Below are 57,671 nucleotides of genomic sequence, written 5' to 3' on the forward strand. Positions count from 1 at the left end.
GTCGACATCAATGTTGCATGACACGACGCCTTCGCGAGCAAGCCCGCTCCCACAATTGGGTCTGCGACTAATTCCGGCTACACCTCATCCGTTCTCTTTACAGATAACTTTCGAGGAAAGCCCGGTGACCCCGCTGACATTGCTGTGCCTGCCCTATTCGGGCGCGAGTGCCATGGTCTATAGCCGTTGGCGGCGAAAACTGCCGGAGTGGCTCAAGCTGCAACCGGTGGAGCTTCCGGGGCGGGGCGCGCGCTACGGTGAGCACTTGCACACCGACATGCGCCGTCTGGCGCTGCAACTGGCCCAGGAACAGAAAGCCACGCTCAAGGCGCCGTATGCGTTGTTCGGCCACAGCATGGGGGCGCTGCTGGCCTGCGAGATGGCCCATGCGTTTCGCTCGCTGGGTTGCCCGGAACCGGTGGCGCTGTTCGCCTCGGGCACCGCCGCACCGACGCTTCGCGCCGATTACGACCGTCAGTATGCCGAGCCGAAAACCGACGCCGAACTGATCGAGCAATTGCGCACCCTCAACGGCACCAGCGAAGAGATCCTGGCCAATGAAGAGTTGATGAGCCTGACCCTGCCGGTGCTGCGCGCGGACTTCCTGCTTTGCGGGCGTTTCGAGCCGGTGCAGCGCCCGTTGCTCAGGTGCCCGGTGCACGTGCTCGGCGGCAAGACCGACCGCGCCACCGCCGAACAGTTGATCGGCTGGAGCCAGGAAACCCGTGGCAGTTTTTCGGTGGACATGCTGGCTGGCGGGCACTTCTTCATCCATGAGCAGGAAGCGAAGGTGCTGCGGGTGATCAAGGATCAGCTTGAGGTGCATCATCGGCGGCATTCCATGGCTGCCGTGGGTTAACACCACTCCCAAATTTCACCCGATCCCTTGTGGGAGCGGGCTTGCTCGCGAAAGCGGTGCGTCAGTCAAATACATGGCGCCTGACACACCGCCTTCGCGAGCAAGCCCGCTCCCACAAGGGGGGGTGATGTTCTTGTAACCCGCGCTCTACCGCCCCCTGATACTTGTTCCCATCCGCTAATTTTTCCCGCCTGCATTCGTTTTATAGGGACGACGCGCCCTTGCGCCTGCTGCCTACTGATGCGGATGCCGATAGATGAATGCTGAAGACTCCTTGAAACTCGCTCGCCGGTTTATCGGGTTGCCCCTGGAAAAGCGTCAAATGTTCCTTGCGGCCTTGCACAAGGAGGGCGTGGATTTCGCCCGTTTTCCGATTCCGGCCAGCATCGAGGCTGAGGATCGCCAGGCGCTGTCGTACGCCCAGCAACGCATGTGGTTTCTCTGGCAACTGGATCCCCGCAGCGGTGCCTACAATCTGCCGGGCGCGGTGCGGCTGATCGGGTGCCTGAACCTGTCGGCGCTGGAACAGGCGTTCGCCAGCCTGGTGGCGCGGCATGAAACCCTGCGCACGGTGTTCGCCCGTCAGGCCGATGACAGCCTGTTGCAAGTCCCGGCCACCGCGCCGCTGGTCATCGAGCAGGTGGATTTCAGCGCACTGCCCGCCGAGGAGCGCGAACGTGCCGTGGCTGAAACCGCCGAACAGCAATCGGTACTGCCGTTCGATCTGTCGACCGGTCCGCTGCTGCGGGTCACCTTGCTCAAGCTCGCAGGACAAGAGCACGTGCTGTTACTGACCCTGCACCACATCGTCTCCGACGGCTGGTCGATGAACGTGCTGATCGACGAATTCATCCGCTGCTACGACGCCTTCGATGCCGGCACGCAACCGCAGCTGACGCCGCTGCCTATCCAGTACAGCGACTACGCCCTGTGGCAGCGCCGCTGGCTGGAGGCGGGCGAGCAGGCGCGGCAACTGGCGTACTGGCAGTCGCAATTGGGCGATGAACATCCTGTGCTGGAACTGCCGCTGGATCATTCGCGCCCGGCGATGCCGAGCTATCGTGGTACCCGCTACGAATTCGCGGTCCAGGCGCAACTGGCCGAGCAACTGCGCAGCACCGCACAGAAGCACAACATCACCCTGTTCATGTTGTTGCTCGGCGCTTTCAACACTTTACTGCATCGCTACACCGGGCAAACCGACATCCGCGTCGGCGTGCCCATCGCCAACCGCAACCGCGCGGAAATCGAAGGCTTGATCGGCTTCTTCGTCAACACCCAGGTGCTGCGTACCCAACTGGACGGCCAGACCCGGGTCGACGACCTGCTGCGCGCCATCAAGGAAACCGCCCTTGGCGCCCAGGCCCATCAGGACCTGCCGTTCGAACGCCTGGTCGAAGCGCTGAAACTGGAGCGCAGCCTCAGCCACACGCCGCTGTTCCAGGTGATGTACAACCACCAGCCGCATGTGGCCGACATGGCCTCGGTCAGCACTGCGTCCGGCCTGGAGCTGGGCAGCATCGACTGGCAAAGCCGCACCACCCAGTTCGACCTGACCCTCGACACCTGGGAGAAGGGCGGCAAGCTGCACGCCGCGCTGACCTACGCCAGCGACCTGTTCGAGGCCGATACCATCGCGCGCATGGCCCGGCACTGGACGCGCCTGTTGCAGGCGATAGTCGACGACTCGACGCAAAAAATCGGCGAGTTGCCGATGCTGACGGCGGATGAGCAGCAAGTGCTGGTGCAGGACTGGAACCGCACCGCCGAGATCTATCCGGTCGAGCAGTGCATGCATCAGTTGATCCAGGCCCAGGCCGAACGCACCCCCGGCGCGCCGGCACTGGTGTTTGGCGATCGTCAGCTCAGCTACGCGCAACTCGACGCCCGCAGCAATCAACTGGCGCACTACTTGCGCGAGCAGGGTGTCGGCCCGGATGTGCTGGTGGGGATCTGTGTCGAGCGTTCACTGGAGTTGGTCATCGGCCTGCTGGCGATTCACAAGGCCGGTGGTGCCTACGTACCGCTGGATCCGGAATACCCGGCTGAACGCCTGGCCTACATGATCGAAGACAGTGCGATTGGCTTGCTGCTCACCCAAAGCACTTTACTCGGCGCACTGCCCACCGAAGGCGTCAAGGTCATCGCCCTGGATCAGGAGCAAGACTGGCTCGACGGCTACAGCGAGTCCTGCCCGCCAGTTGAAGTGCATCCACTGAACCTGGCCTATGTGATCTACACCTCCGGCTCCACCGGCAAGCCCAAAGGCGCTGGCAACAGTCACGCGGCGCTGGTCAACCGCTTGTGCTGGATGCAGCAGGCTTACCGGCTGGATGGCAGCGACTCGGTGTTGCAGAAGACCCCGTTCAGTTTCGATGTGTCGGTGTGGGAATTCTTCTGGCCGCTGATGACCGGCGCGCGCCTGGTGGTGGCGCCACCGGGGGCGCATCGTGAACCGGCGCGGTTGATCCGCCTGATCGGTGACCACTGCATCAGTACGCTGCACTTTGTGCCGTCGATGCTCCAGGCGTTCATCCACGAGCCGGGTGTCGAGGTGTGCACCGGTCTCAAGCGCATCGTCTGCAGCGGTGAAGCCTTGCCGCTGGATGCCCAATTGCAGGTGTTCAAAAAGCTGCCGGGTGCCGGGTTGTACAACCTTTACGGCCCGACCGAGGCGGCCATCGACGTCACCCACTGGACCTGCATCGACGAAGGCGCCGACAGCGTGCCCATCGGCCGGCCCATCGCCAACCTGCGCACCCATGTGCTGGATGCACAATTACTGCCGGTTCCGGCCGGCGTGGCGGGGGAGTTGTACCTCGGTGGCGCCGGGCTGGCGCGCAGTTATCACCGGCGTCCGGCGCTCAGCGCCGAGCGTTTTGTGCCGTGCCCCTTCCATGACGGTGCGCGCTTGTACCGCACCGGCGACCGCGTGCGGCAGCGCGCCGATGGGGTGATCGAATACCTCGGGCGCCTCGACCATCAAGTAAAATTGCGCGGCCTGCGCATCGAACTGGGGGAAATCGAAACCCGGCTGATGCAGCATGCGTTGGTGCGTGAGGCCGTGGTGCTGGTACAGGGCGGCAAGCATCTGGTGGCGTATCTGGTGCTGGAAAACGCCAGTGCCGACCCGCAGTGGCCACAAACCCTCAAGGCCTGGCTGCTCGACAGCCTGCCGGAATACATGGTGCCCACCTACCTGATGCCGCTGGACGCCTTGCCGGTGACCGCCAACGGCAAGCTCGACCGCAAGGCTTTGCCGCCGCCCGACGCCACGCCGCAGCAGGTGTTCGTTGCGCCACAAGATGCGATGCAGATCGCGCTGGCGCAGATCTGGCAGAACGTATTGGGCGCAGAACCTGTGGGCCTCGAAGACAATTTCTTCGAGCTCGGCGGCGACTCGATCATTTCCATCCAGGTGGTCAGCCGTGCCCGCCAGGCGGGCATTCGCCTCAGCCCGCGGGATCTGTTCCAGTACCAGACCGTGCGTAGCCTGGCGCTGGTCGCGGCGTTCGACAGCCGCAGCACTGTCGATCAAGGCCCGGTCAGTGGCGAGGTGATCCTGACCCCGGCACAGCATTACTTCTTCGAACAGGCCATCGCCCAGCGTCAGCACTGGAACCAGTCGCTGCTGCTGACGCCCCGGGAAGTGCTGAATCCGCAAGCGCTGGAACGGGCGTTGGTCACCGTCATCAACCACCACGACGCCTTGCGCCTGCGCTTCATCGACGGTGCCGAAGGCTGGCAGCAGCGCCACGCAGCGCCAGTCGAATCAGCTGGATTGTGGCAACGTCGGGCGTCTTCGACCGAAGCCTTGACCGCCCTGTGCGATGAAGCGCAACGCAGCCTCGATCTGGCAAGCGGGCCGCTGCTGCGTGCCTTGCTGATCAGCCTCGACGATGGCAGTCAGCGCCTGTTGCTGGTGGTTCATCATTTGGCGGTGGACGGGGTGTCATGGCGGGTGTTGCTCGAAGACTTGCAACAGGCTTACCGGCAAGTGGCGCTGCCCGAGAAAACCAGCGCCTATCAAGCCTGGGCCGCGCATGTGCAACAGCATGCCGGCACCTTGCCTGGGCAAATGCCGTACTGGCAGGCGCAACTGGCGGATGCCCGGGACCTGCCGTGCGACACCCCCCGGGGCAGCTTGCAGCAGCGCCACGGGCACAAGATCGAATCGAAACTGGATGCCGAACTGACCCGCCAGTTGCTGCAACAGGCCCCGGCGGCCTATCGCACCCAGGTCAATGATCTGTTGCTCACGGCGCTGGCGCGGGTCATCTGCCGCTGGAGCGGGCAGGGCTCGACGCTGATCCAGCTGGAAGGCCACGGCCGCGAAGACCTGTCCGACGACCTCGACCTGAGCCGCACCGTCGGCTGGTTCACCAGCCTGTTTCCGCTGCGCCTGCAACCCGAGGCCGGGATGGTAAATTCGATCAAGTCGATCAAGGAGCAACTGCGCGCCATTCCCGGCAAAGGCCTGGGCTATGGACTGCTGCGCTATCTGGGCGAACCGGCGCAGCGCCAGGCCCTGCAAGACTTGCCGGCGCCACGGATCACCTTCAACTACCTGGGGCAGTTCGATCGTCAGTTCGACGACGCCGCGCTGTTCGTCCCGGCCCCGGAAAGCGGCGGCCAGGCTCAGGGCGACGATGCACCGCTGGCCAACTGGCTGACCGTGGAGGGCCAGGTCTATGGCGGGCAGCTCTCGCTGCAATGGGGCTTCAGCCGTGACATGTTTGCCGAGTCCACGGTGCAGCGACTGGCCGATGCCTACACCGAAGAACTCAAGACACTGATCGAACATTGCTGCGCGACAGCGCCAGGCCAGGTTACGCCGTCGGACTTCCCGCTGGCGCGCATCATCCAGGCACAACTCGATGCCTTGCCTGTTGCGGCGCCGGCCATCGAGGACGTTTACCCGCTGACGCCGATGCAACAGGGCATGCTGTTCCACACCCTGTACGAACCCCAGGCCGAGGCCTACATCAATCAATTGCGCCTGGACATCCAGGGCCTGGAACTGGCCGCGTTCGGCCGGGCCTGGCAAACGGCGATCAACCGACACGACATCCTGCGCAGCAGCTTCCACTGGCTGGGGCTTGAGTGCGCGCATCAGGTGATTCATCGCCAGATCGACCTGCAACTGCAAGTGATCGAAGCAGCCGACATCGATCTCGATGCACTGGCCGCCGAGGAGCGCAGCCGTGGCTTCGAACTCAGCGCCGCGCCATTGTTCCGCCTGCTGCTGGTGCGTCGGGGCAGTGAAGGCTGGCACCTGATCCATACCAGCCATCACATCCTCATGGACGGCTGGAGCAACGCCCAGTTGCTCGGCGAAGTGATCCAGCACTATGCCGGCCAGACGTTGGCCAGGCCGTTGGGGCAATACCGCGACTATCTGGGCTGGATTCAACAGCAGCCGCTGCTGGCCGCCGAACAGTTCTGGAGACAGGCGCTGGCGCCGCTGGAAACGCCGACGCTGCTGGCGCAAGCCTTGCCGACGCCTGCCCATGGGTACGGCATGGGTGAACATCAATTGACCCTTGAAAGCGCCGCGCTACAGCGCCTGAGCGATTTTGCCCGCCAGCAGAAAATCACCCTCAACACCTTGCTGCAAGGCGCCTGGGGCCTGCTGTTGCAACGCTACACGGGCCAGTCCTGTGTGGCGTTTGGCGCAACGATTGCCGGACGCTCCGCGCCGCTGCCGGGCATAGAGCAGCAGTTGGGGCTGTTCATCAACACTTTGCCGATCATCGCCGCGCCGCAAGCGGGGCAGTCGGTGGCCCAGTGGCTCAACGACCTGCAAGCCCTGAACCTGAGCCTGCGCGAGTTCGAACACGTGCCGCTGTACGACATTCAGGGCTGGGCCGGGCAACAGGGGGCGCTGTTCGACAGCCTGCTGGTGTTCGAGAACTTCCCGGTGGCCGAAGCCCTCAAGCAAGGGGCGCCGGCGGGCCTGACCTTCGGTGCGCTGCACAATCACGAAATCACCAGTTACCCGCTGACCCTGGGCATCGAAGTCGGCGCCAGCCTGCGCCTGGATTTCAGTTTCGACCGAACCCGGTTCAGTGCCGCGCAGATCAGCCAGTTGGGCGCCAGCCTGTTGCAGGTGCTGGAGCAGTTCGTCGCACAGCCACAACAGGCATTGGGCGCGGTCAGCTTGCTGGATGCACAGGCGCAAGCAATGGTGCTGGCGTGTTCCCGTCCGCCGGCGCCGCCAATCGATAGCCCGTTGTTGGCTCATCAGCGGTTTGAGCAACAAGCGGCACGCACCCCCGATGCGCTGGCGGTGATGGTCGGTGACGAGCGCCTGACCTACGCCCAGCTCAATGCGCAAGCCAACCAGCTCGCCCATCGCCTGCGTGCCCAGGGCGTGGCGCCGGGGCAGCGGGTGGGCCTGTCGGTGCGGCGCAATGGGCAGATGATCGTCAGCCTGATGGCGATCCTCAAGTCCGGCGCCGGTTATGTGCCGCTGGACCCGGATTACCCGGCCGAGCGCCTGGCCTACATGATCGAAGACAGCGGCATGGACCTGCTGCTGGCGCAACCGGGCCTGCTGGCCGATGTAGCGCTGCCACAAGGTTTGCCGCGCCTGGCGCTGGAGCCGGGTGCAGACACCGGGTATTCCACCGACAACCTGATCAACCTCGTCAGCGCCGAAGACCTGGCCTATCTGATCTACACCTCCGGCTCCACCGGACGCCCGAAAGGCGTGTGCCTGGCCCATGCCGCACTGCGCGAGTTTTGCGTGATCGCGGCGCACTATTCACAACTCACCCCGCAAGACCGCGTGCTGCAATTCGCAACGTTCAGCTTCGACGGCTTTGTCGAGCAGTGCTACCCGCCATTGTGCGTGGGCGCGGCGCTGGTGATGCGCGGCGATGAACTGTGGGACACCGACACCCTCTATCGCCAGATCATCGAGCATGGCGTGACCCTGGCGGATTTGCCGGCGGCCTACTGGTTCCTGCTGTCTCAGGAGTGGGCCGCGCACCCGCAGCAGGACAAGGGGCGTTTGCGTCAGGTCCACGTCGGTGGCGAAGCCATGTCGCTGGAAGGTTTGAAGCTGTGGCACGCCGCCGGCCTGGGCGATGTGCGCCTGCTCAACACCTACGGGCCAACCGAAGCCACGGTGGTGTCCAGTACCCACGAATGCACACTGGCCGATACCCGCAATCACATTGGCGTGCCCATCGGCAAAGCCCTGCCGGGGCGTGCGCTGTATGTGCTGGACAGCGAAGGCCACCTGCTGCCGACCGGTTGCGTCGGCGAATTGTGCATCGGCGGCGACGCCGGCCTTGCCCAGTGTTATCACCAGCGACCGGGCTTGAGCGCCGAGCGCTTCATCGCCGATCCGTTTTCCAGCACGCAGGGGGCGCGGCTTTACCGCAGCGGCGACCTGGCGCGCTATCGCGAGGACGGTGCGCTGGAGTACCTGGGACGCATCGATCATCAAGTGAAAATCCGTGGTTTCCGGGTTGAGTTGGGTGAACTGGAAGCGCATCTGCAAGGCTTGCCGATGATCAGCGAAGCCGCGGTGCTGGTGCACGAAGGCGTTGGCGGCAAGCAATTGATCGGCTATGTGGTGCCGGCTTCAGATGAACTGCTGGACGCTGATGCGCGTCAACTCACCGACACCGTGCGCCGCGCCCTGGGCGAGCGCCTGCCGGAGTACATGCTGCCGGCGCAACTGGTGTTGCTGGCCGCGTTGCCGCTCAACCGCAACGGCAAACTCGACCGCGCCGCGTTGCCGGCCCCGCAGGTCTGGGAGGCCGACGTCGGCAGCGCCCCGCAAGGCGCACTGGAAATCGAACTGGCGCAGATCTGGCGGCAGGTGTTGCAGGTCAGTCGCGTCGACCGCGAAAACAGCTTCTTCGAACTGGGCGGGCACTCGTTGCTGGCGACACAAATCGTCTCGCAGATCCGCCAGCGCCTGGGCCTTTCGGTGAGTTTGCGCAGCCTGTTCGAACACCCGCGCCTCGAGGATTTCGCCGCTCAGGTGCAGGCGCTGCAACACAGCTGTGAGCGCCCGGCGCTGGTGGCGGATACCTCTGGCGAACGCCAGCCGTTGTCCTTTGCCCAGCAGCGCTTGTGGTTCCTGTGGAACCTGGAGCCGGACAGTTCGATGTACAACATGCCGGGTGCCTTGCGCCTGCGCGGCGAACTGAACCTCGATGCCCTGCGCCGAACCTTCGAAACCCTGGTGCAACGTCATGCCGTGTTGCGCACCACCTTTTACGAAGAAGACGGCCAGGCCTGGCAGCGGGTGCACGGACAATTGCCGTTGAGCTTCGAGGCCAGCGACCTGCGGCATCGACCGGCGCCGGACGTCGAAGCGCAGCAACTGGCCCGCGAGGAGGTCGCCCGGCCATTCGACCTGCGCCACGGTCCGTTGCTGCGGGTGCGGGTGCTGCGGGTCGCGGATGACGAACATGTGCTGTTGCTGACGGTGCACCACATCGTCGCCGATGACTGGTCGTTCCGCGTCCTGATCAATGAGTTCGTCAGGCTTTATCCAACCCTCAACCGTGGCCAGACCCCGCAACTGTCGGCGCACAGCGTGCAGTACGCCGACTTCGCCAAATGGCAGCGCCAGTGGCTGGAGCAGGGCGGCGAGTTGCAGCGCCAACTCGACTACTGGCAGCAGCGCCTTGCCGAGCCACAAGCGGTGCTCGAGTTGCCCGCCGATGGCGACCGGCGCACGGCGCAAGAAGGCGCCAGTGCTCATTTCACCTTCAGCGCCGAACTCAGCCAGCAGGTGCGCGACTTTGCCCAACAGCGCGATCTGTCGCTGTTCATGCTGCTGCTGGCCGGTTTCACCCTCGTCCTGCGCCAGCGTACCGAGGTCAGTCGGGTGCGTATCGGCACCGATATCGCCAACCGAAATCAAGCCGAGCTTGAAGAAATGGTCGGCTTCTTCGTTAACCAATTAGTACTGCAAGTGGAGGTCGATGCCGAGCAGTCGGCGGCGCAGTTGCTGGAGGCCTGTCGCCGGGCGGTGCTGGAGGCTTCGGACCATCAGGACCTGCCGTTCGAGCGTCTGGTGGAAGCCTTGCGCTTGCCGCGCCGGGCCGGCCGTTCGCCGCTGTTCGACATCAAGCTGATCTACCAGGAAGGCGTCGGTCGCTTGTCGTCGATGGAGGGCCTGGAGGTCGAGGACTTCCCGTCCGGGCGCCAGGCCGCCGAGATCGGCATGGTCGCCGCGTTCTACAACGATGCCGAGCACATTCACCTGAGTTTCGAAACGCCGGTGGGCCAGTACCTGCCGAGCACGCTGGAGTGTTTGTTCGAACAGATCCGGGCGGTACTCCAGGCGCTGATACGCGCTGACGGAGTGCAGGTCGGTGAGTTGCTGGACCTGGCCGCCGATGTGCAACGCCGTGCCGATGCGCGCTTGAGCGAGCAACGCAAGGCGTTGCTCGGCGGCGCCATGGCGATCAAGCGCCGCTCGGCGAACCGTGGCGCACCGGTAACGCAATCCGCGGCGGACTGATTCAGTCGGCGGCGCCTTTGAGCGCCGCCGTCAACATTTTCTGGAGGGGTTTATGACCGTTTCAACGACCAAGTCCATTCCCAAGATGGGTCGTGGTGCCCGCAAGAGCCTGTCCACCGATCCGACGCGGCTGGTGAGTTTTGCGCCGATGTTCGAAGGCCTCAGCATGCCGCTGGTGTGCCGTCCGGCCGTGTCCGGCGTGAGCCTGGTGGAATGGGCGACCCAGAATCGCGTGCTGATCGAAAGCAAGCTGCTGGAACACGCGGTGATCCTGTTCCGTGGCTTCCAGGTGGCTGATATCGGCGAGTTCAACCGCTGCGTCGACGGGATTTCCGGCGGCGCCCTGGAGTACCTGTTCCGCGCCTCGCCACGGACCCAGATCAGCGGCCAGTTCAAGATCTACAGCTCCACCGATTACCCGGCGCCGGAGAAAATCTTCCCGCACAACGAGCACTCGTATTCACCGGTGTTCCCGCGTCACCTGTATTTCTACTGCGACACGCCGTCGACCACCGGTGGTGAAACACCCTTCGGCGATACCCGCCGGATCCTCGCGAGGATCGACCCGGCGGTGCGCGAAGAGTTTGCCCGCAAACGCATCATGTACGTGCGCAACTACGGCGACGGCATGGGCCTGCCATGGCAGACCGTGTTCCAGAGCGAGGATCGCAGCGAAGTCGAGGCCTACTGCGCCAAAATCGGCATCCAGGCCGAATGGAAGCCGGGCAACCGCCTGCGCACGCGGCAGAACGGCCCGGCCATCGTGCGCCATCCACTGACCGGCGAGCGCATCTGGTTCAACCACGGCACCTTCTTCAACGCACTGACCCTGCCGGACAGCATCCGCGACAACCTGCTGCGTGAATTCGGCCCGCAAGATTTGCCGCAAAACACCTTCTTCGGCGACGGCTCGCCGATTCCCGAGGACGTGATTCGTCACCTGCAAGGCATCTACCGCGAGGTGATGGTCGAGTTCGCCTGGGAGAAGGGCGACGTGGTCCTGCTCGACAACATCCTCAGCGTGCATGCGCGCAACGAATTCACCGGCTACAGAAAAATCCTCACGGCCATGGCCATCGCGCAGAAAAGCGCCGACCTGGATCAGGAATAAGGACCCCCGACATGAACACCACCGCCCTCGAACCTTCGGTAGACGTATTCCAGACTTCGGCCCAGCAGGCCTTTTATTTGCGGGCCCAGGAGCTGGGCGCACGACCGCTGTTCGCCGCGCTGACGTTGCCGGTCGCCCGGCCAGTGGACGCCCAGGCATTGCGCAGGGCACTGGAAACACTCAGTCAGCGCCATGAAATCCTGCGCACGCTGTACCGTCGTCTGCCGGGCATGAAGTGGCCGGTGCAGAGCCTGTGCGATGGGTTGCCGCTCACCCTTCCGGGTAACCAGCCTTCAGTGGCCGGTGCCTTGAGCCGCAGCCGTGAAGTCATGGTTGAAGATTCGAATCAGGCGCTGGTGGTGGCGCAGGTTGAAGACGAGGCAGGGCAGTCTTTCATCACCCTGCTGACCCCGGCATGCAGCATCGACGAGGCATCGCTGCGGGTGCTGGCGAGTGAACTTGGCAGCCTGTTGCGTGGTGAAACCCTGGTCGACGACGAGGACGCGCTGCAATACCTGGACTACAGCGCATGGCAGGAAGAACTGTGCGAAGAGGACATCGGCCACCAGGGCGCGGCGTTCTGGCGCAACCTGCAATCGCAGTTCGTCGTGGCTCATCGCGTGCCGTTCGAAAAAGCTGTCGAAGTCACTCTGGTTCGTCGTCAGGCAACATTGATTGACGCCCCATGGCCTGCTGGCGTGCAACGGGTCGCTGCCGAAACGGGCATTGAGGCAGAGCAATTGGCGCTTTTGCTGTGGACTGCATTCGTTGCACGCATCGGCCACCAGGAAAAGCTGCTGATGGGCTGGCAGGTGGAGGGGCGCAACGAGCAAACCGTCGCCACCCTCGGACGCTTCGCCCGGCGTTTGCCGGTGGCCTTCGAGCACCGCAGCCAGCAGACACTGGCACAAGCGTTGGTGGCGTTTGCCGCCAGCGTCGAACAGTCGCTGTCGTGGCTCGATTGCCTCAACGAATTCGAACTGAGCGCCGAAGGTACCGCGCCGCTGCGTTACGGCTTCGTCTATCAGGCCGCCCTTGAAAGCGCTATCGAGGTGGACGACGGCAACCCCGAAGTCCTTCGCCTGCGAGTGCAGGGCGATCAGTTGCAGTTGTCGTGTTTTGACGGTGCGCTGCCCGAATCGATGCTGGTTGAATGGCTGGAGCAGTTTGTCGAGTTCAGTCACCAATTGCTGGGTTCGCCCGAAATGACCCTGGCTCAGGCGACTCAGGTCAATGACGCACAACTGACCCGATTGGTCGAAGGCTTCAACCCGAACGCCACCGAGCAGGCATTGCCGTTCCGCTTCCTGCAAGAACTGTTCAGCGAACAGGCGCGCCTGCATCCGCAACGGATCGCCCTGAGCGTCAACGGTCAGCGCCTGAGCTATGCCGAACTGGATGCACGCTCCAATCAGGTGGCCAATGCCTTGCGCGGCCAAGGCGTGACCCCGGATGAAATTGTTGCGGTCTACGGCCAGCGCTCCCTGGAAATGGTCATCGCCCTGTTGGGCACGCTCAAGGCTGGCGCTGCGTACTTGCCGTTGGACCCGAACTACCCGATCGAGCGTCTGGCGTTCATGCTCGCCGATACCGGCGCGCGCCATGTGCTGGCCTGCCAAACGCTGCCGGATGCATTGCCCGGTGAGCGGACAATTTCCCTGATGCCGGGGGCCGAAGTCTGGTCCGCCGCGCAAACCCGGCCTGAGCCACAAGGCGACAGCGCCAATCTGGCCTACGTCATCTACACCTCCGGTTCCACCGGAAAACCCAAGGGCGTGATGATCAGCCATGCCAACGCCGTGGCCTCGACCCTGGCGCGCAATGCCTTTTATCGACAGCCGCTGCGCGGGTTCCTGATGCTCTCGTCATTCTCCTTCGACAGCTCGGTGGCCGGGGTTTTCTGGGCGTTGGGGCAGGGCGCGCCCCTGTGCCTGCCGGACGAAGACAGCTACAAGGATCCGGCGCAACTGGCGGCGCTGATCCAGCGCGAGGAGATTTCCCACTACCTGACCTTGCCGTCGTACCACGCACAGATTCTCGAACACCTCGACCGCCAGGCGCTGGCCTGTGTGATCGTCGCTGGCGAAGCCTGCAGCAACGCACTGGTACAGCGACATCGCGAGGCATTGCCGGAGGTGGCGCTGGTCAACGAATACGGCCCGACCGAGGGCACCGTGTGGTGTTCGGCCTGGGAGTTGCCCCTCAGCGATGATGACGACAGCATTCCCATCGGCCAGCCGATTGCCGGCATGCGCATCCACGTGCTCGGCCCGGATTTGCAACCGGTGGCCGTGGGCGTCGAGGGTGAGCTGTATGTCGGCGGGGCCGGCATTGCCCGAGGTTATCTGCAACGGGCCGCGCTGACGGCCGAGCGTTTTGTCCCCGACCTGTTCGCAAAGCCGGCGGGCCAGCGCCTGTACCGCACCGGCGACCTGGCGCGCTATCGCGCCGATGGCGTGTTGGAGTATCTGGGGCGGGTCGATCACCAGGTGAAAATCCGCGGTTTCCGCATTGAGCTGGGCGAAATCGAGTCGGCCATGCGCAACGCGCCGGGCATCGAGGACGCCGCCGTGATTGCCCGGGAAACCCCGACCGGCCCGCAATTGCTGGGCTTCGTGGTGTCCCCGGCCGACACCGCCGACATCCGCCTCAACGAATTGCGCAGCCACTTGGCCGAGGCACTGCCCGAGCACCTGCAACCGGCGCGCTTGCAGGTGCTGGAGCGCTTCCCGTTGATGCCCAACGGCAAACTCAATCGCCAGGCCTTGCTCGATCTCGATGTGCGCCGCAGCGTCTTCGTGGCGCCGCGCAACGACCTGGAAAAAAAACTGGCGGCGATCTGGGCCGAAGCGCTGCACGTCGAACGCGTCGGCGTGCACGACAACTTTTTCGAACTCGGCGGGCACTCGCTGCTGGCCACGCGCATTCGTGCGCGGATTCAGGAAGAACTGAACCTGGCGATCCCGCTCAAGCTGTTTTTCGACGGTGACACCCTGGAACGCCTGGCGGCGCAGATCGAGCAGTTCCGTCAGCACAGTGAACATAAAGAAAACGATGTAGACGCCCTTGAAGCGTTGTTCGACGAAGTGGATGAGGAACACGCGCGATGAGTGCTGCACCGGACAGAATGATGACCCTGGCCCAGCGTTTCTGCGGCTTGAGCGCGGACGCCCGGCGCGCGTTGCAACAGAAGATGCATGCCCAGGGGCTGACCCTGGAACTGCTGCCGATCCCGCCACGGGACCGCGCCGTCGACACGCTGCCGGCGTCCTACGCGCAGCAGCGCTTGTGGTTCCTCTGGCAGATGCAGCCCCAGGCCACTGCCTACAACCTGACCGGTGCCTTCCGCCTGAGCGGCGAACTCAACCCTGAGGCGCTGGCGCAGACCCTGAGCGCGCTGGTGCAGCGTCACGAAGTGCTGCGCACTACCTTCGTTTTTGACGACCGGCAAGTGCTGCAAAAGATTCACCCACGGATGGATGCGCCGCTGCTCGAAGTCAGCGCTGGCGACGAGGCCGAACTGCAGCGGCAGATCGCCCTGAACGCCGAGCAGCCGTTCGACCTGCACAGCGGTCCGTTGATGCGCTGCCGCTTGATCCGCCTCGATGCGCAGCAACATGTGCTGGTGCTGACCTTCCACCACATTGTCACCGACGGCGGTTCGCTGCCGATCCTGTTGCAGGAGTTCACCCGGCTCTATGCACAACTGAGCGCCGGGCAGGCCCCGCAACTACCGGAGCCGGGCATTCAGTACGCCGACTTCGCCCGCTGGCAGCGCCTGTGGCTGGAGGCCGGCGAGGCCGAACGCCAGCTCGATTACTGGCGCGTGCAGTTGGGCCGCGAACACCCGCCACTGAACCTGCCGACCGACCGTCGTCGCCCGGCGATCCCGAGCCAGCAGGGTGCCAGCGTCGAGCTGGAAATCTCCACTGCGTTGACCGCCCAACTGCGTGATCTTGCCCGCCGCGAAGGCTGCACCCTGTTCATGGTGCTGATGGCAGCGTTGCAGACACTGTTGCATCGCTACAGCGGCGAGCAGGACATTCGTGTCGGCGTGCCGATTGCCAACCGCACCCGCCAGGACGTGGAAAACCTGCTGGGCTTTTTCGTCAATACCCAGGTGTTGCGCAGCCAGCCACGGGCCGACCAGCCGTTTGGGCAATTGCTGGCCGAGATCAAGGCCGCGGCGCTCGGCGCACAGGCCCATCAGGACCTGCCGTTCGAGCAACTGGTCGATGGCCTGGGCGTGGAGCGCAGCCTGAGCCACACGCCTCTGTTCCAGGTGATGTTCAACCACCAGCGCGACAGTGGCGGTCCGCAACGCTGGGACCTGCCGGGGCTGAGCGTCGAACCGCTGATCTGGGATGAGAAAACCACCAAGTTCGATCTGATGCTCGACACCGTCGAGGGCGACGAGGGCATCCACGCGTCGTTCGTCTACGCCACTGAGCTGTTCGACGCCTCGACCATTGAGCGTCTCGGCCGGCACTGGCTGAACCTGTTGCAGGCGATTTGCACTGACAGCACGATTGCCTTGGCGGACCTGTGCATGCTCGACGCCTCCGAGCAGCAGGCCACCTTGCGCGACTGGAATCGCACTGCCGGGTTGAACAGCGATCAGGCGAACCTGCTGTGTGCCCATCAACTGATCGAAGCCCAGGCCGCCGCGCACCCGAACAACATCGCCGTGACCTGCGACGGCGTCACCCTCACTTACGCCGAACTGAACCGAAGCGCCAACCGCATCGCCCATCGCCTGCGCGAGCGCGGCGTCGGCCCCGATGTGTTGGTGGGCATCGCCCTGGAGCGTTCGCTGGAGATGATCGTCAGCCTGTTGGCGATCCTCAAGGCCGGTGGCGCCTACGTGCCGCTGGACCCGCAATACCCGCAGGACCGCCTGGCCTGGATGCTCGCCGACAGCGGCACGCGCCTGTTGCTGACCGATTCCGCGCTGTTGCCACAGCTGCCGTTGAACGAAGGCATTGAAGTGATCTGCCTCGATCACGCCAGCGACTGGCTGCTTGAAGCCAGTGCCGACAACCTGCCGAACCTGACCGCTCCAGCGAACCTGGCCTACGTCATCTACACCTCCGGTTCCACCGGCAAACCCAAAGGCACGCTGCTGCCCCACAGCAACCTGACGCGGCTGTTCAGCGCCACCGAGCACTGGTTCGGTTTCAATGCGCAAGATGTGTGGAGCCTGTTCCACTCCTATGCCTTCGACTTTTCCGTGTGGGAAATTTTTGGCGCGTTGTTCTACGGCGGCAAGCTGGTGGTGGTGCCCCACGCGGTCAGCCGCTCCCCGGAAGACTTCGCCCGCTTGCTCAGTGATGAGGGAGTCACGGTACTCAACCAGACCCCTTCGGCCTTTCGCCAGTTGATGCCGTTCGCCTGCGCCAATGCGCCAGACATGTCCCTGCGGTATGTGGTGTTCGGTGGCGAGGCGCTGGACGTGGCCAGCCTGCGTCCGTGGTATGACGCCTTCGACGACCGGCAGCCGTTGCTGATCAATATGTACGGCATCACCGAAACCACCGTGCATGTGACCTACCGGCCGCTGTCCCGCGCCGACCTCGATGGCGCCAATAGCTCGCCGCTGGGGGAGCCGATCGGCGATCTGCGCTGGTACGTGCTCGACCCGCGCCTGAACCCGGTGGCCAAGGGCTGCGTCGGTGAGCTGTATGTCGGCGGTGCCGGCCTTGCTCGCGGTTATCACCAGCGGCCCGATCTGACCGCCACGCGGTTCGTGCCGGACCTGTTTGCCGCCGAGTCGGGTGCGCGCCTGTATCGCACGGGCGATCTGGCGCGTTATTGCGCCGATGGCAGCATCGAGTACGCCGGGCGTATCGACCATCAGGTGAAGATCCGTGGTTTCCGCATCGAACTGGGGGAAATCCAGGATCGTCTGCAAAGCCATCCGGCCATCGAGCAGGCGCTGGTCCTGGCACCGCAGGTCAATGGCAGCCCGCAATTGGTCGCGTGGTTCACCTCGACCGGCGACGACAGCGATTTGCGCCACTCCCTGCGTGAACATTTGCAGGCCGGTTTGCCGGACTACATGGTGCCGGCGCATCTGATCAAACTCGACCAATGGCCGCTGACCGGCAACGGCAAACTCGATCGCGCTGCATTGCCCAAGCCCGACGCAACGCTGGCGCAGCAGGCCTACACGGCGCCGATGGATGAGCTGCAAACCGAATTGGCGGCGATCTGGCAAGACGTGCTCAAGCTCGAGCGCGTAGGCATCGACGACAACTTCTTCGAACTGGGCGGCGACTCGATCATCTCGATCCAGGTGGTCAGCCGAGCGCGTCAGGCCGGGATTCGCATCACCCCGCGGGACCTGTTCCAGCACCAGACCGTGCAGAGCCTGGCGAAGGTCGCGGTACGCAGCGCCGGGTTGCTCATCGACCAGGGATCGGTGCGTGGCGAGGTGCTGCTGACGCCGATCCAGCACTGGTTCTTCGAGCAAGACATCGAGGCCCGTCACCACTGGAACCAGTCGCTGCTGCTGGAACTGCGCGAGCCGCTGGACAGCGACAGCCTGCAACAGGCCTTGGCCGCGCTGGTAGAACATCACGACGCGTTGCGTCTGCGGTTGCGTAATGTCGACGGCGTCTGGCAACAGGCCCAGGCCGAGCAGTGGAACAGCGCCGAGGTGCTGTGGCAGCGCCAGGCCGCCAATGCCGATGAACTGCTTGAACTGTGCAACGCCGCGCAAGCCAGCCTGAATCTGCAGGACGGCCCGCTGTTGCGCGCCTTGCTGGTGGACATGGGCGCGGCGGGCCAGCGCCTGCTGCTGGTGGTGCATCACCTGGCGGTGGACGGCGTGTCCTGGCGATTGCTGCTGGAAGATTTGCAAACCGCGTATCAACAAGTGCGGCAAGCTCAACCCCTGCGTCTGCCAGCGAAAACCAGCGCCTACCAGGCCTGGGCCGCTCGCCTGCAAACTCATGCGCAAAGTGCTGTATTGGCCAGCCAAGCCAGTTACTGGCAAGACCAGTACCGCGACGTACAGGTGCAACTGCCCGCCGACAACCCCCAAGGCAGCCTGACCAGCCAGCATGCCGTGAGCGTGGAAACGTTGCTCGACAGCACATTGACCCGCCAACTGCTGCAGGACGCCCCGGCGGCTTACCGCACCCAGGTCAACGACCTGTTGCTGACGGCACTGGCGCGGGTGTTGGGCAACTGGACAGGTCAAACTTCGACGCTGGTGAAACTGGAAGGCCATGGCCGCGAAGACCTGTTCGACGACATCGACCTGACCCGCACCCTGGGCTGGTTCACCTCGATCTTCCCGGTGAAACTCACCCCGGCGGGCGATCTGGCTGCAAGCATCAAAGCAGTCAAGGAACAGCTGCGCGCCGTGCCCGACAAAGGTATCGGCTTCGGCATCCTGCGCTATCTGGCGGACGCCGGCCTTGAGGATCTGCCGTCACCGCACGTCACCTTCAACTACATGGGCCAGTTCGATGCCAGTTTCGACGAACAGGCGCCGTGGCGTCCGGCCCGGGAAAGCGGTGGCGCCGAGCAGGGCGCATCGGCCGAACTGGACCGGGGCCTGAGCATCAACGGTCAGGTGTATGCCGGGCAACTGCGCCTGAGCTGGACCTTCAGCGGTGACGTGTTCAACCTGCAGACCGTGCAGCGTCTGGCCGATGCCTACGCCCTGGAGCTGCAACGGCTGATCGAACATTGCCTGAGCGGTGCCGGCGGGTTGACCCCGAGCGACGTGCCACTGGTGCGCGTCGATCAGGCGCAGCTGGATGCCTTGCCGCTGGCGGCCAGCCAGATCGAAGACATCCTGCCGCTGTCGCCGATGCAGCAAGGCATGTTGTTTCACAGCCTGTTCGCCCCGGATGCCGGGGCCTACGTCCCGCAGATGCGCGTGGATGTGCAGGGGCTCGACGTCGAGGCGTTCCGCGATGCCTGGCAGCAGACGCTGCAGCGCCATGAAGTGCTGCGCGCGGCGTTCTTCAGCGAAAGCAACGGCTCGCGGCCGTTGCAAGTGATCCTGGCCGACGCCACGCTGCCGCTGACCGTGCTCGACTGGCGCGATCAACCCAAGGTTACCGGAGCGCTGGATCGCCTGGCCGAGGACGACCGTCTGCGCGGTTTCGACCTGACACTGGCGCCGTTGCTGCGCCTGACCCTGGTGCAGACCGCCGATGACCGCCATCACCTGATCTTCACCAACCACCACATCCTGCTCGACGGCTGGAGCACTTCGCAGTTGTTCGGCGAAGTGCTGCAGCGGTATAGCGGAATCATGCCGGCGCCGAGTGTTGGCGGTTATCGCGATTACATGACTTGGCTGGGCACCCGCGATCGCGCCGCATGCGAAGCGTTCTGGCTGGAGCAATTGCAGTCGTTCACCGAACCGACCCGACTGGCCGGCGCCTTGCCGGGGCCGGTTGCCGGGCAGGGCGATGCTCATCGCACCCTGCACCTGAGCCTGGACCGCACAGCCACCGAGCGCCTGAGCGGGTTCGCCCGTCAGGCCCGCGTCACGCCCAACACGGTGCTGCAAGCGGCGTGGCTGTTGCTGTTGCAGCGCTACACCGGGCAGCAAACAGTGGCGTTCGGCGCCACGGTGTCGGGGCGTCCAAGCGAATTGCAAGGCATCGAGCAGCAGATCGGTCTGTTCATCAACACCTTGCCGGTGATCGCCACACCGCACCCCGAGCGCACGGTCAGCCAATGGATCGATGAAGTCCAGGCGCTCAACCTCAAGTTGCGTGAAGTCGAATACACACCGCTGGCGGATGTACAGCGTTGGGCCGGTCACTCTGGCGAGGCGCTGTTCGACACGCTGCTGGTGTTCGAAAACTATCCGGTGGCCCAGGCGCTGGAGGAGGGCAATGCCAGCGCGCTGAAGTTCTCCGGCATCAGCAACCACGACCAGACCAGCTTCCCCCTGGCCATCGCCGCCGAGCTGGGTGAATGCCTGGATTTGCGTTTCAACTACGACACGGCGCTGTTCAGCGCCGAAGCCATTGAAGGCTTGAGCACACGTCTGCTTGCATTGCTCGATGCCATGGTCAGTGCGCCGCAACTGCCATTGGGGTGCTTGAACCTGCTCGATGCCGCACAAGCGGCGCAGCAGATCGAGGGCTTCAACCGCACCGCGCAGGCCTGGCCGGATGTGCGTCCGGTTTACCAGTGCTTCGAAGCCCAGGTGCTGCAAACCCCGGAGGCCCCAGCCCTGGTATTTGCCGGCCAGACCCTCAGCTATCGCGAACTCAATCGACAGGCCAACCGGCTGGCGCACTACCTGCGCAGCCAGGGCGTCGGCGCCGAAGTGCTGGTGGGCATTGCCGCCGAGCGTTCGCTGGAACTGGTGATTGGCCTGCTGGCGATCATGAAGGCCGGTGGCGCCTACGTGCCGCTGGACCCGGACTACCCGCGCGAACGCCTGGAGCACATGTTCGACGACAGCGGCGTACACCTGCTGCTGACCCAGCGTCATTTGCTTGAGCAGTTGCCGATTCCGCCCGCCACCACGGCGATTTGTCTCGATGACATGGCCGGTTTGCTGGACGACCTGAGCAACGAAAACCTGCCCTGTGTGGTCGAGCTGCAATCGCTGGCCTACATGATCTACACCTCCGGCTCCACCGGCAAACCCAAGGGCGCGGCCAACCACCATGAGGCCTTGTACAACCGCTTGGCGTGGATGCAGGGCGCCTATCCGCTGGACGGGCGCGACACCGTCTTGCAGAAAACCCCGTTCAGTTTCGACGTGTCGGTCTGGGAGTTTTTCTGGCCATTGATGACCGGCGCACGCCTGGCCGTGGCCGAGCCGGGTGCCCATCGCGATCCGGCGCAACTGGTCAGCCTGATCGAGCCGTACCAGGTCAGCACCCTGCATTTCGTGCCGTCGATGCTGCAGGCGTTCGTGCAGGGCGAAGGCTTCGAGCGTTGCGCCAGCCTGCGGCAGGTCATGTGCAGCGGCGAAGCCCTGTCGGCGGACTTGCAGCACAGCCTGTTCCGCGTGCTGCCCAACGTTGGCCTGTACAACCTGTACGGCCCGACCGAAGCGGCCATCGACGTGACCCACTGGACTTGTGTCGACGACGGCGGCTTCAGCGTGCCGATCGGTTATCCGATTGCCAACCTGGTGACCTACATCCTCGACGACAGCCTGCAACCGCAAGTGGCGGGCTGCGTTGGTGAGCTGTACCTGGGCGGCATCGGCCTGGCTCGTGGTTATCACAACCGCCCGGAGCTGACTGCCGAACGCTTCGTCGCCAGCCCGTTCGGTGAGCAGGGCGAGCGCCTGTACCGCACCGGCGACCTGGCTCGATACCGCGAGGACGGCGTGATCGAATACGTCGGGCGCATCGACCATCAAGTGAAGATCCGCGGCTTGCGCATCGAGCTGGGGGAAATCGAGGCCTGCCTGCTGGAGCATCCATCGGTGCGCGAGGCGGTGGTGATCGCCCTCGACGTTGGCAAGTCCAAGCAACTGGTGGCTTACGTCACAGGTCCTGCTGCCGTTGATCCACTCAAGCAACACTTGCGCAACGCGCTGCCCGAGCACATGCAGCCGAGCCACGTGCTGCTGCTCGATCAGTTGCCGGTGACGCCCAACGGCAAGCTCGACCGCCGCGCATTGCCGCAACCGGACCTGCAAGTGCGCGAATACGTTGCGCCGCGCAGTGCCGTGGAAGAGACGCTGCAAGCCGTGTGGCAGGCGTTGTTCGAAGTGCCGCAGATTGGCATGCACGACAACTTCTTCGAACTGGGCGGCGATTCAATCGTCTCGATCCAGGCTGTCAGTCGCGCACGCAAGGCCGGGTTGAGCATTTCGCCCAAAGATGTGTTCAGCCATCCGACCATCGCCGAACTGGCCACGGTCGCTCAACCGCTCACGGCAGATCAAACGGTACAGACGGTGTTTGCACCGGCCGCGAACATCGAACTGAGTGACGCGCAGTATCTGGCGCTGGAACTGACAGCGGACGAAGTCGAGGATGTTTATCCGCTGTCGCCGATGCAGCAGGGCATGCTGTTCCACTCGGTGCAGGACGGCGACTCGGGGCTGTACGTCAATCAGATCGAAGTGGGTGTGCGTGGCGTCGACGGTGCGCGCTTCCGTGCAGCCTGGGCGGATGCTGCCAAACGTCACGGGATTCTGCGCACCGCATTCCTCTGGGAAGGCGACAAGGAACCGCTGCAAGTGGTACTGCGTGACGCGCCGTCACTGCTCACTGAATTGGACTGGCGCGGGCTCGATGATCAGCCTGAGCGCGTCCGCCAACTGGCCCTCGAGGAGCGCGAACGCGGCTTCTCGTTGAACCGCGCACCGCTGTTGCGCCTGTTGCTGGTGCGCCTGGAAGACGACCGCTATCGCCTGATCTGGACCTACCACCACATCCTCATGGATGGCTGGAGCGTGTCGCGCCTGATCGGTGAAGTGCTGCGCCATTACAGCGGCGAGGAGCACGAGCCGGTGGCCGCCTATCGCGACTACATCGACTGGCTCGGTCAGCAAGTCGCCGAGGCCAGCGAGGTGTTCTGGAAAGGCAAACTCAGTAACCTTGAAGGCGCCACGCACCTGGCCCGCGCACTGCCGGTCAAGGCGCCGCAAACCGGTTATCACGCGATCTATACGCACCTGAGCGTCGGGCAGACCGCGGGGTTGCAGGCCTTTGCCCAGCAACAGCAAGTGACCCTCAACACCCTGGTGCAAGCCGCGTGGTTGCTGCTGTTGCAGCGCTACACCGGCCAGCGCACGGTGACCTTCGGCGCCACGGTATCCGGGCGTCCGGAAACACTCAACGGCTCGGAGAACATGCTCGGGCTGTTCATCAACACCTTGCCGGTGGTCAATACGGTGCCGACCGACATGAACGTCGGTGACTGGCTGCGGGAGATCCAGGCCTATAACCTCGACATCCGCGACTTCCAGCAAACCCCGCTCAGTGATATTCAGCGCTGGGCCGGGCAGGGCGGGCAGTCGTTGTTCGACAGCATCATCGTGTTCGAAAACCAGCCGGTGGACCGTACCCTTCGCGAGTGGAACGGCGATTCCCTGCGCTTCGAGGACGTCTCCGATTTCGGCCTGACCAGCTTCGCCATGGACCTGATGGTCAGCCTCGACGAGGGGCTGCGCATCGAGTACATGCACCAGCGCGATCAGTTCGATCTGGCCACCGTGGAAATCCTGCGCAGCCACATGGAAAGCCTGATGCAGCGCTTGTGCGACGACGCCGGGCGCGCCGTCGGTGAGCTGGGTCTGCTGACCCTGGACGAAGGCCGGGCGCTGGACGGCGAACCACAGGTGGTGGCTGAGGGTGACGAGACGCCAGTGCACGAACTGATCCGTCAGCGTGCGCGACTGCAACCGGATCACACGGCACTGGTGCTCAGTTATGCCGATCGCGACGCCGAGCAGTTGAGTTATGCCGAGCTGGACCGTCGCTCCGATGCCCTGGCAGTGCATCTGCTGGAGCAAGGCGTGCAGACCGAAGACGTGATCGGCGTGTTCATGGAGCGATCGCTGGAGTTGGTGGTGTCGCTGCTGGCGGTGATGAAGTGCGGTGCGGCCTACGTGCCGCTGGACCCGCAATACCCGCAGGAACGCCTGCGCTACATGATGGCCGACAGCGACATGCGCTTGCTGCTGACCCAGGAGCGTCTGTGCGATAGCGCGCAACTCAATCCGGGCACGGCGATGGTCGCAGTGGATCGCTTGAACTTCGACGTCGATGTGGCGGTGCCATCGAGTTCCGTGCACGCCGAGCAACTGGCCTACCTGATCTACACCTCGGGCTCCACCGGCAAGCCGAAAAGCGTCGCCGTGGCCCACGGGCCTTTGAGCATGCACGTGCAAGCCATCGCCGAGCTATACGAGATGGACCCGGATAATCGCGAGCTGCATTTCATGTCGTTCGCCTTCGACGGCGCCCATGAACGCTGGATCACTGCGCTGACCAGCGGCTCGACCCTGGTGATCCGCGACAACAATCTGTGGACCGCCGAGCAGACCCTGGCGGTGCTGCACCGCCAGCGCATCAGCGTCGCCTGCTTCCCGCCGGCGTACCTGCTGCAACTGGCCGAGCACGCCGAATTGCAGGGCGGCGATCCACCGCCGGTGCGCATCTATTGCTTCGGTGGCGACGCGGTGCCGGACGCCACCTTCGAGCGGGTCAAGCACACACTCAAGCCGCAATTCCTGGTCAACGGCTATGGGCCGACGGAAACCGTGGTCACGCCGCTGCTGTGGAAAATCGCCGCCGACGGCCATTGCCAGGCGATGTATGCACCGATTGGTCAACGCGTCGGCAGCCGCAGCCTGCACGTACTGGACATGGACCTCAACCCGCTGCCGGTGGGCGTGGTCGGTGAGTTGTACATCGGCGGACGGGGTGTCGCGCGCGGCTACCATCGCCACCCGTGGCAGAGCGCCGAGCGTTTCGTCGCCGATCCTTTCAGCACTGAAGGCGGGCGCCTGTACCGCACCGGCGACCTGGTGCGCCGTCGCGAGGATGGCGTGTTCGATTACGTCGGGCGTATCGACCATCAGGTCAAGGTGCGCGGCTTCCGCATCGAACTGGGTGAAATCGAAGCCCGCTTGCGCGAGCAGGCCGGGGTCAACGATGCGCTGGTGGTGGTGCGTGACAACGGTCAGGGGCCGCAATTGGTAGGCTATGTGGTGGCGGCGCAAGACGATGGCCTCGGCCCGCGTTGCCAGGCAGCATTGCGCGAGAGCCTGCCCGACTACATGGTGCCGACGCAGGTCGTGGTGCTGCCGCGCTTCCCGTTGACCCCCAACGGCAAACTCGATCGCAAGGCCTTGCCGGACCCGGCCTTCACCGGCCGTGACTACGTGGCGCCGCGCACGCCGCTGGAATGGGCGCTGGCGGATATCTGGCAACAGGTGCTGGGCATCGAGAAGGTTGGCATTACCGACAACTTCTTCGAGTTGGGCGGCGATTCGCTGCGCACCCTCAAGGTGATCTCGAAAGTCCGTGCCCTGAATGAGCCTGACTTCCAGCTCAAACTGCGGGACATGATGGCCAAGCCGACGATTGCCGGGTTGTCCGGTGTCGATGAACAGCCGCTGCGACAGAGTCCGCAACCGCTGTTGCTGCTAAACCAGGTGGTGAATGATCAGCCGCCGCTGTTCTGCCTGCACGCCGGTTTTGGCACGGTGTTCGACTACGAGCCATTGGCCCGACGCCTGGATGGCGAGCGCACGGTGTACGGCGTGCAATGCCGGATGCTGCTCGACCGGCAGTGGCACGACAGCTCGCTTTCGCAGATGGCCCAAGATTACGTCGAGGCGATCCGCGCCCGGCAACCCCAGGGGCCGTACCACGTGCTGGGCTGGTCGCTGGGCGGGGCGTTGGCGTTGATGGTGAGTGACTTGTTCGAACAGCAGGGCCAGCGAGTGGCGTTTGTCGGCCTGGTGGACAGCTTTGTGCCGACCCAGGTCAATGCCGTCGCCAGCCCGGATGAGTGGCGCACGGATCTGGCCGAGTTCCTCGGTGCAACCTTGGGCATGGATGGCGAGGTGATTGCCCGGGTGTTGAGTACCGAGTCGACGGGGGACCACGAGGCAGTGGCGCGGATCATTCGTGCGGTGATCGACAGCGAAAGCGATCAGGCCAGCGGCTACGCGCTGCTCGGTGCCGATGAGTTGGCCCAGACGTTCATGGTCAGCACGCGGATGAAGGCGCTGTCGCGACAGGTCGAGACCTTGCCGATTCCGCAGGCCGAGCTGCATTGCTGGTGGGCCGATGGCAACCCGACGGCCGAACGCGCGACCCTGGAGCGTCAGCGACCACGACTGCGCAAGGTGCAAACGGTAACGGCCGGCCACTTCGATATCCTGCAGCAGGAGGAGTGCCTGGACGCCGTGGTGGCTGTGCTTGGCCGGGAGGTGGTGCCGCAGTCTTAAGCCGTTTACTTGTGATGAGGGGAAAACCTGTGGCGAGGGGGCTTGCCCCCGTTCGGCTGCGAAGCAGTCGCAATCCCGAACAACGCGGTATGTCTGACTAATCTCAAACGCTGGTTCTGGGGCCGCTTCGCGACCCAACGGGGGCAAGCCCCCTCGCCACAGGTTTCTTGTTCGGCCTGGGAGATTCTTCATTGAACAGGATGACGCCCTAATGAACGGTCCTCACGGTTCGTTTACTGGGCAAGCTTTTTATTTTTGGAGACTACCGCCCATGGCACTGCACCCGGACATCGAAGGGTTTCTAGAGCTGGCCGAGTTCGGCCGCCTTAGCGGCAAAAGCCAACCCATGCATGAGCTGAACCCGAGCGAAGCGCGGCAGCAGTTCGAACAGACTTCGCAGTTGCTCGATGCGGCGCCAACGGGCGCGTTGACGGTATCTGCGCTCAGCATTACGGCGCGGGACGGGCATGTGCTCAATGCGCGGCTGTACGCCAAACCACAACCGGACAACGAGCCGCGCCCGGTGTTGCTGTACTTCCATGGCGGCGGGTACGTGGTGGGCAGCCTCGATTCCCACGACACCTTGTGCCGGCGCCTGGCGCTGGCGGGGGAGTTTGCCGTGTTGTCGGCGGACTATCGCCTGGCGCCTGAGCACCGTTTTCCCACTGCATACAACGATGCCGAAGACATCACCCGTTGGCTGGCCATTACCGGTGCCAAAGCATTGGGTCTGGACGCGAGACGGATCGCTCTGGCCGGGGACAGCGTCGGCGGCAGCCTGGTGGCATCGCTGTGCATCGCCATCGCCCAGGACCCGTTGGGATGGCCGCTTGTGCCTCGTCTGCAAGTGCTGCTGTACCCGGTGATCGACGCGGTAAAAAAACGCCCATCCCTCGAGCGATTCGCCGAAGGCTATCTGCTGGAAGCCACCACGCTGGAATGGTTCTACCAGCAATACCAACGCAGTGAAGCGGATCGTGCCGACTGGCGTTTTTCACCGTTGTACGCCGAGTGCGTGCAACGGCTGACGCCGACGGTGTTGTGGTTGGCCGAATACGACCCGTTGCTCGATGAAGGCCTGGCCTGGGCCGAGAAACTGCGTACTGCGGGGCAACCCCTGGTGCTGGAGGTCAAGGCCGGCATGACCCACGACTTTGCGCGCATGGGCGAGATGGTCCAGGAAGTGCCGGGGATGCTGGGACAACTGGCGGCGCAGATCAGCGAGAGTTTGGCCTGACGCATGGCGTAGTGATCAGCGACGCCGTCCCCCTGTGGGAGCGGGCTTGCTCGCGAAAGCGATATTTCAGCCGACACATAAGTTGCCTGACACACCGCCTTCGCGAGCAAGCCCGCTCCCACAGGTCTATCGGTGATCCGGAGATAGTGGTCAGGGCGGATCAAGCCGATCCAACGCCCGATTCACCGCCAGTTCCCCCAACATGATCACCTGCGCAATCCCCAACAGCGCATTGCGGCTTGTCCCTTCCAGATGATCCACCAGATCGTTGGCCATGACATTGGCCGACGCCAGCGACGCACAGGCATGCACCAGCAGGGTTTCGGTACTGAGTTCGGGGTTGACGATGAACATCGTGCTGGGTGTGCGCGGAGTGGCCATGATGTTGGGGCCGGGGTTGAGGTGGTGATTGAGCGCGCGCTCGGCGGCTTCGTGGAATTGTTTTGAGTCGGGGCTTTCGTACGTCGAGGCCGGGTCGGAATCCGGCGGATTTGGCGTTACCTTGAACATAGATACTTACCTTTAAGTAGGGCAGCACCAGTTCGCTACTAAACGAAAGGGTGGCAGCTGTGCGCAAGTTAGTAGACCGGCAAGGTGAGGAACCGGCGCGCCCGGGGGCGCCATGCGCACAGCCACCATCAAACACAGGCAGATGCCTGACTGATGATACTCATGCGACCGTTCTAACCTTGGCCGGGCTACTAAACCCGATCACCGACAATCAGTGACCCGAATCAAGTTACCGACGACCCCCAAGGCGCACAAGCCGGCGGATTCTGGCGTACCTGTAGGCAACGGCGCAAGGCGTTGTGGCTTTCACGAAGTAACCTGTAGGGCGCTTAAACAAGTGCTGCTGACTGGTGTTTGTCAGCGACGATCTGATTTCTGTACCGATTGTGTTTCGAACAAATAAACGGGAAACATCTGATGGGCTTTTCGGTTTGATGTCCCTCGACACTTAACTAAAAACTGCTAGATTCACCGCTCGATTGGCACGACAAGGAATGTTCGTTCATGAAATTTGGCTACCTGATCATCTACGTCAAGGATGTAGAGGACTCTCTCAAGTTCTTCTCATCGGCCTTCGGGCTCGGCGTTCGGTTCATCCACGAGTCCGGCACCTATGGCGAACTGGAAACCGGCGAAACCGCGTTGGCATTCGCCGCCGATGAACTGGCCGCATCGAACTTCAGCACCGGTCATGTCCCGGCGCACTCATCCCTCAAACCGCTAGGCATCGAAGTCGGGCTGGTAACCGAGGATGTCCCCGTGGCCCATGCCAAAGCGATTCAAGCAGGCGCCAGCGAAATCGCTGCCCCGACTACCAAACCCTGGGGGCAAACCGTGTCTTACGTTCGATGCCCTGACGGAACGCTGGTTGAGCTGTGCACACCCGTAAACGCTACCGAGAGTGAGTCTTGAAAGCCGGGCGCGAAGCGAACCACGCAGACAAGTCTGGCAGTAACCTGCAAGTGGTCACGTCAACGGACCCTTTGGCGATACTTGAAATCTCAGGGATTACGCCGCAACTCCGGGAGTTGGAAACGCAGGCCGTTGCAGAAGGCTTCAGGTTCATCTCCCGGTTGATCGAGGAATGGGAAAACGGTGCCAATCGATTCGATCAGCAGGGTGAGTGTCTTTTCGGGGCGTTCCGGAACGGGCGGCTGATTGCCATAGGAGGTCTTTCATCAGACCCATTTGCCGAACCGGATGTAGGGCGATTACGGCGGGTCTACGTCGCACGTGCATCAAGGGGCCAGAACGTGGGCAAAGCGTTGGTGCAGCACCTGCTGGAATTGGCGAGTGAGCATTTTCGCGTTGTGCGACTGTCCACGGACACACCCGAGGGCGCCGCCTTTTACCTGCGCTGCGGGTTCCGACCGATCCAGGATGATTTTGCGACGCATATGAAGTCATTGGCGTTCTGAAAAAACCAAGGATGATTCAATGATGAATCATAAAAAAACCTCATCAGTTGCCTGATATTTCCCATCGCCCCGGTCGGCGTCATTTTTCTGACCTTCGCCCTGTGCAGGGAAATCTGGGCAGAAAGCTTCTACACACCCGGCGAGGACGGCGGAGAAGTCGAGCCCGCGCTGGCTCTCTTTATCATTCCGATCCTGCTGGTCATTGCGGCATTTTTGTTTGCGGGCCTGACAGTGTTGACTCGATGGGTGGCGCGGCGTTTTGAACCCGGGGCCTGGTGGCGGTGGTTGATGGCGATTCCGCGCGTCGTCCTGGCAGCCATTGCGTTGTTTCTGTTTCTGCTTTCGACCGGTTTCCTGATGGGAGATGTGCTCGGTCCTTTCAGGTATTGGCAGGTGGCTTGCGCATGGGCAGCCAGCGCGGTGACCGCCGGGGCATTTGTGGTTCAGCAACTTTCACGTCTAAAGGAATAATCCTCAGGCCTCGGACAGGGTTCTGCCGAGCCATCTTCCGTATCCCGTATCGGCTATGTATTATCGACCTCGGCCCGATGCTGCCCGCCGCTCGCTCCCGTTGGGAAAGGTGAAAGCGTCTCCTCCTTCTACAAACCCTGTCGCCTCTCTTGACGGTCGAGGTTTGGCAACGCGAGCACCAAAGCATCTCGGCTACAGGAGCAGTCATGTTTTCAATCGAGCAAGCCAAGCAAATGGCCAGACAGTTGCGCGCCTCGCTGGAGGAACGCAATCAAGTGGTGACCCATTCCACTGCACTGGAACTGGTCGCCCAGCAACTGGGCTACAAGGACTGGAACACCGCGTCAGCGATGCTTGCGCAGACAAACACCCCGTCCACGCCTGCTGCAACGTTCGACAAACCCATTCCAATCTTGCGGATGTTCGACGAAGCCAAGGCGCGTGAGTTCTATCTGGATTTCCTGGGCTTTAGCGTCGAGTTCGAGCATCGTTTCGAGGCGGATTTGCCGCTGTACCTGGGCATCAGTCGCGACGGGTTGCAACTGCACCTTTCCGAGCACCACGGCGATGCCAGCCCGGGCTCGACGGTGTTCGTGCCCATGCACAACATCGAACTGCTCAGGGACGAATTGCAGGGCAAGCGCTACGGATACGGACGCCCGGATATTGTTCAGCAGGGCTGGGGCAAGGAGCTGCAAGTCTACGACCCGTTCGGCAACCGGATTCGCTTCTGCCAGTATTGATCAGACGGTGCGGACCAGGGCGACCCGGTCCGTTTTGAACCACCCGGTATTAAGGATGGACACGGTATGACCACGCAGGACATTTCGCTTCAAGACATCGCCGCGCCTGAAGGCGTTTGTTATGGCTGCGGCAGCCAAAACCCGCACGGGCTGCACATCAAGAGCTTCTGGCATGAAGACGGGGTGCATGTCATGGCGCAGCACATGCCGGATGACAAGTACTGCGGCTGGCCGGGTCTGGTTTACGGCGGTTTGATCGCGATGCTGGTCGATTGCCACTCCAACTGGGCAGCGATGGCTTATCACTACCGGGCAGAACAGCGCGAGGTGGGCAGCTTGCCCCACATCACCTGCGTCACCGGTAACCTGGGCATCAAGTACATCAAGCCCACCCCGATGGGTGTCCCCCTGACACTGCGTGCAAAAGTCGAAGGCGAGGTCGGGCGTAAAAGTCGGGTTATTTGCGAGGTCTTCGCCGGGGATGTCCTGACCGCTGTCGGGGACTCCACGTTTGTTCGTGTCGATACCGAGCAACTCAGAGCCGCTGCGCAAGCAGAAAACGGAACTGGGCCACTGTAGGAGCGAGAGCACTCAGCCATCAGTACTGCGCACGCAGGCTCAGGGTCAGGGTGCGCGGGTCGCCGTAGAAGTTGGTGCCCCAGGAGGCATCGACGCGGTCGTAGTACTTGCGGTCGAACAGGTTGTTGGCAGTCAGTGTCGACGACAGGTGTTCGTTGAACTTGTAGCCGACTTGCGCCGAGGTAACAGCATAGCCGCCTTGATGGAACTTCACGTCACGCTGGTAGTAGGTGTCGCTGACCACACGCACGCCACCGCCGACGCTGAAGTCCTTGAGCGGGCCGTCGGTGAACTCGTACTTGGTCCACAGGTTGAAGTTGTGCTTGGGCGTGATGGTGCTGAAGGTCTTGCCTTTGTTGGCCTGGTCGCCGTCCAGGAACTTGGTGGAGGTGTAGGCGTAACCGGTGACGATGCTCCAGTTGTCGGTCAGGTTGCCGCTCAGCTCGGTTTCCCAACCCTCGCTGCGTGCCTTGCCTTCGGTCATGTAGGCACCGGAGGTGTTGTCGTATTCGGCGCGGTTTTCATCGTAGATGCGAAAGGCGGCGATGCTGGCGTTCAGGCGACCGTCGTAGAATTCGCGCTTGAGGCCGATTTCGTATTGCTTGCCTTCGCGCGGGCCGACGGGCTCGCCGTTTGTGCCGATTTCGCTTTGCGGTTTGAACACGCCGGTGTAGCTGAAGTAGGTCGACAGTTCTGGGGTGATCTTGCCGATGATGGCGCCGTACGGCACGACCTTGCGGTTGATGCTGGTGTGGGCTTCGCCGAAGTTGTTGAAGAAGGCGTTGGCGTTCTTCGCATCGCTTTCGTACCAGGTCACGCGGCTGCCGCCGATGACATCGAGCCAGTCGGTGACGTTGAACTTGGCGCGGGTGTAGACGCCGTACTGATCGGACTTGGACCAGTTGCCGTTGACGTGCGCATAGTCGTTGCGGGGAATGTCGATGCTGCCCGGATTCCACACGTTGATCGGGAAGTACTCGCCGCCGCCGTAGGTGAAATCCTTGTCCAGGTGCTGGTACTCGGCACCCACGGTGAACTCGTGTCGGCGATCGGCGAACTCGAACGGCGTGGTGACAAAGCTGTCGACGCCGACGGTCTTGATGTGGGTGTAGTAGTCGTAGGCCACGGCCCAGCTGTCACCGGTGGCCGGGTCGACCGCGCCGTCGGCCCAGGTGAAGTTACGCTCCGGGGTTTCGGCATCGCGGTAGGTCAGGGTGGTCTTGAACTGACCGCCGTTGTCCAGTTCGTGGTCGAGTTCGGCGAAGGATTCCCAGACTTTTTCGTTGAGGGTGTTCCACTTGGCATCGACGAAGGTCGAGCGCGGCACGTCGAGCAATGAGCCGTCGGCGTAGGCCGGCAGGCCGAAGGCCGGGGTGGAGTTGTTCTTCTGGTAAGCGCCGCCGACCGACAGGGTGGTGGCCGGGTCGAGGTCGAATTCCAGGCGACCGTAGACCATCGGGCGTTCGTTCTGCGCGTAGTCGACGAAAGACTGGTTGTTCTCGTAGGCGGTGATGAAACGACCGCGCACGGTGCCCTGTTCGTTCAACGGGCCGGTGACATCCACCGAAGAACGGTAGCGATCGTAAGAGCCGGCGGCCAGTTCGCCACCGAGGGCGAACTTGCTGAGGGCGCGCTTGCGCACCACGTTGATCGTACCGCCGGGTTCGCCCGCGCCCTGGTACAGGCCCGACGGGCCGCGCAGCACTTCGATGCGGTCGTACATCGCCAGGTCGAAACTGGTGGCCATGTCGCCCTGGCCGGTGGGCTGCGAGACGCCGTCGACCTGCACCTGGTCGACGAGGAAGCCACGCATGTAGACGTCATTGAGGCTGGAGCCGGAGTTGTAGGTCTTGATGGTCACGCCGGTGACCTGACGCATGGCGTCCTGCAGGCTGTTCAGGTTCTGGTCGTCCATGCGCTGGCGCGTGACGACGGACACCGACTGCGGGATGTCCTTGAGCTTGATGTTGCCTTTGCCGATGGTGACTTCATTGGTGGTGTAGGAGTGCGAGCCTTCGGTGGTTGGCCCCAGCGCCAAGCCGGTGATGGACGTCGCACCCAGTTGCAATGCACTGGAGTCACCGGCCGATGGCACCAGCGACACGGTGTTGCCATTCAACTGAAAATTGATGCCGCTCCCCAGCAGCAAGGTTTTCAGTGCCTGTTCCGGTTCCATGTTGCCGGACACCGCCGTGGACTTGATGCCGTTGACCATGTCCTGGCTGTAGAGAATCTGCAGGTTGGTCTGCTGGCCCAGTTGGCGCAATGCACTGGCCAGTGACTGAGCCGGTACATTGACGTTCACCGGGGCTGCCTCGACCTGGGACGTACCCAGCAGCAACAGGGTCAGCAGCGCGCCCGGCACGACCGTTCGGAATTTCTTTTGCCGTTCGATGGCTAACGCCAAGGGTGCGCGGGACAGAGTAAGGCTTTGCATTGCTCGAATCGCTCCAGAATGGTGTGTGCAGTTTTTTAGTTAATGATAATTATTATTAGACGGGCCACTTTGGCTAAACCGGAAAACAAACTTCAAAAAACAAGGATTTGCGTGCGGCCACGGCGCTCAGGCGGTTGCGCGCTCGGTGACGACCCGGCCCGATTCCATGCGCACCAGTTGATCGGCCATATCGAAATAACGGTCGTCGTGGGAGATGACGATGATGGTTTTGCCCAGGCGTTTGAGGTCCGGCAGCAGCTCGGTGTAGAAGATGCGGCGGAAGGTCGGGTCCTGGTCGGCGGCCCATTCGTCGAACACCAGCACCGGGCGTTCTTCCAGCCAGGCATTGACCAGCGCCAGGCGCTTGCGCTGGCCGGTGGACAGGTCGGTGGTGGTGAAGCTGCCGTCCCTGACGCTGACCTTGTGCGCGATCTCCAGCCGTTGCAGGTAGGCGTTGGCATCTTCGGGGATGTGCTGGTCGCCCTGGACCACGTCATCGAACAGGTAGTAATCGGCAAAAATCGTAGTGAACAATTGGCGATAGTCGTCGCGATTGTGCGCATCGATGCCCTGGCCGTTGAGCAGTATCGAACCCTGTTGCGGCGCGTAGAGGCCCAGCAGCAACTTGATCAGGGTGGTCTTGCCGCAGCCGTTTTCGCCGACGATGAAAATGATGTCGCCTTGCTCGATGGTCAGGTTCACCGGGCCCAGGCGAAACGCGTCACTGCCCGGTGCGGCGGGGAAGGCGTAGCTGACGTTGTTCAGTTGCAGGCGGTCGACCACGGTTGGCCGGATGCCGTTGTCGTTGAGCAACAGGTGCGGCTCGGGCGAGGAAAACTGGCTCGACAGCTCGGCGATGCGGCGGAAGGCAATCCGCGCCCGGCTCACGATCGGCAAGGTGCTGACCAGATGCTCGATCGGGCCTTTCATGTACAGCAACACCAGCACGAAACCGCTCATCACCGCTTGGTCGGCGCTCGGCCAGAACGATTGCAGCGCCAGCGCCAGGCCGATGACCACGAAGAACAGCATCGAGCCCAGCGTCTTGGCGATCACGAAGGTGTTGATCGAACGCACCTGGGTGTTACAGATGAAATCGGCGGTGCCCTGGATGCCCTTGACGAACATGCGCTGGCGGCGCGGGCGGTGGATGCGCAACTCCTTGGCACCGCCGGCAATGGCGTTGTAGTGCTTTTGCAGATCGTCCTCGGCATCGCGGGCGGCCATGAAACCCTGGATACCCTTGCCCTGCGCATAGAACTGGATGCCGGTGCCGATGGCAATCGCCAGCACCATCATCAGGAACATCGGCCACGACAACATCGCCAGGTAACCCATGCAGCCGAGGGTCACGGTCAGGGAAATCGCCAGCGGCGCGAAGGCGAAGGCGAAGTCACTGATGGTGTCGACATCGTGGGTCAGCACCGGGATCAGCCGGTGGCTGCGGTAGCGCTCGATCTGCTCGATGGGCGCCGAAAGGACTTTCTCCCCCAGCGTTTTGCGCAGCCTGGCAATGATGTGCTGGCCAACATAGTTGGTGCCGATGTCGGAGCAGATCGAACTGCCCAGAGCCAGCAGGCACAGGCCGCCGAACAGCGCGACCACGCCTTGGGTCAGGCCGTGCGGCGAATGCAGCGCGTTGTTGATGGTGGCCAGCAACACCGTCACGCTCAGGCCGCCCACCATGCCCAGGAAAATGGACGCGGCGACGATCAGTCGAAACGGTTTCAACAGGGCCAGTAATTCGCCGATGGCGCCTCGGGTAGGCTGGGTCATGGCAGACAGTTCCTTGGGTCGTAGGCAGATACCCAGTAGAACGTCTGGTGAAGGGCTTAATTTAAACGGTGGGAGACAGGTGGTGCCAAACCTGTGGGAGCGGGCTTGCTCGCGAAAGCGGTGGATCAGAAAAGTTGATGTTGGCTGACACGACGCCTTCGCGAGCAAGCCCGCTCCCACAAGGGCAAGGGGGGTCAGAGAGTGCGTACGACGCGAAAACCGATCCAGTCGCCACGGGTTTGCGGGTCGATGTCATTGCGGTTGCCCGAGCGGGAAAACACCGGTGCTTCGCCCCAGTCGTTGCCACGGATGCGCAGCGTGTCGCAGTTCGGTTCGGTCCAGGCGCTGCCATCGGTGGGAGCGCCGACATAGTCCGGGTGGTAGCAGTCGGCGATCCACTCGTAGACGTTACCGTGCATGTCGTACATGCCGAAGGCGTTGGGCGGGTAGCTGCCGACCGGCGAACTGTAGCTGTAGCCATCGGTGGGGCCGTAGGTGTTGGCGTGGGTGGCGATGCTGTACTCGGTGCCGGGGTCGAACGGGAAGGGGAAGGGACCCGTTGACCCTGCGCGGGCGGCGTATTCGCGCTGGGCCTCGCTGACGATGTGGTAGTGCTGGCCGGTCTTCATCGACAGCCAGGCGACGTAGGCACTGACCTCGGCGAAGTTCATGCACACTGCCGGCTGGCGCGGGCTCTGTGGATAACGCGGCTTGCTGTTGATGCACTCGCGGCCGGGGCGGGTGTCGCCATCGGGCAGGGTGATTCCGGTTTCCTTGAGGTACTGGTCCCATTCGCCAGCGGTGATCTGGTAGCGGCTCATGGCGAACGGCTTGTCGAACGTCACCTCATGCATCGGGCCTTCATCAGGCTCACGGCCGACTTCGTCTTCCGGGGTGCCCATGGTGAACGTGCCGGCGGGCAGCACGACCATTTCCGGGCAGTTACGGCAATCCTTGAAGACCTTGCCCGACAGCGGCGCCGTATACGCCTGGGCGAGGCCGGGCATGGCACTGCCGAGCAATGCCAGCAGCATCAGGGCGCCCAGGCCTTTGGAGCGCCCCCTGTTCAGGATGTTTTTCATAAGGGTTCTCGCTAAAGGGAATCGGCGGTTCAGAGCTTGCTGGCCATCAGTTCCATCAACTTGTCGATGTGCGCTTGGGTATTGAGCAGCCCCGGCGACACACGAATGATCGGCCCGACATCACGGTCCACGGCGTCACACACCACGCGCTGATCCATCAGGAAGTTGGCGACTTCGTCGCAGTCCTGGTTCTTGATGCGGAAGAAGGTGAAACCGGCGGAATACTCCGGCGACAGCGGCGTGACCAGCTCCACCGACGGGTGTGCCTGCAAGCGTTTTTTCAGGTAGCTGTTGATGTCGTGAATGCGCGTCGCGACCTCGGCCTTGCCCAGCTCCAGGTGCAATTTGAAAGCTTCGGTCAGTGCCCAGCGGTGTTCGAACGAGTGGTAGCCGCCGTAGGTCATCACGGTGGAAAACTGGGTGGCTTCGGAGAAGGTCGGGATGGTCGGGGTCACGTCCTTGAGCTCGTCGGAGCGGGCGCAGATGATCCCGGTGCCCCGTGGGCCGAACATCCATTTGTGGGTGCCGGCAATGAAGAAATCGCAGTGCATGTCCGGGAAGTCGACGTTCTCCACGCCGAAGCCGTGTACGCCATCGATCACGTAGAGGATGCGGTCTTTGTCGGCGCGGCCACGGTTTTTCTGCTCCACCAGTTTGCCGATCTCGCCGATGGGCAGCTTCACGCCGCTGCCGGAATGCACCCAGGTCATGCCCAGTACACGGGTTTCGGGGCGAATGTTGCGTTCAATCGCGGCCAGCACTTCGGCGGTCGAGACTTTGTACGGGTCTTCGAACAATTTGATCTTGCGAACCTGGGTGCCGTCCTTTTGGGTGCGGTATTCGAACACGCTGTTGGCGGCGTAGTGTTCGTGTTCGCTGGTGAGGATCTCCTGGTCCGGGCGCACGTGGATACCGGCGTAGATCATCGCCAGGCCTTCGGTGGTGCTGCCGGTCAGGGCGATCTGCGACGGCTTGGCCTTCAAGTAGCGACCGGCCCACACGCGCACCTCTTCTTCGCGGCGTTCGGTTTCGCCGCGATGCCAGTCCATGGCCAGGCCCGGGTTGCGATCGAGATTGGCGCGATGCATCTCGATGGCTTCACGCACGGGCAGCGGGTGCGAGGTCACCAGGAAGTTGGCGAAGTGCAGGTAGTTCGGGTCCTGCGTGAACAGTTGGCGCAACTGGTCCCATTTGTCCTTGGGCAACGGCGCGGGGCTGGCGGCGTGTGCGGGCAGGCTCACGGCGGAGGCCAGGGGAATGCCGGCCGCCAGGATGCCGGCCTGCTTGAGGAATGAACGACGGTTGGTCATGGATTCGGTTCGCTTTGGCTAGATAAGAATCAGTGCTGGACCACAGGTCGGGAGGACTTCTGCACCTGGTCCCAGACCCGCAGGAAGTTGCCGCCCCAGAGTTTGGCGATGTCGGCGTCGCTGTAGCCGCGGCTGATCAGTTCGGCGGTCACGTTGCGGGCCTCGCTGACGTCTTTCCAACCGTCCAGGCCGCCGCCGTCGTTGAAGTCGGAACTGATGCCGACGTGGTCGATGCCGATTTTTTTCACTGTGTAGTCGATTGCATCGCCGTAATCCTTGAGGGTGGCCTTGGGTTCTTCATCGAGGATCGAATAGAGCTGGCTGGCGTACTCGCCGAAACGCTGCTCAGGCCAGACGGTGATCACCGGGTCGCCGGGCATCAATGCCATCTCCAGACCTTGCAGCGGTTGCAGGTCGAAACGGGCGCGAAGGGCGTTGAGTTTGTCCTGGGTGGCCTGGCTCAGCGGGCGGATATAGGTGGGGAAGCCGACGATCTGCACCACGCCGCCGCTGTGCTTGATCAATTGCATTTCCGTGTCGCTGAGGTTGCGCGGGATGTCCACCAGGGCGCGCGGTGCCGAGTGGGAGGCGACCATCGGCGTGCGGCTCAGTTGCGCCACTTGCTCCAGGGCCTTGGTCGACATCTGCGACACATCGATGATCACGCCCAGGTCGTTGAGGCGATGCACCGCTTGCTTGCCGATGTCCGACAGCCCGCCCAAGGCATCCCGGGAATCGTTGAAGAACGGCAGCGGCCGCGACGAATCGGCCCAGGCGTTGTTGCCCACGTAGCTGAAGCCGAACATGCGCATGCCGCGCGCAGCCCACTTGTCCAGGGCGTTGAGGTCATTGCCCAGCGGGTAGGCGTTGAGCATGCTGATGAACACCGCGAACTTGCCTTCGCCGTGCAGGCGGCGCAAGTCGTCGGGGGTGTAGGCGATGGCCACTTGATTGGGGAAGTCACGCACCATCGCGCTGATGATCTTGTAGCGGGTTTCCTGCTCAAAGCGGGCTTCGTCGACGAAGCCGGCGGTAGGGCGATGGGGCGCGTTGGGACCGTTCCAGATTTCCGGCCAGCCGAAAATCGTCAGCGCCGCCCCGGACAGACGCCCGCGACCGGTCTTGACCAGGTCGAACTGGCCTTCACCGTCCTTGTCGACTTCGTTGCCGGCGGTGCCGAAATCCATGGGCACCGTGATGTGGCTGTCGAACGAGAGGATGCGTTCCTGCAGTTGCTCGGCCTGTTTCATCACCTTGACCGGGTAGCCGGGGTTGTCCCTGAACCAGTGATCCCAGACCGCGAAGCCTGCACCCGCGCTGATCGCCAGGGCCAGCGGCAGGCCGATGAAAAGAGCCTTTTTCGAACGTGGTTTTGTCATTGCCGTCTCAGTCAGGTTCGCCGCCCCGGATCAGGCGCAGGGGCCTTTGCTATCTGGGGGGAACGAGTGGCTGACCGGAAAATTTAGCGCGGCTGATGGCCTCATCGCGAGCAAGCTCGCTCCCACAGGGATCTTCAGTGCGACATAGATCCAGTGTGGGAGCGAGCTTGCTCGCGATGCTCTTAAATTCTGCGGGGCAACAATCGTTCTAGCTTGGATAAAGCCTGCTCCATGGCTGACACAGGTAGGGCAATGACGATTTCTCGACGATGGTTCCTCGCGGGTCTGGCGCTGACCGGTGCCGCCGTGCCGGCGGTGTATTACGGGCATCGCGAACTGACCAGGCCGGACCCGACGATCACCCCCGGCGAAGCTTCGTTCGAGGTGGCGGATGTTGCCGGCCAACGCTTGGCGGATACCTTGCGCGGGGTCTGGCAGATTCGTTTCGAAGGTCGTGACGCCGGTATCGAAGGCTTGCCCCTCGAAGGCCTGGAAGTGTTCCTCGACATCGGCCACAAGGGGCGCGGTGTCAGTGGTTATCTCGACACCGCCGAGCGTTTGCGCTCCACCGAAGCGCCCCGTTACCGAGTGCTCGGCGATCTGTCCGGGACCAACCCGAAGCAACTGGGTTGGCGTCTGCTGGGCGCCAGCGGCTGTTGCGATTACGAGTTCGACATGACCCTGGACGAGGTCTGGGCCGGTTTCGGTAATGCTGGCAGTGGCAGTCTCAGTGGACGTGTGCTGGACCTGAATCGGCCACTGATGCTGACCGCCCAGGACAATCGCTTCATCGCCGTCAAACGGGTATTCCCTGAAGCTCGCGAGCGCGTCGGCCTCAATCCGACCCTGCTCGCCTGGCTGGTATCGCCGGAGCACCGGTTGTTCCACCAGCTCTGGCATGCCTCCCGGGACAAGTGGCACAAGCTGTCCGAAGACCAGCGCGGCGCCTTGCGCGGGCTCGGCTGGCAACCCGGCCCTCGGGACCAGGAGCGCGATGCCCGTGGCGATCGCAAGGATCGCAACGGTTCTGGCGTGGACTTTTTCTTCATGCACCGGCACATGCTCGGCACCGCGCGTTCGATGCAGGACCTGCCGTCCTGGACGCACTTCCCGTTGCCGCAACCGGAGCTGGCGCGGGACCGGCTCGGCTTTGCGCGTTACTTCGACAATCACGACGGTACCGCGCTGCCGCCGACCTGGCTGGCCGAGGACGATGACGAGTACACGCAATGGGTCAGCGACATCAAGACCGGCGAGACGTATCACAGCAATTTCCAGGTCTGGGAATCCCGCTACCGCGATCCGCGTTACCTGTCGACGCTGACCCTCGGCCAGTTCGGCTCGGAGGTCGAACTGGGCCTGCACGACTGGCTGCACATGCGCTGGGCTTCGGTGCCCCGTGATCCGTCCAATGGTCAGCCGGTGCCGTTTGCCCGGGATCCTTCTGATTTTTCCGCACGCTGGTTTGCACCGGAAAACGATTTTCTCGGCGACCCGTTTTCTTCCCATGTCAGCCCGGTGTTCTGGCATTTCCATGGCTGGATCGACGATCGCCTGGAAGACTGGTTTCGCGCCCACGAGCGTTTTCATCCGGGGCAGGTCAGTCGGCTGCAGGTCAACGGCGTGCAATGGTTCGCGCCGGGACGCTGGGTCGAGATCGACGACCCGTGGCTCGGCCCGAGCACCCACGGTTGCAGTACCACACCGGGCTTGCAGGCTGGCAAGTCAGTGGAAATGGACCCGGAAACCATGAAGCTGGCGTTGCGCATTACCTTTGGCGAGGACGAGACGAAACTGAAGGATTTGTTCCGCAAAGTGCCGCAGCGGCCGTGGTATGCGCGCAATCTGAAGGCTAAGCAGAGCCAGGCTTGATACCGCGTTATCGTTCAATCGCGAGCAAGCTCGCTCCCACATTTGAACCTGGTCGTACACAGACTTTGTGTTCACTGACGATCCACTGTGGGAGCGAGCTTGCTCGCGAAGGCGTCCTGTCAGGCAATGTTGATGTTGGATGTGCCGGCGCCTTCGCGAGCAAGCCCGCTCCCACAGGGTTTTGTGTTTGCCGCATGATCCGGGCACGACGCATAACCTGTGGGAGCGAGCTTGCTCGCGATGGCGTCTTGACAGGCGCCACAACTAAAGAACCTGCCACCCCCCACCCAAAGCCTTGTACAGGGCAATACTCGCCTGCATCCGCGACAACCGCAGCTGCACGTTCAAATCCTGCGCCGCGTACAAGGTGCGCTGGGTCTCCAGCACCGTCAGCAAATCCTCGGCCCCGGCCTGATAACGGCTTTGCGCGATATTGAAGGCGGTCTGCGCCTGGCTCAGTTCTTCACTCTGCCACCCGCGCTGCTCATCCAGTCCGCGAATGCTGTTGAGGGCTTTTTCGACGTCGGCGAAGCCGTTGATGATCGCGCCGCGATAGGTTTCCAGCAGTTCTTGCTGACGCGCCGTGGCCTTGTCGCGCTGGGCGCCGAGGCGGCCGTTGTTGAACACCGGCGCAAGCAGCCCGGCGGTGAGGTTGTAGAAGGGGCTGCGCAGGATGTCGTCGGCCCGGTCGGCACCGGAGCCGATTTCGGCGGTGAGGGTCACGGTCGGCAGCATCGCGGCCCGGGCGACGGTGACGTCGGCCTGGGCCGCGGCCAGTTGCGCCTCGGCCCGGGCAATGTCCGGACGGCGGCTGAGCAACTGGCTGGGTATCCCGGCGTCAATCGCAGGCCAGGTCAGTTGATCGAAGCGTTCCTGACCCAGCGACAGCGCCTGAACCGGGCGGCCGAGCAGAGCGGCGAGGCTGATCCGTGCATCCTCGGCCTGTTGCTGCACCAGCGGCAGCTGGCGTTGCTGCGCCGCCACCAGGCTTTTTTGCTGTGCCAGTTCCAGGGCTGTGGCCGAACCCGAATCGAAACGGGTCTGCACCAGTTTCAACACGCTTTGGGCATTGGCCAGATTCAACTCGGCAATGCGGCTCTGCTCCTGCAACGACAAGGCTTGCGCGTAACCGTTGGCCACACCGCTGAGCAACGTCAGTTCCACGGTGGCCTGATCGAACTCGCTGGCTTTGAGACTGAATTGCGCGCTGTCGCGGCTGGCCCGCTGGCCACCCCAGAAATCGATTTCGTAGCTGGCAACCAGGTTCGCCGTGAAGTAGTCGACGGCGTCGTTATCGCTGTCGGCATCGAGCTGGCTGTAGCCGCTGCCGCGCAGCAATTTCTGGCGGTTGGCGTTGACCCCGGCTTTGACTTCGGGCAGTTGCGAGCCGCCGGCAATCACCGCGTCGGCCTGGGCCTGGCGCACTCTGGCGATGGCCGCGGCCAGGTCGTAACTGCCGAGCCGCGCCTGTTCGATCAGGCGACCCAGTTGCGGGCTGCCGAAGCGGTTCCACCATTGCTGGTTGTCATGGACAGCGCCTGCGGTGTGCCGGGATTGCCAGGCAGCCGGCGGCTGGACGCCGCTGTCGGGGCGCTGTGGCGGGGTGCCGCAGGCGCCGAGCAACAGGCACAGGGTTAACACACTGAGTGGCGGCTTCATCAATCGATCATTCACTGGTAAGGGCCGTGACCGGGTCGAGTCGGGCAGCCTTGCGGGCCGGCATGTAGCCGAAAACGACACCGGTGACCAGGGCGCAGCCGAAGGCACCCAGCACCGCTATCAGGGAGAACGCGACAGCGACTTCGCTGAAAATCAGCACGCCACCGACGATCAGCGCCAGGGCAATCCCGGTGAGGCCGCCCACCACCGAGAGCATCACCGCTTCGGTGAGGAACTGGCGCAGGATGTCGCGCTGGCGGGCACCGGCGGCCATGCGGATACCGATCTCGCGAGTCCGCTCGCGCACCGTCATGAGCATGATGTTCATCACGCCGATCCCACCCACCAGCAGCGAAATGGCCGCAATCGAGCCGAGCATCAGCGACAGGGTGTTTTGCGTGCGCGCCTCGGCCTGGATCATCGCCGCGTTGTTGGTCAGTTCGAAGTCGCGCTTGCCGTCGTGCAGACGCAGCATCAGTTGCTCGATGGCTTTTTCGGTTTCCTTGACCTTGCGCGCGTCGGCGGCGGCGATGGCGATGTACTCGGGATTGTGGGTGCCGAACAGGCGCACGCTCGCGGCGGAGTAGGGGATGGCGATACGGTCGTCGCTGTCGGAGTCGCCGGAGCTGGCGCCTTTTTCCGCGAGCACGCCGACCACCTGGAAGGGGACGTTTTCGATCAGGATGTACTGGCCGATCGGGTTGGCCACGTCCTTGAGCAATTTGGTCCGCACCTTGTGCCCGATCACCGCGACCGCCGCGGCGTTCTGTTCATCGGCGTGGGTGAAGTAGCTGCCTTCGACCACCGGCCAGTTGAAAATCGCCGGGAAGTTGGTGTCGTTGCCGCCGACGTAGCTCATGTGATCAAGGTTGCCAAAGCGCACCCCGGCCTCCTGGCCGTTGACCGGCATGATCCGCATCACCTGGGGCAAGCTGGCAATCGCGGCGACCTCATCGAGGGTGACGATGCCCATGGGCGTGCGCGGATTGGGCGCCGAGCCGCTGAGGTAAATGATGTTGGAACCGAACGCGCCCATCTGCGCCATCACCTGGCGCTTGCTGCCTTCGCCCACGGCCAGCATCACCACCACCGAGGCGACGCCTATGATGATGCCGAGCAAGGTCAGCGCGGTGCGGAACTTGTTGATCCACATCACTCGCCACGCCGCATGCACGGCATCGACCAATTCGCCTTTCCAGGCGCCGGTGGCTTCGGCGCCTTCGCTCAGGCGCTTGCGCAAATCGACGGCTTGCAGGGCGCCGGGGTTGGCAGAGTTTTGCGCGGTGGGATTGTCCCGGGCGCTGTCGCTGATGATCTCGCCGTCGCGAATTTCAATGATGCGTTTGGCCCGGGCCGCCACTTCGCGGTCGTGGGTGATGAGGATCACCACGTGGCCCTGGCTGGCCAGTTCGTCGAGCAGGGCCATGACCTCGGCGCCGCTGTGGCTGTCGAGGGCACCGGTGGGTTCGTCAGCCAGGATGATGTGGCCGCCATTCATCAATGCGCGGGCAATCGACACCCGTTGCTGCTGCCCGCCGGAGAGTTGATGGGGGCGGTTGCCGGTGCGCGAAGCCAGGCCGAGACGGTCGAGCAGGGCGGCGGCGCGGGCGTGGCGTTCAGCGGCTGGGGTGCCTGCGTAGATGGCCGGCATCTCGACGTTTTCCTGGGCCGAACCGGAGGGAATCAGGTGGTAGCCCTGGAACACAAAACCGAAGGCTTCACGACGCAGCCAGGCCAGTTCGTCACTGTCCAGCGCCGCGACGTTTTCCCCGGCGAAGCGGTATTCGCCCGAGGTCGGGCGGTCGAGGCAGCCGAGGATGTTCATCAGCGTCGACTTGCCGGAGCCGGAAGCGCCGACGATTGCCACGAACTCCCCGGCATGGATCGACAGGTCGATGCCGCGCAGCACATGGACTTCAGGCGCGTCGCCACCGCCGTAGGCTTTGCGGATGTCCGAAAGGTCGATCAGGGGCGTGTGCATTCAACCGCCACTCCCGTCGATCGGGCCGATCAACAGGTGATCGCCCTCCTGCAGGCCATCGAGGATTTGCACCCGCAGGCGGTCGCTGATGCCGGTGCGCACGTTGCGCTGCTCGATGCTGCCATTGCTGGCGACCACTTGCGCGGTCTGCTGGTCTGTCTGCGGGCCTGCCTGCAGGGCGGCGATGGGCGCGGTGAGAACGTTCTGCGCCTGATTGGCGACGAAAAATACCTGGGTGGTCATTTCCGCCATCAAGGCGTTGTCGGCGTTGTCGACGTCCAACAATACGGTGTACAGCACCACGCGGGCACTCCCGCTTTTGCTGGTGCTGGCGGGGCTGCCGCCGCCCTGGCCGGTCTGGTCCAGCGGCTTGGGCGGAACGGGGAGGATTTGCCGCACGGTGCTGGTCCAGCGCCGGGTGCCGCCGCTCAGGGTGGTGAACCAGGCGTGCATGCCGGGTTTGACGTGGCCGATGTCGGCCTCCGAGACCTCGGCCCACACGGTCATCGGCGACAGCTTGGCGATGCGCAGGATCAGCGGCGTTTGCTGCTGGGCGTTGAGGGTCTGGCCGACCCGGGCATCCAGCGCCACCACGGTGCCGGCCATCGGCGCATAAATCCGCGTGTAGCCGAGCTCCGCCTGATCGCTGCGCAGGCTGGCTTCGGCCTGGCGGATCTGCGCCTGGAACATCTCGACCCGTGCCTGGGTGGCGCGCAGTTCGGCCTGGGCGGTCTGCACGTCTTCTTCACGGGTGGCGCCGCCGGCGGCGAGGTTCTGTTGACGCTGGTATTTCTGCCGGGCCAGGTCGTGCTGCGCTCGCTGCTCCTGCAGCTGCGCCTTGAGGTTTTCGATGGAGAAGCGCCCGGCATCGAGTTTGGCCTGTTGCGTGGACGGGTCGATTTCCACCAGCAACTGGCCTTCCTTGACCACGTCGCCGACTTCCACGTGAATCTTGTGGATCTGCCCGGAGGCCTGGGCGCCGACGTCGACATAGCGCCGCGGTTGCAGGGTGCCCAATGCCGTGACGCTGCTTTCAATGTCGGTGCGGCTGACCTGAACGGTGACGAGCCCGTCACGGCCCGGCGGGATGAACTGCCAGGCGGCGACGGCAACCACGGGGATCAGACAAAGTGCTGCAAGCAGGGCGCGTCGGGTCTGTAGGGGACGTTTCATGCAGGGTTCCGGCCTAGGGAAATCGGCCCGTCGTTCAGCAGCGGGTCGATGGCTGAACGCTGCCGGCAGGGCCGGACAGGGACGGGGAGCTGTCCTGTAAACGTAGAAAGCGCCGGGGAATTTAGGTGCTGACACAAACTAATGTGGGAGCGGGCTTGCTCGCGAAGAGGCCGGCACATTCACCATTGATGTTGCCTGATGCACCGCTTTCGCGAGCAAGCCCGCTCCCACATAGATTAGAGCTATTTATCAGGCAAGTTGAAGCAGTATTTTAAATCTATATGAGAATTACTATAAATTACGCGACTCGAACTGCCATTATCGTGCCACTGTTTATTTCAACGGTCGCGCAAAAGGCTCAAGGACAGAAACCGCACCCCCGTGCGGACGGGAGTCATGTTGGAAAACTACTATCGCGAACTGGTGTGTTTCCTGAACGCCAGGCTGGGCAACCGTCAGGTGGCCGAAGATGTGGTGCATGACGCTTATCTGCGTGTCCTGGAGCGTTCCAGTGATACGCCGATCGAGCAGCCCCGGGCGTTCCTTTATCGCACCGCGCTCAACCTGGTTATCGACGACCATCGGCGCAACACCCTGCGTCAGGCCGAACCTCTTGACGTGCTCGACAATGAAGAGCGCTATTTCACCCCTTCACCGCATAACTTGCTCGATCATGGCCAGCGTCTGGAAATGCTCCAGTGTGCCCTGGCGGAGTTGCCGAGGTTGTGCCGCGAGAGTTTCCTGCTGCGCAAGATCGAAGGCCTGTCCCATCCGCAAATTGCCGAGCAACTGGGCATTTCCCGGGCAATGGTCGAGAAGCACATCGTCAATGCCATGAAGCATTGCCGTATACGGATGCGACAGTGGGACACCCAGTGAGCCTGCGCGGTTAAATTTTTTTTCACGGTCCTCGTTCCTACTCAACAGACGACCTGTTGTGCGGCCCTTGGTCGGTCAGGTCACTTAGGTTCAATGCCCCCGCTTCTGAGGGGAACATCCAGAGGACACTGGAAATGACACAGGCAATTGCATCGCCCCTCGTTCACGACCTGATCGGCGTCGGTTTCGGCCCCTCGAACCTGGCACTGGCCATCGCACTGCAAGAGCGCGGGGCGAGCCAGGGCAACCTGGATGTGCTGTTTCTCGACAAGCAGGCCGACTACCGCTGGCACGGCAACACCCTGGTGACCCAGAGCGAGTTGCAGATTTCCTTCCTCAAGGACCTGGTGACCCTGCGCAATCCGACCAGCCCTTACTCGTTCGTCAATTACCTCAAGGCCCACGGGCGCCTGGTGGACTTCATCAACCTGGGCACCTTCTATCCGTGCCGCATGGAGTACAACGACTATCTGCGGTGGGTCGCCGGGCAGTTCACCGCGCAAAGCCGCTACGGCGAAGAAGTGCTGACCATCGAGCCGGTGCTGCACAACCATCAGGTCGAGGCGTTGCGGGTGATTTCCCGCGATGCGACCGGGCATCAGCAGGTGCGCACCACCCGGTCGGTGGTGGTCAGCGCCGGTGGCACGCCACGTATTCCCGAGGTATTCAAGGCACTCAGGGATGACGGCCGGGTGTTCCATCACTCCCAGTACCTGGCGCAGATGGCCAAGCAGCCGTGCGTGGACAACCGGCCGATGAGCATCGCGATCATCGGAGGCGGGCAGAGCGCGGCAGAGGCCTTCATCGATTTGAACGACAGCTTCCCGTCAGTGCAGGTGGACATGATCCTGCGCGGCTCGGCACTCAAGCCGGCCGACGACAGCCCCTTCGTCAACGAAGTGTTTTCCCCGGAGTTCACCGACCTGGTGTTCCAGCAGCCAGGCAGCGAGCGCGAGCGGCTGGTGAACGAGTACCACAACACCAACTACTCGGTGGTGGACATCGATCTGATCGAGCGAATCTACGGCATCTTCTATCGGCAGAAGGTCTCGGGCATCGCCCGTCATGCGTTCCACACCCTGACCACCATCGAAAAGGCCACCGCCAACGAACGGGGCATCGAACTGGTGTTGCGCAACAACGCCACCGGCGAAGTCTCGGTGCGTCACTACGACGCTGTGGTGCTGGCCACCGGTTACGAGCGGCAGATGCACCGCAAGCTGCTGGCACCGCTCGAAGAGTACCTGGGTGATTTCGAGGTCGATCGCAACTACAAACTGATCACCGATGAACGCTGCAAGGCCGGCCTCTACATGCAGGGCTTTTGCCAGGCCAGCCATGGGCTGAGCGACACCTTGCTGTCGATCCTGCCGATTCGTGCCGATGAGATTGCCGCTTCACTGTATGAGCATGGCAAGCATCGCGGGCATGGCCGGTCGGTGGTGGATTTGTTGTTGGCGACGGCGAGCTGAGATTTTCGGTGGCTGTAAGGCCCTCTTCGCGAGCAAGCCCGCTCCCACATTTTGACCTGTGTTCACAGATCAATTGTGGGAACGGGCTTGCTCGCGAAGAGGCCAGAAAGAACACCGCAAATGTTGAATCCTGAACCCTTCCTGAAGAACCCCGCGATTCCCCCCGGCAAGCTTTTATAGCGGGTTTACTCTCCAAACTTCGGGGCGTAAGCTTCGCGCGTTTTCATCCATTACGGAGACCCACAGTGGGTACTTGTTCGAGTGACAGTTGTCGGCCGGTCTCGGTAACCGGCATTTTCTCGGCAAGATAACGCGCAGTCTCCTGTGCCGTTGTCTCGCCGACAAGCGAGCAGCGGCATCCCGATCATGGCCCGTCCTGGCCGTGTCCCGACGTCCCTCTCATCGACGCTGAACAGTGCGTGGTTTCGACTTGTTGTCGTGGCCGCCGCTCTATCGACACGCCTGTCATTCGTGACCGGCGTGCCAGGCCTTGCTTTGCCGGTTGTTCCGGCGCAAGAGGCGTGGACCCGCCTGCTCGACGGTTTCCCGGCTGACCAAAGGGGCACCAGCCATGAAACTTAACCTCAAGGAATTCTTCGCAGGCTTCCTGCGTAACCGCCACATCGCCCGGCACTTCCGTAGCCTGGCGTTGCTGGAAACCTTCACCGACACCACGGTCAGCCGTGAAGTCCCGCCCAGCCTGGCGCAAACCCTGGTGGCCGCTGCCGGCAGCGACACGGGTCAATTGCTCAACACCCTGGGCAGTCACACCGACGGCTTGAGCGAGCTTGAAGCCGATGCCTTGCGCGAGCAGTTCGGCCTCAATGAAGTCGAGCACGAACAACCACTGCCTTGGTGGATGCACCTGTGGCACTGCTACAAGAATCCGTTCAACCTGCTGCTGACGTTGCTGGCGGTCATCTCCTGGCTGACCGAAGACATGAAAGCCGCCATCGTGATTTTCTCCATGGTGGTGCTCTCGACCTTCCTGCGTTTCTGGCAGGAAACCAAATCCAACCAGGCCGCCGATGCCCTCAAGGCGATGGTCAGCAACACCGCCACGGTGATGCGCCGGGACCTTGAGGACCGCGGCGCGCAGCGTATCGAATTGCCGATCAGGCACCTGGTGCCGGGCGATCTGATCGTGTTGTCTGCCGGCGACATGATTCCCGCCGATTGCCGGGTGCTCAGCGCCAAGGACCTGTTCGTCAGCCAGGCAGCCATGACCGGCGAATCGATGCCGGTGGAAAAGTTTCCCCGCCAGCAGGACCGTGACACGCTCAATCCCCTGGACCTGGACAACATCCTGTTCATGGGCACCAACGTGGTGTCCGGCACGGCCATGGCGGTGATCATTACCACCGGCAACAGCACCTATTTCGGTGCCCTGGCCCAGCGGGTCGGCGCCACTGACCGGGCACCGACTTCGTTCCAGACCGGGGTCAACAAAGTCAGCTGGCTGCTGATCCGCTTCATGTTCGTGATGGCGCCGCTGGTGTTGTTCATCAACGGTTTCACCAAGGGCGACTGGACCGAAGCGCTGCTGTTTGCGCTGTCGATTGCCGTGGGCCTGACCCCGGAGATGCTGCCGATGATCGTCACCTCGACCCTGGCCAAGGGCGCGGTGTTCCTGTCGCGCAAGAAAGTCATCGTCAAACGCCTCGACGCTATCCAGAACTTCGGCGCCATGGACGTGCTGTGCACCGACAAGACCGGCACCCTGACCCAGGACAAGATCTTCCTGGCGCGCAACGTCGATGTCTGGGGCCATGACTCCGATGACGTGCTGGAAATGGCCTACCTCAACAGCTACTACCAGACCGGACTGAAAAACCTGCTGGATGTGGCGGTGCTCGAACACGTCGAGATCCATCGTGAACTGAAGGTCGGCACGGCGTTTCGCAAGGTCGACGAGATTCCGTTCGACTTCACCCGCCGGCGCATGTCGGTGGTGGTCGCCGAGCGCGATCAACCGCACTTGCTGATCTGCAAGGGCGCAGTGGAAGAGGTGCTGGCGGTGTGCTCGCGGGTGCGTCATGGCGAAGTCGATGAGGCCTTGACCGAAGAACTGCTGGCGCGCATCCGTCAGGTCACGGCCACGTTCAACGCCGAGGGCCTGCGGGTGGTTGCGGTAGCGGCACGGCCAATGGTCGAAGGCCGCGATACCTACAGCCTGGCCGACGAACAGGCACTGACGCTGATCGGTTACGTGGCATTTCTCGATCCGCCGAAAGAAAGCACCGCACCGGCCATCAAGGCCCTGGCCGCCCATGGCGTGGCGGTGAAAGTGCTGACCGGCGACAACGAACTGGTGACGGCGAAAATCTGCCGCGAAGTCGGCCTGGAGCAGCAGGGCCTGCTGATGGGCAATGACATTGAACGCATGAGCGACGCCGAACTGGCGAAAGCCGTGGAGACCACCAACGTCTTCGCCAAACTGACGCCCTCGCACAAGGAGCGCATTGTCCGTCTGCTCAAGGGCAACGGCCATGTGGTCGGTTTCATGGGCGACGGCATCAACGACGCCCCGGCCCTGCGTACCGCCGACATCGGTATTTCGGTGGACAGCGCCGTGGACATCGCCAAAGAAGCGGCCGATATCATCCTGCTGGAAAAGAGCCTGATGGTGCTGGAGGAGGGTGTGCTGGAAGGGCGCCGGACCTTCGCCAACATGCTCAAGTACATCAAGATGACCGCCAGTTCGAACTTCGGCAACGTGTTCTCGGTGCTGGTGGCCAGTGCGTTCATCCCGTTCCTGCCGATGCTGCCGATGCACCTGCTGGTGCAGAACCTGCTCTATGACATTTCGCAGATCGCCATTCCGTTCGATAACGTCGATGACGAAATGCTCAAGCAACCGCAGCGCTGGCAGCCAGCGGATGTCGGGCGCTTCATGCTGTTTTTCGGGCCGATCAGTTCGATCTTCGACATCACCACGTTTGCCTTGATGTGGTACGTGTTCGATGCCAACACCCCGGATCACCAGACCCTGTTCCAGTCCGGCTGGTTCGTGGTCGGGCTGCTGACCCAGACGCTGATCGTGCACATGATCCGCACGCCGAAGATCCCGTTCCTGCAAAGCCGCGCGGCCATGCCCTTGCTGGTGATGACCGGGCTGATCATGGCCGTGGGGATTTTCCTGCCGATGGGACCGTTGGCCCATTACTTCAAATTGCAGGCGTTGCCTTCGCTGTATTTCGTGTTCCTGCCGGTGATCCTGCTGGCGTACATGGCGCTGACCCAGGCGGTGAAGGGGTTCTACATTCGCCGGTTTGGCTGGCAATAAAGCCGCAGTACAACAATGTCCTTGTGGGAGCGGGCTTGCTCGCGAAAGCGGTGGGTCAGTCAATGATGATGGTGACTGATACATCGCTTTCGCGAGCAAGCCCGCTCCCACAGGGGCCGTGTGTTTTTCAAGGGATTCATCATGCAAGCACTGAACAACCTCAACCTGACCTCCCTGCTCGACACCCTGGTCAGCCTCAGCGCGGCCTTCATCCTCGGTGGCCTGATCGGTTTCGAGCGCCAGTACCGGCAGCGCACCGCCGGCCTGCGCACCAACGTGCTGGTGGCGGTGGGCGCGGCGATTTTCGTCGACATGGCCAACCGTCTCGCCGGTGCCGAAGGTGCCGTGCGGGTCGTAGCTTATGTAGTTTCCGGCATCGGCTTCCTCGGTGCCGGGGTGATCATGCGCGAAGAGGGCAACGTGCGCGGTCTCAACACGGCCGCCACGCTCTGGACCTCGGCGGCAGTCGGTGCCTGCGCCGGTGCCGACCTGCTGGCCGAGGCGCTGCTTGGCACCTTGTTTGTGCTCGCGGCCAACACCTTGCTGCGGCCGATCGTCAACAACATCAACCGTCAGCCGCTGGATGTGATTTCGGCGGAGGTCACCAACATCGTCTATGTCATCGCCCGACGCACACAGCAGAAAGCCGTGCTGGCCTTGCTCGAAGCCGAGCTGGAACGCAGCAACTACCCGGCCAGCGATGTCGATGTGCACGCCTTCGGCACGGATGAAATTGAAATCGAAGCCACCCTGGCCACCACTTCGGTCGATGGTGATGAGCTGGATGCGCTGGTGGCACGGATTTCGACCTCGACCCTGGTGGTGCAGGCGTTCTGGAGTCCGAGTACCACGGAGTAAGGGCCAAGGTTTCCCTGGCAAGCGTCAGACTAACCGGCATTTATTTAGGAAAATTCCTACATAAACCCAGGAAGGTCTTCCGTAGGCTTTGCGACCTCTTGAAATCGACATCCTTTTGGAGGTCACCATGCCGAACAAATCCTTGCGCATCCTGATCGCCGATGCGCAGCACTTCAACCGCCTGCGGATCGAGCGGCTGTTCAATCAGCTCGGCTACTTTCGCGTAGCACCGGTGCAGAGCCTCGACGAGCTCCTGCCACTGGTGGAGTACGGTTGCGAGCCTTTGGACCTGGTGCTTATCAACGGGGCGATGGCCAGCGAAGGGCTGGACCCGTTGAGTTTTTTTGCCGACAACCCGCAGGTTCATCACGCGTTTATCTTCAATGAACAGCAGACGCTGTTGCCGCCCGTCGCGGGCAACGTCCAGGTCAGCCGGACTGCCCTGCCTGACCTGGCGTGCATTACGCAGCTGATGAGTGCTGTCGATCGTCGGCTACCGTTCGTCGGAACTGTCATTTCTGTCAGGTAGTTCTTTGCAGCCTTCCATGCAAAAGTCTATGCGCAGCGTTGTGTCCAACCGCTGCGGTGCCTGGAGGGCATTTTTTGCCCGATCGTGTTGGTTTGCACGGGAGATGTCATGAAGTCAGCACTGATTGTGGAAGATCATCCGGTGGTTCGCTCCATGATCAAACTCGTACTCAAGGGCGAAGGGTTCAAGCGGATTTACGAGGCCTGCCGTGGCGATGAGGTCTTGTCGTTGATCCGGGGGCATAAACCTGATGTCGTGCTGCTTGATCTGGGCCTTCCCGGTGTGGCGGGGCTTGAGGTGATGGACCGTATCAAGACCGAAAAGATGCGATGTCGCGTGGTGGTGTTCACCTCACTGGAGGCCCAGTTCTATCAGGATCGCTGCATGCGTGCCGGGGCTGTTGCCTATGTTTGCAAGAGCAAGGACCTGGATGACCTGAAGGCGGCGGTGAATTGCGTGATGGCCGGCTACACCTATTTCGCTCAGATTCCCTCCAGTTCCGTGTCGATGGGGGAGTTGCAACGCAGCGAAAAGCAGTTGATCGACAGGCTGTCCAATCGTGAGTTGACCATTCTGCAGTACCTGGCCCGGGGGTCGAAAAACCTGGAAATCGCCGAGATCATGCATCTGAGCTACAAGACCGTCAGTACCTACAAGACCCGACTCACCCTCAAGCTCAACGTGAGCTCGTCGGTGCACTTGAGGGATTTCGCCCTGCGCAATCATCTGATCTGAATGAACGCACTCCGACGACTGGCAGGTGGGGTGCTGATCGGCCTTCTTCTCTGGGCATCGACGGTCTGTGCGCAACAGTCGTTGACCCTGTTGGGACGCTCGAGTGTCGAAGGCCTGAGCGTCAGGTTGTCGGAAACCGAGTCGCGCTGGCTACAGCAAAAGGGCCGATTGGTGCTGGCTGTCTCGGCGCCGGACTATCCGCCCTTCGAGTTCAACACGGCGGGCAAGGTGTTCGAAGGCCTGACAGCCGATTACGCCGGGTTGCTCGAACAATTGTTGAGCGTTGTCATCGAGGTTGAATGTTATCCGTCGCGGGCCGATGCAGTGCAGGCCATCAAGGAGGGGCGGGCAGACCTGCTGGGAACGGCCAATCGATTTGAAGCCGAAGATCCACAGTTACAGATGTCCAGCGCGTACGCGGTCGATCAACCGGTGCTGGTCACGCGCACCGATTTCCCTCCAGTGCTCGACCCGACACTGGCTGGCAAGCGGCTGGTGATGCTGTATCACTACCTGCCCGAATACAGCGTGCAACAGTTCTATTCCAGGGCGCAGGTCCAGCTGTTTCCTTCGACATTGGCGGCGATGGGCGCCGTGGCTTTCGGCCAGGCCGATGTCTACCTGGGCGATGCGATCAATGCCCATTACCTGATCAGCAGAAATTACCTGAACAACGTACACCTGACGGACTTCTCGCCCATGGAGTCCGGGCGTTTTGCCTTTGCGATGGCCCGCGACAACGATTCGCTGTTGCGCATCGTCAACAAGGCGCTGGCGGCCATCACCACCAATGAACAAATGAACATCCTGCGTCGTTGGGGGGCAAACGGGGTGTCTATCCCCGGCACCCAGTCATTGCAATTGAGCGTGGCCGAACAACGCTGGCTCGAACGCCACCCACGGGTGAGGGTCGCGATCAACGAAAACATTCCGCCGATTTCATTTATCGACAGCGAAGGCAAGTTCCGCGGTATTGGCGTCGATGTGCTGACGAAAATCAGTTTGCGCACCGGCTTGCAATTCGACATCCGGGGCATGAAATCGGTAGCCGAGATGATGACCGGCATCATGAGCGGGCAGATCGATGTGCTGGCCGGTATCGGCCTCAGTTCCCAGCGTGAAGATCAATTGCTGTTCACCCGGGCGTTCCTGAGCAGCCCTTCGGTGCTGGTGACCCGCGTGGCCGCGGACAGCCCCAGGACGCTGGATGACATGGCAGGGCGAACCCTGGCACTGACCCAGGGCAACATTGTCGGCGAGTACCTTCGCCAGCATTACCCGCTGATCCAGCTGGTGGATGCACCATTGTCGACGGACGCCATGGAAATGGTCGCCCAAGGCAAGACCCACGGCGGCATCAACTCCTTGATCAGCGCCCGTTACCTGATTTCCCGGCAGTATCGCGATCGCCTGCAAGTGACCAGCACCGTGGGCACCGACCCTGCACGAAGCACGCTGGCGACCAGTCGCGAGGCCACCGAGCTGCATTCGATCCTGGACAAGGCGCTGTTGAGCATCCCTCCCGAAGAAATTGACGAGCTGACCCAGCCCTGGCGCTATGACTCGATGGTCGAGCAGAGTTACTGGTTGCGACACCGGCAGGCGATCGTGAAGGCGTTTGCAGTGGCGGGTGTCTTGCTGTTGCTCGCGTTGGCCGGGATCGTCTGGCAGCGGCGCCAGATTCGCCAGCGTCAGCAATTGCTCGGACAACTGCAGGAAGCCAAGGACGCGGCGGACGACGCCAACCGGGCCAAGACCACGTTCCTGGCCACCATGAGCCATGAAATCCGCACGCCGATGAACGCCTTGATCGGCATGCTCGAACTGGCGCTGAAACGGGCCGATGAAGGGGAGACCGACCGCGCCGCCATCGAGGTGGCGTCCAACGCCGGGCAGCAATTGCTGGATTTGATCGGCGACATTCTGGACGTCGCGCGGATCGAATCCGGGCATTTGTCGTTGGCGCCGGAGCGGGTCAATCTGCAGGCGCTGGTGACGTCGGTCTGCCGGGTTTTCGAAGGGCTGGCGGTGCAGAAGAATCTGCAGTGGCGGGTCGAACTCGACGAACACAGTGACTGTGACGTGATGCTCGACCCCACGCGCTTCAAACAGGTGCTGTCGAATCTGCTGAGCAATGCGATCAAGTTCACCCGGGAAGGCCAGGTGAAGCTGACGCTGGGAGTGCGACCTCAAGCCCCGGCGCACCTCGCCGTCAGCGTACAGATCGAGGACAGCGGCATCGGCATCAGTGCTTTCGACCAGCAACGCCTGTTCAGCCCGTTCGTGCAGGCGGGCAACAACCAGCAGAGCGCCCGGCAAGGATCCGGCCTGGGTCTGGTGATCAGTCGTACCCTGTGCGAAATGATGGGCGGCCGGTTGCAACTCGACAGTCAGCCTGGGCATGGGACGCGGGTGGACATCAGCCTGGTGCTGCCCGCCCTGCAAGCGTTACCCGCGGGGGGCAAGACCCTGGATCCGGCGCAGCTCACGACCCGGGCGTTGTCGATTCTGGTGGTCGACGATTATCCGGCCAATCGCCTGTTGCTCTCGCGGCAGCTGAGCTATCTGGGCCATCGCGTGGTGCTGGCTGAAGACGGGGCGCAGGGGCTTGAACAGTGGCGCGGGCAAGGGTTCGACCTGGTCATCACCGACTGCAACATGCCGGTGCTCAGTGGTTACGAATTGGCGGGTGCAATACGTGAACAAGAGCGGGTGCAGGGGCTGTCGGCGACGCTGATTCTGGGCTTTACCGCCAATGCGCAGGCCGAGGAGAAGGTCCGATGCCAGGCCGCGGGTATGGACGATTGCCTGTTCAAACCCATTCGCCTGGTGGATTTGCAGGCGTGGCTCGCCCAGCGGTTTTCCAGCGCACCCTCAAAGGCAATCGACGATCCAGGCGTCGCCGAATTCGATTTGAGCGGGCTGGAGCGCTTTGCGGATGCGGACCGTGAGCTGATCGATCAACTGTTGCGCGATCTGGCGCTGAGCAACCGCGAGGATCGCGTGCATTTACTGGCCTTGCATGCCGGCGGCAATCGCCCGGGCTTGCAGGAACTGGCACACCGGATCAAGGGCGGGGCGCTGATGGTGCGAGCGCTTGCCCTGGTCGAGTGTTGCGAACAACTGGAGCAGGCGTGCAATGACGGCCGCGGGGCACTGATCGACGACGCCGTCGACCAGCTACAGCAAGCCATGGCCCGCCTGGACCGGCATCTGGAGCAGGATTGAGGCTCAATCCCAGTTCGGTGCGATGCCTTTCGGGCTGGTCAAGCGATGGCCGCGATCCAGCGTTGCGATCAACGCCATGTCGGCTTCGCTCAAGGTCAGTTCGCGAGCCTTCAAGTTGCTTTCAAGGTTGGCCCGGCGAGTGGACGACGGGATCACGGCGTAACCCGATTGCATGGCCCAGGCCAGGGTGACCTGCGCCGGTGTTGCGTGCAGACGTTCGGCGATCTGCTGGATGAGCGGATCCTTGAGGACTTCACCGTAAGCCAGAGTCATGTACGAGGTGATGCCGATGCCCTGGCTGCGTGCGAACTCGACGACCTCGCGGTTTTGCAAGTAAGGGTGCAGTTCGATCTGGTGGGTGGCGATGTGCTCGGCACCCGTGGCGGCGATCGCCTGTTTCATCAGGTCGATGGTGAAGTTGGACACGCCGATCTGCCGGGTCAGGCCCAGGTGTTTGGCTTCGAGCAGGGCGCCCATGAATTCTTCGACCGGCACCTGATCGTCCGGCGACGGCCAGTGGATCAGGGTCAGGTCCAGGTAGTCGGTCTGCAGTTTGCGCAGGCTTTCTTTCAAGCTGTCGATCAGACGATCACCGGCCAGGTTGGCGACCCAGATCTTGCTGGTGATGAACAACTCTTCCCGGGCGATGCCGCTGGCGGCGATAGCCTCGCCGACGTCGGCTT

General features: G+C 62.7%; 28 protein-coding genes and 2 pseudogenes (1 of these 30 running past the window's edge). 20 read left to right on the forward strand and 10 right to left on the reverse strand.

Annotation, left to right across the window (positions count from 1 at the left end):
• Nucleotides 1-124: 124 nt before the first annotated feature.
• The 7 genes and pseudogenes from KGB29_RS12570 to KGB29_RS12595 all read left to right on the forward strand — a co-directional run bounded on the left by KGB29_RS12570 (nt 125) and on the right by KGB29_RS12595 (nt 27,611).
• The gene (locus KGB29_RS12570; RefSeq protein WP_150814765.1) at nt 125-859 is read left to right on the forward strand and encodes a thioesterase II family protein; all 735 of its coding nucleotides are present in this window, start codon (nt 125-127) and stop codon (nt 857-859) included.
• A gap of 256 nt (nt 860-1,115) precedes the next feature.
• Nucleotides 1,116-10,352 carry a non-ribosomal peptide synthetase gene (locus KGB29_RS12575; protein WP_223616443.1) on the forward strand — a complete coding sequence of 3,079 codons (9,237 nt, stop codon included), beginning with the start codon at nt 1,116-1,118 and terminating at the stop codon, nt 10,350-10,352.
• A 52-nt stretch (nt 10,353-10,404) separates the two neighbouring features.
• Nucleotides 10,405-11,463: a TauD/TfdA family dioxygenase gene (locus tag KGB29_RS12580; RefSeq protein WP_218544044.1), complete on the forward strand. Its 1,059-nt coding sequence runs from the start codon at nt 10,405-10,407 to the stop codon at nt 11,461-11,463.
• Between the two features lie 11 nt (nt 11,464-11,474).
• A complete protein-coding gene (locus KGB29_RS12585) occupies nt 11,475-14,573 on the forward strand; it encodes a non-ribosomal peptide synthetase (protein ID WP_223616444.1) in 3,099 nt (1,032 codons plus the stop codon).
• A gap of 83 nt (nt 14,574-14,656) precedes the next feature.
• Nucleotides 14,657-22,054 (forward strand): annotated as a pseudogene (locus tag KGB29_RS28885) (amino acid adenylation domain-containing protein); the annotation flags it as partial.
• Nucleotides 22,055-22,201: 147 nt separating this feature from the next.
• Nucleotides 22,202-26,374: pseudogene (locus KGB29_RS28890) on the forward strand (amino acid adenylation domain-containing protein); the annotation flags it as partial.
• A 271-nt stretch (nt 26,375-26,645) separates the two neighbouring features.
• Nucleotides 26,646-27,611 (forward strand): alpha/beta hydrolase, encoded by a 966-nt coding sequence (locus tag KGB29_RS12595; protein WP_150815302.1) that lies wholly within the window; start codon nt 26,646-26,648, stop codon nt 27,609-27,611.
• A 150-nt stretch (nt 27,612-27,761) separates the two neighbouring features.
• On the opposite strand, the gene KGB29_RS12600 is transcribed toward KGB29_RS12595, so the two are convergent.
• Nucleotides 27,762-28,121, reverse strand: a complete 360-nt coding sequence (locus KGB29_RS12600; protein ID WP_150815301.1) for a DUF6124 family protein — start codon at nt 28,119-28,121, stop codon at nt 27,762-27,764.
• Between the two features lie 504 nt (nt 28,122-28,625).
• On the opposite strand from KGB29_RS12600, the gene KGB29_RS12605 reads away from it, so the two are divergent.
• The 5 genes from KGB29_RS12605 (at nt 28,626) to KGB29_RS12625 (ending at nt 31,332) form a co-directional block, all read left to right on the forward strand.
• On the forward strand, nt 28,626-29,033 hold the full coding sequence (locus tag KGB29_RS12605; protein WP_150815300.1) for a VOC family protein: 408 nt from the start codon (nt 28,626-28,628) through the stop codon (nt 29,031-29,033).
• Nucleotides 29,034-29,083: 50 nt separating this feature from the next.
• Nucleotides 29,084-29,539, forward strand: coding sequence for a GNAT family N-acetyltransferase (locus KGB29_RS12610; RefSeq protein WP_150815304.1), 456 nt, complete (start codon nt 29,084-29,086; stop codon nt 29,537-29,539).
• A 288-nt stretch (nt 29,540-29,827) separates the two neighbouring features.
• Nucleotides 29,828-30,010: a hypothetical protein gene (locus tag KGB29_RS12615; protein ID WP_150815299.1), complete on the forward strand. Its 183-nt coding sequence runs from the start codon at nt 29,828-29,830 to the stop codon at nt 30,008-30,010.
• Nucleotides 30,011-30,216: 206 nt separating this feature from the next.
• Nucleotides 30,217-30,753, forward strand: a complete 537-nt coding sequence (locus KGB29_RS12620) for a glyoxalase superfamily protein (protein ID WP_150815298.1) — start codon at nt 30,217-30,219, stop codon at nt 30,751-30,753.
• A gap of 66 nt (nt 30,754-30,819) precedes the next feature.
• A complete protein-coding gene (locus tag KGB29_RS12625; RefSeq protein WP_102671086.1) occupies nt 30,820-31,332 on the forward strand; it encodes a PaaI family thioesterase in 513 nt (170 codons plus the stop codon).
• A gap of 19 nt (nt 31,333-31,351) precedes the next feature.
• On the opposite strand, the gene KGB29_RS12630 is transcribed toward KGB29_RS12625, so the two are convergent.
• The 5 genes from KGB29_RS12630 to pvdM all read right to left on the reverse strand — a co-directional run bounded on the left by KGB29_RS12630 (nt 31,352) and on the right by pvdM (nt 39,316).
• Entirely contained in the window at nt 31,352-33,769 is a 2,418-nt protein-coding gene (locus KGB29_RS12630; protein ID WP_150815297.1) for a TonB-dependent siderophore receptor, read from the reverse strand.
• A gap of 126 nt (nt 33,770-33,895) precedes the next feature.
• Nucleotides 33,896-35,545, reverse strand: a complete 1,650-nt coding sequence (locus KGB29_RS12635) for a cyclic peptide export ABC transporter (protein WP_090456901.1) — start codon at nt 35,543-35,545, stop codon at nt 33,896-33,898.
• A gap of 194 nt (nt 35,546-35,739) precedes the next feature.
• On the reverse strand, nt 35,740-36,627 hold the full coding sequence (locus KGB29_RS12640; protein ID WP_150815296.1) for a formylglycine-generating enzyme family protein: 888 nt from the start codon (nt 36,625-36,627) through the stop codon (nt 35,740-35,742).
• A gap of 29 nt (nt 36,628-36,656) precedes the next feature.
• Nucleotides 36,657-37,937 (reverse strand): aminotransferase class V-fold PLP-dependent enzyme, encoded by a 1,281-nt coding sequence (locus KGB29_RS12645; protein ID WP_150815295.1) that lies wholly within the window; start codon nt 37,935-37,937, stop codon nt 36,657-36,659.
• 29 nt (nt 37,938-37,966) lie between these two features.
• Nucleotides 37,967-39,316: a pyoverdine-tailoring dipeptidase-like protein PvdM gene (gene pvdM, locus KGB29_RS12650; RefSeq protein WP_150815294.1), complete on the reverse strand. Its 1,350-nt coding sequence runs from the start codon at nt 39,314-39,316 to the stop codon at nt 37,967-37,969.
• A gap of 252 nt (nt 39,317-39,568) precedes the next feature.
• Between pvdM and KGB29_RS12655 the strand changes: the two genes are divergently transcribed.
• Nucleotides 39,569-41,188: a PvdJ/PvdD/PvdP-like protein gene (locus KGB29_RS12655; protein WP_150814201.1), complete on the forward strand. Its 1,620-nt coding sequence runs from the start codon at nt 39,569-39,571 to the stop codon at nt 41,186-41,188.
• Nucleotides 41,189-41,452: 264 nt separating this feature from the next.
• Here the strand turns inward: KGB29_RS12655 and KGB29_RS12660 are convergent, their stop codons facing one another.
• From KGB29_RS12660 to KGB29_RS12670, 3 genes are read right to left on the reverse strand one after another with little or no spacing between them, the layout of a single operon-like run.
• Nucleotides 41,453-42,847 (reverse strand): efflux transporter outer membrane subunit, encoded by a 1,395-nt coding sequence (locus KGB29_RS12660; RefSeq protein WP_150814199.1) that lies wholly within the window; start codon nt 42,845-42,847, stop codon nt 41,453-41,455.
• Between the two features lie 7 nt (nt 42,848-42,854).
• Entirely contained in the window at nt 42,855-44,828 is a 1,974-nt protein-coding gene (locus KGB29_RS12665; protein ID WP_218544047.1) for a MacB family efflux pump subunit, read from the reverse strand.
• Nucleotides 44,829-46,001, reverse strand: coding sequence for an efflux RND transporter periplasmic adaptor subunit (locus KGB29_RS12670; RefSeq protein ID WP_150814197.1), 1,173 nt, complete (start codon nt 45,999-46,001; stop codon nt 44,829-44,831).
• Between the two features lie 396 nt (nt 46,002-46,397).
• Here KGB29_RS12670 and KGB29_RS12675 point away from each other — a divergent pair, with 396 nt between their 5' ends.
• The 7 genes from KGB29_RS12675 to KGB29_RS12705 all read left to right on the forward strand — a co-directional run bounded on the left by KGB29_RS12675 (nt 46,398) and on the right by KGB29_RS12705 (nt 56,988).
• Nucleotides 46,398-46,880, forward strand: coding sequence for a sigma-70 family RNA polymerase sigma factor (locus KGB29_RS12675; protein WP_150814196.1), 483 nt, complete (start codon nt 46,398-46,400; stop codon nt 46,878-46,880).
• Nucleotides 46,881-47,014: 134 nt separating this feature from the next.
• Nucleotides 47,015-48,352: a lysine N(6)-hydroxylase/L-ornithine N(5)-oxygenase family protein gene (locus KGB29_RS12680; RefSeq protein WP_150814195.1), complete on the forward strand. Its 1,338-nt coding sequence runs from the start codon at nt 47,015-47,017 to the stop codon at nt 48,350-48,352.
• A 571-nt stretch (nt 48,353-48,923) separates the two neighbouring features.
• Nucleotides 48,924-51,638 carry a magnesium-translocating P-type ATPase gene (mgtA, locus tag KGB29_RS12685; RefSeq protein ID WP_150814194.1) on the forward strand — a complete coding sequence of 905 codons (2,715 nt, stop codon included), beginning with the start codon at nt 48,924-48,926 and terminating at the stop codon, nt 51,636-51,638.
• A 141-nt stretch (nt 51,639-51,779) separates the two neighbouring features.
• The gene (locus KGB29_RS12690) at nt 51,780-52,496 is read left to right on the forward strand and encodes an MgtC/SapB family protein (protein WP_057713955.1); all 717 of its coding nucleotides are present in this window, start codon (nt 51,780-51,782) and stop codon (nt 52,494-52,496) included.
• Between the two features lie 127 nt (nt 52,497-52,623).
• Nucleotides 52,624-53,025, forward strand: coding sequence for a chemotaxis protein CheY (locus KGB29_RS12695; protein ID WP_150814193.1), 402 nt, complete (start codon nt 52,624-52,626; stop codon nt 53,023-53,025).
• Between the two features lie 108 nt (nt 53,026-53,133).
• The gene (locus KGB29_RS12700; RefSeq protein WP_150814192.1) at nt 53,134-53,760 is read left to right on the forward strand and encodes a response regulator transcription factor; all 627 of its coding nucleotides are present in this window, start codon (nt 53,134-53,136) and stop codon (nt 53,758-53,760) included.
• Nucleotides 53,761-56,988 carry a transporter substrate-binding domain-containing protein gene (locus tag KGB29_RS12705; protein ID WP_150814191.1) on the forward strand — a complete coding sequence of 1,076 codons (3,228 nt, stop codon included), beginning with the start codon at nt 53,761-53,763 and terminating at the stop codon, nt 56,986-56,988.
• 3 nt (nt 56,989-56,991) lie between these two features.
• On the opposite strand, the gene dkgB is transcribed toward KGB29_RS12705, so the two are convergent.
• Nucleotides 56,992-57,671: the 3' portion of a 2,5-didehydrogluconate reductase DkgB gene (gene dkgB, locus KGB29_RS12710; protein WP_150814190.1), read on the reverse strand. The gene runs 124 nt beyond the window's last position; only the last 680 of its 804 coding nucleotides appear in the window; its start codon lies off the right edge, out of view; it ends in the stop codon at nt 56,992-56,994.

Source organism: Pseudomonas sp. BF-B-30 (assembly GCF_019956305.1).
In the GTDB taxonomy this organism is placed as follows: Bacteria; Pseudomonadota; Gammaproteobacteria; order Pseudomonadales; family Pseudomonadaceae; genus Aquipseudomonas; species Aquipseudomonas jessenii.

Bases quoted from the DNA above. Each gene is read 5' to 3' on its own strand.
- KGB29_RS12635 (WP_090456901.1), bottom strand. From the start codon at position 35,545: ATGACCCAGCCTACCCGAGGCGCCATCGGCGAATTACTGGCCCTGTTG.
- KGB29_RS12690 (WP_057713955.1), top strand. From the start codon at position 51,780: ATGCAAGCACTGAACAACCTCAACCTGACCTCCCTGCTCGACACCCTG.
- KGB29_RS12695 (WP_150814193.1), top strand. From the start codon at position 52,624: ATGCCGAACAAATCCTTGCGCATCCTGATCGCCGATGCGCAGCACTTC.
- KGB29_RS12630 (WP_150815297.1), bottom strand. From the start codon at position 33,769: ATGCAAAGCCTTACTCTGTCCCGCGCACCCTTGGCGTTAGCCATCGAA.
- KGB29_RS12625 (WP_102671086.1), top strand. From the start codon at position 30,820: ATGACCACGCAGGACATTTCGCTTCAAGACATCGCCGCGCCTGAAGGC.
- KGB29_RS12670 (WP_150814197.1), bottom strand. From the start codon at position 46,001: ATGAAACGTCCCCTACAGACCCGACGCGCCCTGCTTGCAGCACTTTGT.
- KGB29_RS12600 (WP_150815301.1), bottom strand. From the start codon at position 28,121: ATGTTCAAGGTAACGCCAAATCCGCCGGATTCCGACCCGGCCTCGACG.
- KGB29_RS12615 (WP_150815299.1), top strand. From the start codon at position 29,828: ATGGCGATTCCGCGCGTCGTCCTGGCAGCCATTGCGTTGTTTCTGTTT.
- KGB29_RS12700 (WP_150814192.1), top strand. From the start codon at position 53,134: ATGAAGTCAGCACTGATTGTGGAAGATCATCCGGTGGTTCGCTCCATG.
- KGB29_RS12665 (WP_218544047.1), bottom strand. From the start codon at position 44,828: ATGCACACGCCCCTGATCGACCTTTCGGACATCCGCAAAGCCTACGGC.
- KGB29_RS12680 (WP_150814195.1), top strand. From the start codon at position 47,015: ATGACACAGGCAATTGCATCGCCCCTCGTTCACGACCTGATCGGCGTC.
- KGB29_RS12595 (WP_150815302.1), top strand. From the start codon at position 26,646: ATGGCACTGCACCCGGACATCGAAGGGTTTCTAGAGCTGGCCGAGTTC.
- KGB29_RS12640 (WP_150815296.1), bottom strand. From the start codon at position 36,627: ATGAAAAACATCCTGAACAGGGGGCGCTCCAAAGGCCTGGGCGCCCTG.
- KGB29_RS12705 (WP_150814191.1), top strand. From the start codon at position 53,761: ATGAACGCACTCCGACGACTGGCAGGTGGGGTGCTGATCGGCCTTCTT.
- KGB29_RS12620 (WP_150815298.1), top strand. From the start codon at position 30,217: ATGTTTTCAATCGAGCAAGCCAAGCAAATGGCCAGACAGTTGCGCGCC.
- KGB29_RS12575 (WP_223616443.1), top strand. From the start codon at position 1,116: ATGAATGCTGAAGACTCCTTGAAACTCGCTCGCCGGTTTATCGGGTTG.
- mgtA (WP_150814194.1), top strand. From the start codon at position 48,924: ATGAAACTTAACCTCAAGGAATTCTTCGCAGGCTTCCTGCGTAACCGC.
- KGB29_RS12585 (WP_223616444.1), top strand. From the start codon at position 11,475: ATGAACACCACCGCCCTCGAACCTTCGGTAGACGTATTCCAGACTTCG.
- pvdM (WP_150815294.1), bottom strand. From the start codon at position 39,316: ATGACAAAACCACGTTCGAAAAAGGCTCTTTTCATCGGCCTGCCGCTG.
- KGB29_RS12645 (WP_150815295.1), bottom strand. From the start codon at position 37,937: ATGACCAACCGTCGTTCATTCCTCAAGCAGGCCGGCATCCTGGCGGCC.
- KGB29_RS12655 (WP_150814201.1), top strand. From the start codon at position 39,569: ATGACGATTTCTCGACGATGGTTCCTCGCGGGTCTGGCGCTGACCGGT.
- KGB29_RS12580 (WP_218544044.1), top strand. From the start codon at position 10,405: ATGACCGTTTCAACGACCAAGTCCATTCCCAAGATGGGTCGTGGTGCC.
- KGB29_RS12660 (WP_150814199.1), bottom strand. From the start codon at position 42,847: ATGAAGCCGCCACTCAGTGTGTTAACCCTGTGCCTGTTGCTCGGCGCC.
- KGB29_RS12605 (WP_150815300.1), top strand. From the start codon at position 28,626: ATGAAATTTGGCTACCTGATCATCTACGTCAAGGATGTAGAGGACTCT.
- KGB29_RS12675 (WP_150814196.1), top strand. From the start codon at position 46,398: ATGTTGGAAAACTACTATCGCGAACTGGTGTGTTTCCTGAACGCCAGG.